The organism is Dietzia sp. UCD-THP (genome assembly GCF_000349585.1).
GTDB classification, from domain to species: Bacteria; Actinomycetota; Actinomycetes; order Mycobacteriales; family Mycobacteriaceae; genus Dietzia; species Dietzia natronolimnaea_A.
In genome coordinates, this window is the sequence record NZ_AOSR01000057.1 from 1 (window position 1) to 46,736 (window position 46,736).

At 69.8% G+C, this 46,736-nt stretch carries 40 protein-coding genes and 1 tRNA gene; 30 read left to right on the plus strand and 11 right to left on the minus strand.

What is annotated here, in order from left to right; translation table 11 throughout:
* Positions 1-15 precede the first annotated feature (15 nt).
* Both H483_RS25940 and H483_RS25945 read right to left on the minus strand, forming a co-directional pair.
* The gene (locus H483_RS25940; RefSeq protein ID WP_017836207.1) at positions 16-1,860 is read right to left on the minus strand and encodes an MDR family MFS transporter; all 1,845 of its coding nucleotides are present in this window, start codon (positions 1,858-1,860) and stop codon (positions 16-18) included.
* Positions 1,857-2,327 carry a MarR family winged helix-turn-helix transcriptional regulator gene (locus tag H483_RS25945; RefSeq protein ID WP_017836208.1) on the minus strand — a complete coding sequence of 157 codons (471 nt, stop codon included), beginning with the start codon at positions 2,325-2,327 and terminating at the stop codon, positions 1,857-1,859. The genes H483_RS25940 and H483_RS25945 overlap by 4 nt, the downstream gene beginning before the upstream one ends.
* A gap of 245 nt (positions 2,328-2,572) precedes the next feature.
* Here H483_RS25945 and H483_RS25950 point away from each other — a divergent pair, with 245 nt between their 5' ends.
* Complete coding sequence (locus H483_RS25950) at positions 2,573-2,947, plus strand: hypothetical protein (RefSeq protein ID WP_017836209.1); 375 nt, start codon at positions 2,573-2,575, stop codon at positions 2,945-2,947.
* A 35-nt stretch (positions 2,948-2,982) separates the two neighbouring features.
* On the opposite strand, the gene H483_RS25955 is transcribed toward H483_RS25950, so the two are convergent.
* A tRNA-Leu gene (locus H483_RS25955) sits at positions 2,983-3,059 on the minus strand.
* A gap of 79 nt (positions 3,060-3,138) precedes the next feature.
* Between H483_RS25955 and polA the strand changes: the two genes are divergently transcribed.
* The 4 genes from polA to H483_RS25975 all read left to right on the plus strand — a co-directional run bounded on the left by polA (position 3,139) and on the right by H483_RS25975 (position 8,691).
* Positions 3,139-5,922 carry a DNA polymerase I gene (gene polA, locus H483_RS25960; protein WP_017836210.1) on the plus strand — a complete coding sequence of 928 codons (2,784 nt, stop codon included), beginning with the start codon at positions 3,139-3,141 and terminating at the stop codon, positions 5,920-5,922.
* 113 nt (positions 5,923-6,035) lie between these two features.
* The gene (locus H483_RS25965; protein ID WP_017836211.1) at positions 6,036-6,938 is read left to right on the plus strand and encodes an ABC transporter substrate-binding protein; all 903 of its coding nucleotides are present in this window, start codon (positions 6,036-6,038) and stop codon (positions 6,936-6,938) included.
* A gap of 11 nt (positions 6,939-6,949) precedes the next feature.
* Positions 6,950-7,933, plus strand: coding sequence for an amino acid ABC transporter permease (locus H483_RS25970; protein ID WP_017836212.1), 984 nt, complete (start codon positions 6,950-6,952; stop codon positions 7,931-7,933).
* Positions 7,930-8,691, plus strand: a complete 762-nt coding sequence (locus H483_RS25975; protein ID WP_017836213.1) for an amino acid ABC transporter ATP-binding protein — start codon at positions 7,930-7,932, stop codon at positions 8,689-8,691. The genes H483_RS25970 and H483_RS25975 overlap by 4 nt, the downstream gene beginning before the upstream one ends.
* Positions 8,692-8,719: 28 nt before the next feature.
* Here the strand turns inward: H483_RS25975 and H483_RS25980 are convergent, their stop codons facing one another.
* Positions 8,720-9,574, minus strand: a complete 855-nt coding sequence (locus H483_RS25980; RefSeq protein ID WP_017836214.1) for a class I SAM-dependent methyltransferase — start codon at positions 9,572-9,574, stop codon at positions 8,720-8,722.
* Between the two features lie 43 nt (positions 9,575-9,617).
* On the opposite strand from H483_RS25980, the gene rpsA reads away from it, so the two are divergent.
* Both rpsA and coaE read left to right on the plus strand, forming a co-directional pair.
* On the plus strand, positions 9,618-11,096 hold the full coding sequence (rpsA, locus tag H483_RS25985) for a 30S ribosomal protein S1 (protein ID WP_017836215.1): 1,479 nt from the start codon (positions 9,618-9,620) through the stop codon (positions 11,094-11,096).
* A gap of 174 nt (positions 11,097-11,270) precedes the next feature.
* A complete protein-coding gene (coaE, locus tag H483_RS25990) occupies positions 11,271-12,353 on the plus strand; it encodes a dephospho-CoA kinase (RefSeq protein WP_017836216.1) in 1,083 nt (360 codons plus the stop codon).
* A gap of 32 nt (positions 12,354-12,385) precedes the next feature.
* Here coaE and H483_RS25995 read toward each other — a convergent pair whose 3' ends face one another.
* A complete protein-coding gene (locus H483_RS25995) occupies positions 12,386-13,936 on the minus strand; it encodes a DUF4185 domain-containing protein (protein ID WP_017836217.1) in 1,551 nt (516 codons plus the stop codon).
* Between the two features lies 1 nt (position 13,937).
* Positions 13,938-15,359, minus strand: coding sequence for a DUF4185 domain-containing protein (locus H483_RS26000; protein WP_017836218.1), 1,422 nt, complete (start codon positions 15,357-15,359; stop codon positions 13,938-13,940).
* A 120-nt stretch (positions 15,360-15,479) separates the two neighbouring features.
* Between H483_RS26000 and uvrB the strand changes: the two genes are divergently transcribed.
* Together uvrB and H483_RS26010 are read left to right on the plus strand one after the other, a co-directional pair.
* Entirely contained in the window at positions 15,480-17,615 is a 2,136-nt protein-coding gene (uvrB, locus tag H483_RS26005) for an excinuclease ABC subunit UvrB (protein ID WP_017836219.1), read from the plus strand.
* Positions 17,616-17,707: 92 nt separating this feature from the next.
* Positions 17,708-18,157, plus strand: a complete 450-nt coding sequence (locus tag H483_RS26010) for a universal stress protein (RefSeq protein ID WP_017836220.1) — start codon at positions 17,708-17,710, stop codon at positions 18,155-18,157.
* Positions 18,158-18,190: 33 nt separating this feature from the next.
* Here the strand turns inward: H483_RS26010 and H483_RS26015 are convergent, their stop codons facing one another.
* The 4 genes from H483_RS26015 to H483_RS26030 all read right to left on the minus strand — a co-directional run bounded on the left by H483_RS26015 (position 18,191) and on the right by H483_RS26030 (position 23,116).
* Entirely contained in the window at positions 18,191-18,622 is a 432-nt protein-coding gene (locus H483_RS26015; protein ID WP_017836221.1) for a DUF732 domain-containing protein, read from the minus strand.
* Positions 18,619-20,985, minus strand: coding sequence for an ATP-binding domain-containing protein (locus H483_RS26020; protein WP_017836222.1), 2,367 nt, complete (start codon positions 20,983-20,985; stop codon positions 18,619-18,621). Before H483_RS26020 ends, H483_RS26015 begins: the two co-directional genes overlap by 4 nt.
* Positions 20,986-21,152: 167 nt before the next feature.
* Positions 21,153-22,235 (minus strand): DoxX family protein, encoded by a 1,083-nt coding sequence (locus H483_RS26025; RefSeq protein ID WP_017836223.1) that lies wholly within the window; start codon positions 22,233-22,235, stop codon positions 21,153-21,155.
* Between the two features lie 179 nt (positions 22,236-22,414).
* The gene (locus tag H483_RS26030; protein WP_017836224.1) at positions 22,415-23,116 is read right to left on the minus strand and encodes an MBL fold metallo-hydrolase; all 702 of its coding nucleotides are present in this window, start codon (positions 23,114-23,116) and stop codon (positions 22,415-22,417) included.
* 146 nt (positions 23,117-23,262) lie between these two features.
* Between H483_RS26030 and uvrA the strand changes: the two genes are divergently transcribed.
* Positions 23,263-26,292 carry an excinuclease ABC subunit UvrA gene (uvrA, locus tag H483_RS26035; protein WP_017836225.1) on the plus strand — a complete coding sequence of 1,010 codons (3,030 nt, stop codon included), beginning with the start codon at positions 23,263-23,265 and terminating at the stop codon, positions 26,290-26,292.
* A 25-nt stretch (positions 26,293-26,317) separates the two neighbouring features.
* Here uvrA and H483_RS26040 read toward each other — a convergent pair whose 3' ends face one another.
* Complete coding sequence (locus H483_RS26040; RefSeq protein ID WP_017836226.1) at positions 26,318-26,728, minus strand: DUF1844 domain-containing protein; 411 nt, start codon at positions 26,726-26,728, stop codon at positions 26,318-26,320.
* Between the two features lie 355 nt (positions 26,729-27,083).
* Between H483_RS26040 and infC the strand changes: the two genes are divergently transcribed.
* From infC to tyrS, 20 genes are all read left to right on the plus strand, one after another.
* Positions 27,084-27,668: a translation initiation factor IF-3 gene (gene infC / locus H483_RS26045; protein WP_081615119.1), complete on the plus strand. Its 585-nt coding sequence runs from the start codon at positions 27,084-27,086 to the stop codon at positions 27,666-27,668.
* Between the two features lie 94 nt (positions 27,669-27,762).
* Positions 27,763-27,957 carry a 50S ribosomal protein L35 gene (rpmI, locus tag H483_RS26050; RefSeq protein ID WP_007630819.1) on the plus strand — a complete coding sequence of 65 codons (195 nt, stop codon included), beginning with the start codon at positions 27,763-27,765 and terminating at the stop codon, positions 27,955-27,957.
* A gap of 68 nt (positions 27,958-28,025) precedes the next feature.
* On the plus strand, positions 28,026-28,406 hold the full coding sequence (gene rplT / locus H483_RS26055; protein WP_017836228.1) for a 50S ribosomal protein L20: 381 nt from the start codon (positions 28,026-28,028) through the stop codon (positions 28,404-28,406).
* Positions 28,407-28,416: 10 nt separating this feature from the next.
* Positions 28,417-29,304: an RNA methyltransferase gene (locus tag H483_RS26060; RefSeq protein WP_017836229.1), complete on the plus strand. Its 888-nt coding sequence runs from the start codon at positions 28,417-28,419 to the stop codon at positions 29,302-29,304.
* Positions 29,301-30,962, plus strand: a complete 1,662-nt coding sequence (locus H483_RS26065) for an ABC-F family ATP-binding cassette domain-containing protein (protein ID WP_017836230.1) — start codon at positions 29,301-29,303, stop codon at positions 30,960-30,962. The genes H483_RS26060 and H483_RS26065 overlap by 4 nt, the downstream gene beginning before the upstream one ends.
* 108 nt (positions 30,963-31,070) lie before the next feature.
* Positions 31,071-32,126, plus strand: coding sequence for a phenylalanine--tRNA ligase subunit alpha (gene pheS, locus H483_RS26070; RefSeq protein WP_017836231.1), 1,056 nt, complete (start codon positions 31,071-31,073; stop codon positions 32,124-32,126).
* Between the two features lie 42 nt (positions 32,127-32,168).
* On the plus strand, positions 32,169-34,676 hold the full coding sequence (gene pheT, locus H483_RS26075; RefSeq protein ID WP_017836232.1) for a phenylalanine--tRNA ligase subunit beta: 2,508 nt from the start codon (positions 32,169-32,171) through the stop codon (positions 34,674-34,676).
* Complete coding sequence (gene thiD, locus H483_RS26080; protein ID WP_017836233.1) at positions 34,669-35,511, plus strand: bifunctional hydroxymethylpyrimidine kinase/phosphomethylpyrimidine kinase; 843 nt, start codon at positions 34,669-34,671, stop codon at positions 35,509-35,511. Before pheT ends, thiD begins: the two co-directional genes overlap by 8 nt.
* A 91-nt stretch (positions 35,512-35,602) precedes the next feature.
* Positions 35,603-36,388, plus strand: a complete 786-nt coding sequence (locus tag H483_RS26085) for a DUF2786 domain-containing protein (RefSeq protein ID WP_017836234.1) — start codon at positions 35,603-35,605, stop codon at positions 36,386-36,388.
* Between the two features lie 68 nt (positions 36,389-36,456).
* Positions 36,457-37,494 carry an N-acetyl-gamma-glutamyl-phosphate reductase gene (gene argC, locus H483_RS26090; protein WP_031264681.1) on the plus strand — a complete coding sequence of 346 codons (1,038 nt, stop codon included), beginning with the start codon at positions 36,457-36,459 and terminating at the stop codon, positions 37,492-37,494.
* Complete coding sequence (locus H483_RS26095) at positions 37,491-37,967, plus strand: hypothetical protein (protein ID WP_017836236.1); 477 nt, start codon at positions 37,491-37,493, stop codon at positions 37,965-37,967. Before argC ends, H483_RS26095 begins: the two co-directional genes overlap by 4 nt.
* A 1-nt stretch (position 37,968) precedes the next feature.
* Complete coding sequence (gene argB, locus H483_RS26100) at positions 37,969-38,904, plus strand: acetylglutamate kinase (RefSeq protein WP_017836237.1); 936 nt, start codon at positions 37,969-37,971, stop codon at positions 38,902-38,904.
* Positions 38,901-40,115 (plus strand): acetylornithine transaminase, encoded by a 1,215-nt coding sequence (locus tag H483_RS26105; RefSeq protein ID WP_017836238.1) that lies wholly within the window; start codon positions 38,901-38,903, stop codon positions 40,113-40,115. Before argB ends, H483_RS26105 begins: the two co-directional genes overlap by 4 nt.
* On the plus strand, positions 40,112-41,053 hold the full coding sequence (gene argF, locus H483_RS26110; protein ID WP_017836239.1) for an ornithine carbamoyltransferase: 942 nt from the start codon (positions 40,112-40,114) through the stop codon (positions 41,051-41,053). Before H483_RS26105 ends, argF begins: the two co-directional genes overlap by 4 nt.
* On the plus strand, positions 41,050-41,547 hold the full coding sequence (locus H483_RS26115; RefSeq protein ID WP_017836240.1) for an arginine repressor: 498 nt from the start codon (positions 41,050-41,052) through the stop codon (positions 41,545-41,547). The genes argF and H483_RS26115 overlap by 4 nt, the downstream gene beginning before the upstream one ends.
* A gap of 56 nt (positions 41,548-41,603) precedes the next feature.
* Entirely contained in the window at positions 41,604-42,803 is a 1,200-nt protein-coding gene (locus tag H483_RS26120) for an argininosuccinate synthase (RefSeq protein ID WP_017836241.1), read from the plus strand.
* Positions 42,800-44,239, plus strand: a complete 1,440-nt coding sequence (gene argH, locus H483_RS26125; RefSeq protein ID WP_017836242.1) for an argininosuccinate lyase — start codon at positions 42,800-42,802, stop codon at positions 44,237-44,239. Before H483_RS26120 ends, argH begins: the two co-directional genes overlap by 4 nt.
* 5 nt (positions 44,240-44,244) lie before the next feature.
* Positions 44,245-44,466 carry a Trm112 family protein gene (locus H483_RS26130; RefSeq protein WP_031264682.1) on the plus strand — a complete coding sequence of 74 codons (222 nt, stop codon included), beginning with the start codon at positions 44,245-44,247 and terminating at the stop codon, positions 44,464-44,466.
* Complete coding sequence (locus tag H483_RS26135; RefSeq protein ID WP_017836244.1) at positions 44,463-45,149, plus strand: DNA-3-methyladenine glycosylase; 687 nt, start codon at positions 44,463-44,465, stop codon at positions 45,147-45,149. The genes H483_RS26130 and H483_RS26135 overlap by 4 nt, the downstream gene beginning before the upstream one ends.
* A 22-nt stretch (positions 45,150-45,171) precedes the next feature.
* Positions 45,172-46,452, plus strand: coding sequence for a tyrosine--tRNA ligase (gene tyrS / locus H483_RS26140; protein WP_017836245.1), 1,281 nt, complete (start codon positions 45,172-45,174; stop codon positions 46,450-46,452).
* Positions 46,453-46,736: the final 284 nt, after the last annotated feature.

Here is a 46,736-nt window from a genome sequence, read left to right on the forward strand (position 1 = left end):
GGGGTAGGCCCCGCCTCAGCGGCCCTCGTCCGGTGTCGGCCGCGTCGTCGTCCCCGACGCCTCGCGAGCGGTGGCGGCGGGCCCCGTCACCTCACCACCTGCTGGGGTGTCGCCCGCCGCTGCGTCCGCCGCGGCGACATCGCTTCCGGTCGGGGCCGCCGCCGCGGCGGCCTCGCGGGCTGCCTCGGCCTGTGCGGAGCCGGCCCGGAGGACGATCGGTGGCAGGAAGACCAGGATCACCGAGGCGACGACGGCGAGGATGCCGGCGACCAGATAGATCTCCGACATGCTCAGCGCGAAGCCCTGTTCGAAGGGGTGGGCCACCAGCTCGGGTAGGCGATTGATGACGGAGGAGTCCTTGGTGACCGTCTCGAGCGCGCCCGCGCCGGTCGCCGGGTCGGCGAGGGCCTGGACGATTCCCAGCGCCTCCGGGTCGGCGCTCAGGGCCGGGTCCGACAGCCCCTCCTGCACCCCGCGTGCGAGGGTGCCGTCCGCGCCCGCCTTCTCCAGTTCGCTGGTGATGGAGCCCCCGACCCGGCTGAACAGGATCGACAGGAACACGGCCACGCCGGCGGTCCCGCCGAGCTGACGGAAGAACGTCGCGGACGCGGTGGCCACACCGATCTCGCGGGGGCTCACCGCGTTCTGCACGATCAGGGTGAGCGGCTGCATACAGTTGCCCAGGCCGATGCCGAGGACCAGCATGTAGGCCATCACCAGGGTGAGTGAGGTGTCGGCGTCGATGGTGAACAGCAGGAACAGGCCGACGGCCGCGACGGCGGTCCCGAAGATCGGGAACTCGCGCACCCGCCCGGTCTTCGAGATGAGCTGACCGGAGACGATCGAGGCGCCCATCAGCCCGGCCACCAGCGGCAGCATCATGAGTCCGGACTCCATCGGGTCGGCCCCGTGCACGATCTGCATGTACAGCGGGAGCGTCATCAACCCGCCGAACATCGCCATTCCCACGATCACCCCGCCGGCGGTGACGATCGCGAAGGTGCGGTCCCGGAACAGCCGCAGTGGGATGAGCGCCTCGTCGCCCGCGCGCGCCTCGACGATGAGGAACAGGCCGATCCCGGCCAGGCCCACGACGTAGCAGGCGAGGGCCGCCGGCGAGCCCCAACCCCAGGTGTTGCCCTGCTCGGCCACCAGGAGAAGCGGCACCAGACCGATGACGATCGTGGCGGCTCCCGCCCAGTCCACCCGATGGTCCACGCGGGCGTTCTTGACGTTGAGGGTGATCATCACCAGGGTCAGCGCGATGGCGCCGATGGGGACGTTGATGAGGAAGATCCATCGCCAGCCACTGATCCCGAAGAGGGTCTCGGCGCCGGCGAAGAAGCCGCCGACCACCGGACCGATGACGGAGGACGAGGCGAACACGGCGAGTAGGTAGCCCTGATACTTCGCGCGCTCACGGGGCGGGATGATGTCGCCGATGATCGCCAGTGAGAGCGACATCAGTGCGCCCGCGCCCAGTCCCTGGATTCCGCGGAACAGTGCGAGGGTGTACATCGAGTCGGCGAGAGTGCAGAGCAGGGAGCCGAACACGAAGATCACGATGCCGATGACGAAGAAGGGCTTGCGCCCGTAGATGTCCGAGAGCTTGCCGTACAGCGGCGTCGAGATCGTGGACGTCATGAGGTAGGCGGTGGTCACCCACGCCTGGGCGTCCAACCCCTGGAGATCATCGGCGATGGTCCTGATGGCGGTCGAGACGATCGTCTGATCGAGGCTGGCGAGGAACATCGCCGACATCAATCCGGCGAGGATCACGAGGATCTGGCGATGGGAGAACTCGCCGTCCTCGCCCGGGCCAGCGGCAGCGCTGGCGGATCGAGTCTCTGGGGTGGTCATCGGTTTTCCTTGGCGGATGTGAGGGCGTCGATCTCCGCGCGCAGCGAGTCGGCGAGTCGGGTCAGTCCCTCGTCGAGCGAGGCCGCCTGCTCGGGGGTCCAGTCGGCCAGCACGTCGGCCATCCACTGCCCGCGACCATCGAAGACCCGGGTGACCAGATCGCGGCCCTCGGACGTGAGGGTCACGACGCTCGCGCGTCCGTCATCCGGGTCGGGTGCCTTGGCGACCAAGCCGAGGGTCTCGAGGTGACGGACCTGACGGCTCACCACGGAGATGTCGGTGTGGACTCGCTCGGCGAGGGCGGTAATCCGGGCGGGCTCGTCGTGGATCGCGAACAGCAGGGGATGGGTCGACGGCTCGAGCGACTCGTGGAGTCGCGGAGCCGACGCGTTGAGTGCGCGGAGCATCTTGACCACGCGGGAAAGGTCGACGGCCAGTTTGCCGCCCTGCTCGGCGTCTATCGCCACACCGACCTCCTCGAGTCTCTTTAAATTGCTTGCAGCAAGCAAGTATAAGGACACTTGTGGGACACGGCAACTACGGGGGCTTCGGCCGGGTCGGGGCCTGCCTCGGCCGCATATTCCGGATGTGTTGTCGCCGCGCCAGTCGCGGGCGAGAGGGAGTGACCGAATGATGTCGGACCAGGGTTGTATACCCAAGAGCGCGACCATCGTGGTCCCGAGTCAGCAAAAGTCAGTTCAAGGAGATCCCGGTGAGCCCCACCAGATTCGACCCCTACGAGCCCGACCTGCTGCCGGCCGTTGTCCGCCGGTATCTCGAGTCTCAACGGAACAGCACACGTGAACTGCCCGCCGACACCGTGTTTACAACGGACGCGAGGGTGGTCGACGAGGACACGGAGTACCTCGGCTCGGCGACGATTCGAGAGTGGTGGACCAAGTCCGCCAATCAGTACACCTACACGCTGGACTGCATCGGTCAGGCGAGGACGGCCGACGACACGTGGCTCGTGGCAGGCCACCTGGAGGGCAACTTCCCCGGTGGACAGGCCGACCTCTGGTGCCGGTTCCGCCTCGATGGGAACAAGGTCTGCGACCTTCTCATCGAGCCGCCTCCCGCCCGATAGGCGGCCGCTGCCATTCAGCGGGCAGGCGGACGCCGTGGTGCCCCCGGTCGGACTCGAACCGACACTGGACGGGTTTTGAATCCGTTGCCTCTGCCAATTGGGCTACGGGGGCGAACGCGGCGAGCCGCTGGTGGAGGAGTCTAACCGACGACCGGTGAGCGGCTGTCCGACGCCCGCCCTAGAGTGGCCGTGTGAGCACCACGAACCAGACCGCCGAAGCCAGTTCCGCCGCCACCACCGCGTCCACCGACGCCGCCGAGGCACACGGGCCCACCCGTCTATTGCTCCTCGACGGGCACTCGCTGGCCTTCCGCGCGTTCTATGCCCTTCCCGCGGAGAACTTCTCCACGGCCTCCGGGCAGCACACCAATGCGGTCTACGGTTTCCTGTCGATGGTCGCCAACCTGGTCACCACCGAGGAGCCCACCCACCTGGCGGTGGCGTTCGATGTCTCCCGGGCGACGCTCCACCGGACGGCTGAGTACCCGGAGTACAAGTCGACCCGGTCGGCCGCGCCCGAGGAGTTCAAGGGGCAGGTCGAGCTGATCCAGGAGGCCCTGGTGGCGCTCGGGGTCCGCACGCTGTCCCTGGAGGGACACGAGGCCGACGACATCATCGCGACCCTGGCCACCCAGGCGACCGGTGCCGAGACACTCATCTGCACTGGCGACCGCGACGCGCTGCAGCTGGTCTCCGAGGAGGTGACCGTCCTCTACCCGGTCAAGGGGGTCTCGGAGCTCGCCCGATTCACCCCGGAGGCGGTGGAGGCCAAGTACGGGGTGACCCCCGCGCAGTACCCCGACGTCGCCGCGCTGCGCGGTGACACCTCCGACAACCTCCCCGGCGTGCCCAAGGTCGGCGACAAGACGGCGGCCAAGTGGATCGTCCAGTACGGCAGCCTGTCGGAACTCATCGCGCACGCGGACGAGGTCAAGGGCAAGGTGGGGGAGAGCCTCCGCGAACACCTCCCGCAGGTGCAGCTCAACCGTCGCATCACCGAACTGACCCGGGACCTCGACCTCGGCGTCCGGCTCGACGAACTCACGCGGCACCTGCCCGAGCGGGCCGAGGTCAACGCCCTGTTCGACCGGCTGGAGTTCGGCCCCCAGGCCCGTGACCGCTTCCTCTCGGCGTTCCTCCCGGAGGGCGCACCCGAGCCGGTGTCGGAGATCAAACTCGAGCAGGCCGCGGTCCTCCGCGCGGGCGAGGTCTCTGACTGGCTCGCCGCCCACGCTCCGGCCGGCAGCCGGCACGGCCTCGTCGTCGTCGGGCCGTCCCGACCGGGCGCGGGGGACGCGCAGTCGGTCACCGTGGCCGCGGCGGACGGGGCATCCGGTCACATCGATCTCGGACGCATAGACGCGGGTGACGAGCAGGCTCTACAGGCGTGGCTGGAAGACGACGCGGTGTTCAAGGCGGTCCACGACGCCAAGGCCGCCACCCACGCGCTCATGGGCCGGAACCTCCGCCTGGCCGGTGTCACGCTGGATGTCGCTCTCGCGGCCTACCTCGTCCGTCCGGGCCAGCGCAGTTATGGGCTGGCGGAATTGTTTCAGCGCCACCTGCAGCGCGAGTTGCCTGAGCCGGAGGCGGCGGACAAGCAGCTGTCGCTCCTGGACGAGGTCGACGAGTCCGAGGCCGAGCAGCAGGCGGCCAACTCGGCGGCGACCCGCGCCCGGGCCGTGATCGACCTCGCCGAGAGACTGGACGTGGAGCTCGAGCAGGTGCACGGGGCGCAGTTGCTCGCGGATATGGAACTGCCGCTCGTGCCGGTGCTCGCGAGGATGGAGTCGATCGGCATCGCCGTCGACGCATCGGCCCTGGACGACCTGCGCGACGGGTTCGCCGACCGAGGTCGTGAGGCGGCGGAGGCGGCCTACGCCGCGATCGGCGGTGAGCAGATCAACCTCGGCTCGCCCAAGCAGCTCCAAGTGGTGCTGTTCGACACCCTCGGGATGCCAAAGACCAAGAAGACCAAAACCGGGTACACCACGGACGCCAAGGCCCTTGAGGAGCTATTGGCCAAGGAGACGGGGGACACCCCGGGACGAGCCTTCCTGGAAGCGCTGCTCCTGCACCGCGAGGCCACCAAGATGCGTACCACCGTCGAGGGTCTGATCAAGACCATCGGCGACGACGGGCGCATCCACACCACGTTCAACCAGACGGTCGCCGCGACCGGACGGCTGTCCTCCACCGACCCGAATTTGCAGAACATCCCGGTCCGCACCGAGGACGGACGACGCATCCGCAAATCGTTCGTCGTGGGTGAGGGTTTCGACTGCCTCCTCACCGCCGACTACAGCCAGATCGAGATGCGCGTGATGGCGCACCTCTCGGGCGACGAGGGCCTGATCGAGGCGTTTCGGACCGGCGAGGACCTGCACTCCTTCGTCGGTTCCCGGGCGTTCGGGGTGCCGATCGACCAGGTCACCCCCGAGCTCCGGCGCCGGGTCAAGGCCATGAGCTACGGGCTCGCCTACGGGCTCAGCGCCTTCGGGCTGGCCGCGCAGCTCGGCATCAGCCAGACCGAGGCCCGCGAACAGATGGACGCCTACTTCTCCCGCTTCGGCGGCGTCCGCGACTACCTGCACGCGGTGGTGGACCAGGCCCGTCGGGACGGCTACACCGAGACGCTCTTCGGTCGTCGCCGCTACCTGCCCGAACTCAACTCGGACAACCGGCTCAAGCGCGAGAACGCCGAGCGTGCGGCTCTCAACGCCCCCATCCAGGGCACCGCTGCGGACATCATCAAGGCGGCGATGCTCAAGGTGGACGCCGACCTCCACGAGCGGGGGCTCCAGAGCCGTCTGTTGCTCCAGGTCCACGACGAACTGGTCCTCGAGGTGGCGAAGGGCGAACTCGAGGAGGTCCGTGGCCTCGTCGTCGACCGGATGTACTCCGCTATCGAACTCAACGTACCGCTGGACGTCTCCACCGGCACGGGGCCCGACTGGGATTCCGCTGCCCACTGAGTAACCAGTGGGTAACCAGTGACGCCGAAAGCGGGCGGTTCGTTTTGTGGTGCCCGGAGTATGCCCTAGGTTCATTGCAGATTCGGCTACCCGACGCCTGAAAGGGCACGCACATGACCCTCACCTCACGGCGCGGCCTCCGTGCCGCACTGGCACTGACCGCCACCGCGGCCCTCGCGCTCACCGGCTGCACCACCAACACCGAGGGTCCCGAGGACTCGGGAGAGCCCAGGCAGGAGGTCTCGCTCGAGACGGACGACGAGATCGCCGCCCTCGTGCCGGCCGAGATCCGCGAGAAGGGCGTGCTGGTGATCGGCACCAACCCGCCGTACGCGCCCAACGAGTTCAAGAACGAGCGGGGCGAGATCGTCGGCTTCGACATCGACGTGATGACCGCCGCCGCCCAGCTCATGGGACTGCGCGCGGAGTTCCGCGAGTCCGACTTCGAGAAGATCATCCCCGCCATCGAGGGCGGCACCATGGACATGGGTGCTTCCTCGTTCACTGTCAACGACGAGCGACTGCAGACCGTCGACTTCGTCACCTACTTCGAGGCCGGCATCCAGTGGGCGTCGGCGGCCGGTAACGACGTGGACCCCGACGATGCGTGCGGCCTGAGCGTGGCGGTCCAGCGCACCACGGTCTCCGACCAGGAGGACGTGCCCGCCCGCAGCGAGGCGTGCGTCGCCGCCGGCAATCCCCCGATCGAGAAGGTCCAGTTCGACTCGCAGGACGAGGCCTCCACCGCCGTGGCGCTCGGCAAGGTCGACGCGATGTCCGCCGACTCGCCAATCTCGGCGTACGCGGTCAAGCAGTCCGAGGGCAAGATGCAGCTGGCCGGTGACGTCTTTGACTCCGCCCCCTACGGCTGGCCTGTGCGCAAGGGGTCCGAACTGGCCGCCGCTCTGGAAGCCGCAGCGGACAAGCTCATCGAGACCGGAGACTTCGAGAGGATCGCCCAGAACTGGGGCCTCGAGGACGGGTTGATCGACGACGCCGAGATCCGGAAGGGCTGAGTGACCGGTCGGTGAGCACCGCGCACAACGGCGCCTCCGCGCCCCGGGCTGACGCGCCCGACCCAATCGAGGCGGTGCCGCTCCGGCACCCGTGGCGCTGGGTGTCGGCGACGATCGTCCTGGTACTGGTGTTCCTGTTCATCTGGGGCGCGGCGACGAACCCCGCCTACGGCTGGGACACCTACGGTCGCTACCTCTTCGACACCAGGTTCGGCATGGCGGTGTTCTACACCATCGCGCTGACGGTGTTGTCGATGATCCTCGCCGTCATCCTGGGGGTCATCCTCTCGGTGATGCGGATGAGCAGCAACCCGGTGCTCAAGGCCGTGGCCTGGGTGTACCTGTGGATCTTCCGCGGGACCCCCATCTACGTGCAGCTGCTGTTCTGGGGCCTGATATTCACGCTGTACCGGCAGGTCCAGTTCGGCATCCCCTTCACCGACTTCCAGATCGTCCGCTTCGACGACACGATGGTGTTGTACTCCGCCTTCTGGCTGGCAGTGGTGGGCCTGGCCATGAACGAGGCCGCCTACATGGCCGAGATCGTGCGGGCGGGGATCTCGTCCGTTCCGGAGGGACAGGCCGAGGCCTCCACCGCGCTCGGCATGTCGTGGGGGCAGACCATGCGCCGGACCATCCTGCCGCAGGCCATGCGCGTGATCATCCCGCCGACCGGCAACGAATTGATCTCGCTGCTCAAGACCACCTCGCTCGTCGTGGCCATCCCGTTCTCCGGCGAGCTCTATGGTCAGGCCCGCGACATCTCCGGGGTCAACTTCCAGCCGATCCCGCTGCTGCTGGTCGCGGCCACCTGGTACCTGGTGATCACCAGCGTGCTCATGGTGGGCCAACACTTCCTCGAGAAGAAGTTCTCCCGCGGTTCCACCCGCCAGCTCACGGGCAAACAGCTGCGGGCGCTGGCCGAGGCGGATGGACTCACACCCTCCGGGCTCGCGGCGGCCAGGGGTACCGACCAGTCGGGAGGAATGCCATGACTCCGATGGTCAGGGCCGAGCAGGTCTGCAAGAGTTTCGGTTCACTGAGGGTGCTCAAGGGCATCGACATCGAGGTGGCGGCCGGGGAGGTGCTGTGCCTGGTAGGCCCGTCCGGATCCGGCAAGTCCACCTTCCTCCGGTGCATCAACCACCTCGAGCGTGTCGATGCCGGTCGGCTCTACGTCGACGACGACCTGGTGGGGTACCGCGAGAAGGGCGGCAAGCTCTACGAGATCTCGCCGAGGCACGCGGCCAGGCAGCGCCAAGACATCGGGATGGTGTTCCAACACTTCAACCTGTTCCTGCACCGCACGGCCCTCGAGAACATCATCGAGGCCCCGATACTGGTCAAGGGTGAGTCCCGCGCGGAAGCCACGGAGCGGGCACGGGCCCTGCTCGACAAGGTCGGTCTCTCGGCGAAAGCGGACGCCTATCCGGCGCAGTTGTCCGGTGGGCAGCAGCAGCGGGTGGCGATCGCCCGGGCTCTGGCGATGGAGCCCAAGCTCATGCTGTTCGACGAGCCCACCTCGGCCCTGGACCCCGAGCTGGTGGGCGAGGTACTGGGCGTCATGCGGGATCTCGCGGACGCCGGGATGACCATGATCGTGGTCACCCACGAGATGGGCTTCGCCCGGGAGGTGGCCGATACGGTCGCCTTCTTGGACGACGGGGTGGTGGTCGAGGCCGGGCGTCCGTCCGACGTGCTCGGGGCGCCCCGGCACCAGCGGACGCAGGACTTCCTGTCCAAGATCCTGTAGTCGGCGCCACGAGGTCGCAGCCGGGCGGTCAGGGGAGAGTGGCCACGAAGATCGCGGTCCCGGGGAACACACTGCCGCGCAACGGGCTCCACTGCCCCCACTCCTGCTCGAGCCACTCCGGCCACTCGGGCTCGATCAGGTCCCGGACCACGAATCCGGCGCCGACGAGTTCGCGGATCCGGTCGCCCACCGTGCGGTGGTGTTCGACGTAGGTCAGGCCGCCCTCCTCGTCGTACTCGGTGTACGGCGTGCGGTCGAAGTACGGGAACGCGGCCACGAGTCCCTCGGGGCCCGGATCGTCCCGGAAGATCCACCGCATGGGGTGGTTGACGGAGAAGACGAACCGTCCGCCGGGACGGAGCACGCGAGCCGCCTCCGCCATCACCCCGGCGGTGTCCGCCACGAAGGGGATGGCCCCGAAAGCGGAGAACGCGACATCGAAGCTGTCGGCGGCGAAGGGCAGGCGGCGGGCGTCGGCCTGGAGCAGCGGCACCCGGGCCGCCGGGCCGGTCGACCGGCTCGCGGCCCGGGCACCCACCCGGAGCATCCCGGCGGAGAGGTCGACGGCGACGGCGCGGGCCCCGCGGCCGGCGATCCAGCGTGAGCACGGCGCCGATCCGCAGCCGATCTCGAGGACGTCGCGGCCGGCGACGTCGCCGAGGAGCGTCCAGTCGCCTTCGTGCAGGCCCTCGGGGCACCACACGAACTCGCCGTCGGGGGAGTGGGCGCCGAGGAAATCCCCGTGTTCATGGTGGTAGTCGACCGCCTCGGCGTCCCACCACGCGCGGGAGGCGCGGACGGACTCACCGTGGTCGGGGGGGTTTGTGGACGTCACGCTGGCAGAGTACAGTTGACGGTCGCGTGCGTACACGCTCGCGAACATCTGCCCACCTACGATTCCTATCCACTCCGGAGCACCCCACCATATGACCACCAACACCACCTCCCCGCAGGTAGCCGTCAACGACATCGGCTCCGCGGAGGACTTCCTCGCCGCCATCGACGCCACGATCAAGTACTTCAACGATGGCGACATCGTCGAGGGCACGATCGTCAAGGTCGACCGTGACGAGGTCCTGCTCGACATCGGCTACAAGACCGAGGGTGTCATCCCCTCGCGCGAACTCTCCATCAAGCACGATGTCGACCCCGGTGAGGTCGTCGAGGTGGGCGACGAGGTCGAGGCCCTGGTCCTGACCAAGGAGGACAAGGACGGCCGCCTGATCCTGTCCAAGAAGCGCGCACAGTACGAGCGCGCCTGGGGCACGATCGAGGAGCTCAAGGAGAAGGACGAGGCCGTCAAGGGCACCGTCATCGAGGTCGTCAAGGGCGGCCTCATCCTCGACATCGGCCTCCGTGGCTTCCTCCCCGCCTCGCTGGTGGAGATGCGCCGCGTCCGCGACCTCCTTCCCTACGTGGGCCAGGAGCTCGAGGCCAAGATCATCGAGCTGGACAAGAACCGCAACAACGTCGTGCTCTCGCGTCGCGCGTGGCTCGAGCAGACCCAGTCCGCGGTCCGTTCCGAGTTCCTGCACCAGCTGCAGAAGGGCCAGGTCCGCAAGGGCGTCGTGTCCTCGATCGTCAACTTCGGTGCGTTCGTGGACCTCGGTGGCGTCGACGGGCTCGTCCACGTCTCCGAGCTGTCCTGGAAGCACATCGACCACCCGTCCGAGGTCGTCGAGGTGGGCCAGGAGGTTACCGTCGAGGTCCTCGACGTCGACCTGGACCGCGAGCGCGTCTCCCTGTCGCTCAAGGCCACCCAGGAGGATCCGTGGCGGCACTTCGCCCGGACCCACGCGATCGGTCAGATCGTGCCGGGCAAGGTCACCAAGCTCGTGCCGTTCGGCGCGTTCGTGCGCGTCGACGAGGGCATCGAGGGCCTCGTCCACATCTCCGAGCTGGCCGAGCGCCACGTGGAGGTTCCCGACCAGGTCGTGTCCGTCAACGACGACGCCATGGTCAAGGTCATCGACATCGACCTCGACCGTCGTCGTATCTCGCTCTCGCTCAAGCAGGCGGACGAGGACTACACGGAGGAGTTCGACCCGTCGAAGTACGGCATGGCCGACAGCTACGACGAGGCCGGCAACTACATCTTCCCCGAGGGCTTCGATCCCGAGACCAACGAGTGGCTCGAGGGTTTCGAGAAGCAGCGTGAGGAGTGGGAGAACCGCTACGCGGAGGCCGAGCGTCGTCACAAGATGCACACGGCTCAGATCGAGAAGGGTCGCGCCGCTGCTGCGGAGGCCGCGGAGGCCGCCCCGACCAACTACTCGTCGGAGTCCGCGCCGTCGGCCAGTCGTCCCGCTGCCGCGGAGTCCAACCAGGCCGAGTCGACCGGCGGATCGCTGGCGTCCGACGAGCAGCTGGCCGCTCTGCGCGCCAAGCTCGCCGGCGGTGAGTGACCTCGCTGCCTGACGGCGCCACGGGCGTCTGACGGACGGCATCACGGCCCCGGACGGTCGTCCCACCTCGGTGGGACACCGACCGGGGCCGTGGTCTATTTCCGCCGCTCGCCGGAGTGTCGTGGCGTGGGCCGCATCCGCATTCGAGGCCCGCGGTCACCTAGACTTCGTCCCATGCTGATGGTGGGTCTGACCGGTGGAATAGGGGCCGGCAAGTCGACGGTGACGGCGGTTCTCGCGGAGGCCGGCGCGGTGATCGTCGACGCGGATCGGATCGCGAGGGAGATCGTCGAACCCGGGACCCCGGGGCTGGCGATGCTCGTCGCCGAGTTCGGTGACGACATCGTGGGGCCCGACGGTGCTCTCGATCGGGCCGCCCTCGCCGCCCGGGCGTTCGTCGACCCGGAGCGCACCGCCGCGCTCAACGCGATCACCCATCCGCTGATCGGGGAGCGCACGGCCGAACTCTTCGGTTCTGCACCTCCGGACGCCATCGTCGTTCACGACATGCCACTACTGGTGGAGGGCGGGATGACCCCCGCCTACCATCTGGTGATCGTGGTGGACACCCCGGCGGAGATCCGGCTCCGACGGCTGGTGGAGCAGCGCGGGATGCCGGAGGACGACGCCCGGGCGCGGATGTCCCATCAGGCGACCGACGAGGCCCGCCGGGCCGAAGCCGACGTGCTGATCGACAACTCGGGCGACCGCGAACCGGTGCGCGACATCGTCCGGATGCTCGTCGAGCTACGCCTGCAGCCGTTCGAGCACAATCTGCGGACCGGCACGCCCGTGGTGGGCGACCGGACCGTGGTTCCGTACCGCCCGGAGTGGGCGGCCGAGGCGACCAGGGCGACGGCGAGGCTACGCCACGTACTGGGGGAGGTCGCCACCCGCATCGACCACGTCGGCCCCACCGCTGTCGAGGGCCTGGACGCACCGGACATCGTGGACCTGCAGGTGACGGTGCGGGACGAGGCGGCGGTGGAGCGTGCGCTGGCACTGTTGACCGACGCGGGATACGTGCGCGACCGCACCGCCGAGCGCCCGCTCCTGCACTGGTGTGACCCCGCTCGCCCCCTCGAGGTGTCGATCCTCGCGGAGGACGACCCGGAGCACGAGTTCGCCCTGCTGATGGCCGAGGCCATCGGGTCGGATCCGAGTGCGCGGGTGGAGTACGCGGAGATCCTCCGCCGGGCCGACCGCGAGGAGACACGTGAGTGGGAGCGGACCCGCTGCGAGGCGCCGGGGCGCTGAGCGGCCCCCCCGCCGAGTGGATCGCGCCGCAGTCACTCAGTGGGGACGGCGCCGTCGACCAGCTCGGACACCGGCACGTGCCTGACGACCTCGGAGGTGGCGGGCCCGGCGGGAGCCGCGGCGCTGCGGAGTCTGCTGGGCAGGACGTCTGACAGCCTGGTGCGCACGAGGAACACGTTGTAGGCGTTCCACGTCGTGACCAGGTAGTACAGATCCTCACCCTGGGCCCAGGGGTGCATGAACGCGCCGTAGACGCCGGGGAGCATGGAGTAGTCCACGAGGACGGTGGGTCCGGTCCAGGGGCCCTCCGGGCGATCTGCGGTGCGGAGGACGACGGAGTTGAATCCCTGGGAGTACATGGCGGCGAACTTTCCCAGGTAGCTGTTCCACATCACGGAGAGTTCGCTGGCCGGGCGGGGCAACACCGGCGCGGCGTCCGAGGGGTCGTCCACCCACTCCGTGCCGTCCCAGTACCGGTAGGCGGTGGGGTCGAGGATGCCCGCGGCCGGAGGTGCTCCACCGGCTGCGTCGAGATCCGCCGCCGACGGCGACCCGGCGAGCGGGACGCGGGCGAGGATCGCGGAACCCTGGCGCCCGGACGGTGTGAGGTACTCGTAGAGGTGGGTATCCGTCCTGAGATACGAGCTCATCTGCGCCTCCCGCCAGGCGGCGTCCACCGGGGGTGCGCCGGCTCCGACAGGCACGGCGGAGGTGATCGGCCGCGCCAGCGGGGGTACGACGGTCCAGTGTTCTCCGTTGTCCGTCGAGTAGGCCAGTCCCGAGTAGTTGGTCGTCCACGACCCCGGTTGACCCCAGTGGGCGACCGACATGAATCGCAGGTACTGGACTCCCTCTACCGCGATCCCCGCGGTCGGGATGATGGTGACCTCTCCGGGAAGTCCTGAACGGGGGACGATGGAGGTGGCCAGGCCGTCAGGACCGGTGACCGCGGAGTCGATGCTCAGCCCGTCGCCGAGGTCGGTGTCACCGGACCGGAACAGGACGTTCGAGCGCCACTGGCTCCCGGGGAGGGTGCAGTCACCCATGGTGTCGCCGAACGCCATGAGGATCTCCGGATCGTCAGAGCGTCCGTTGTCCCACATGATCCCGAGATCGGTTCCGGTCACCCCGTAGCGGCTGACGGTCTCGGTGGGGCTGGTGGGGCCGGTGACCAGCTGGAGGAACTGCGTCGGGCCGCGGAGGACGGGGACGGTGCCCTCCTCCCCGGTGATCCACGGCGGCATCCCGTACACGGATCCGGTGACCGTGTCGAGGGAACCGGACAGTCTGTTGCCCAGGGACCCGGTCTCGAGCTGCTGGACCAGCGACCCCGAGCGGTCGGCCGACCCCATGGCCCGCGAGGCGGATCCGAGCGGCCCGGTCGACCCCGAGCCGGTGGGACCCAGCGAACCGCCGGCCATTCCGGCACCGGTCTGGTTCTCCAGCAGGGATCCGAAGTTGCCGAACATGACGCTGCACGGTCCGGCCGTGGCGGTGCCCGGCCAGGTGACGGCGATCGCGGCGACGGAGGTCGAGACCGCGGCCAGTGCCGTCGCGGCCAGCCGCAGGAGTGCCCGGCTCATCTCACGATCTCGGGATCGGGCGCCGCTCGACGAGCACGGTCTCACCGGTCTCGGCGGGGTCCGGTGTGTTGGCGGTCCAGCTGTTGTCCGCGACGCGCATCCGGGAATCGGCCGCCGGCAGGGTCCGCGCGGGGATCTGGTTCAGGTCGGTCCGCATGAGGAAGACGTTGTAGGCGTCCCAGGTGGACATGGTGAAGTACAGGTCGGACCCCACCGTCTCGACCGCCGGGCTCCACGGGTGGACGAACGCACCGTAGAGGGTGGGCACGTGCCGGTACGACAGCAGGATGTCCTCTCCGGACCACGGGCCCTCGGGCCTCGCGGCCTGCCGCATCACGATGTCGTTGTTCCCGTTGGTGTACAGGGCGATGAAGCGACCCAGTCGAGCACTCCACGAGACGGACAACTCACTCACACGGGGGTTCATCACCGCCGCGGCGGCGCGGTGGTCACGGCCCCAGCCGGCACCGGTCCAGAACTCGTAGGCCGACATCTCCCTGATCGACCGCTCCGGCACGCGGGCGAGGGTCACCGCGCCGTTGCGGCCCGACGGGGTCAGGTATTCGTAGACGAAGCCGTCGTGCTTGAGGAACGCGCTCATCTGGCCGGCGGTGTGGGTGGTGAACGGGGCGCCGAGATTCGACGGTATGAGGCGCGCGCTGCCGGTCCCGGTGCGGGCGGTGCCCGCCACCGGGGTCCAGTTCTCCCCGTTGTCCGCTGATTCGGCGAGCGCGGAGTAGTTGGTCACCCACTCGCCGGGGGCGCCCCAGCTGGCGACCGACATGTACCGCAGGTACTGCGTGCCGCCGACCTCCACCCCCGCGGTCGGGATGACGGTCACCTCGCCCGGCAGGTTCGAGCGGGGGAGGATGGACTTGGCCAGACCGCTGCGCTCCATCGGGGCGTTGTCGATCCGCATCCCGTTGGACAGGGTCCGGTCGGACGAGCGGAACAGGATGTTGCTGCGCCACTGGGTCCCGGGGAGGCTGCAGTCGCCCATGGTGTCCCCGAGCGCCATCAGCACCTGCGGGTTCGAGGCGTCCCCGTTCTCCCACATGATTCCCAGGTCGGTACCGGAGATGCCGAACCGTTCGACCGTCCGGTTGGGGCTCGTGGGTCCCGTGAGCAGTTCCACCGTCGTCGTACGTCCCTGGAGGATGGGGATGTAACCGCTGGCCCCGTTCGCCCAGGGGGTGGCCGGCGCGTCGGTCGGCATGGCGGCGGATCCGGAGAGGGAACCGGAGCCGAGTCCGGGCCCGCCGGTCGGCGGCCACGGGTCACACGGCGCCGCGGACGCGACCGGGGGCAGTGCCGTCAGCGCCGTCAGCACGCCGATCGCGAGAGCGACGACGGTACCCGCCGCGAGGGGTGTCCGTGTCCGACGCGACAGGCGGGGACGACGACGAGGTGTGTTGGGGGACACGGATTCTCCAGACGAGGGGGACGAGATGAGAGGAGTCTGTGTACAGAGTAGTGGCAACCCGGGATGTGGGGGCTCTTTCGTCGAGAGGCGGGTGTCGGTGTCGACTCGTAAGCTTGCGGTATGGCTTTCGCGACCGAGATCCCCGATGACGGGATCCCCGCAGACCCGACCGTCCTGTCCTACTCGGAGTTCCGCCCCATCGGGGATGTCGAGCGGTCCACCGGCAGGTTCGAAGTGGTCAGCGAGTTCACCCCGTCCGGTGACCAGCCGACGGCGATCGCCGAGCTCACCGAGCGCCTGGGGCGGGGGGAGCGGGACGTCGTGCTGCTCGGGGCCACCGGTACCGGTAAGTCCGCCACGACGGCCTGGCTCATCGAGCAGGTCCAGCGGCCGACCCTCGTCATGGCTCCCAACAAGACCCTCGCCGCGCAGTTGGCCAACGAACTGAGGGAGATGCTTCCCAACAACGCCGTCGAGTACTTCGTCTCCTACTACGACTACTACCAACCCGAGGCGTACATCGCCCAGACGGACACCTTCATCGAGAAGGACTCGTCGATCAACGACGACGTGGAGCGGCTCAGGCACTCCGCGACATCGTCACTGCTCTCGCGGCGCGACGTCGTGGTGGTCAGTTCGGTCTCGTGCATCTACGGTCTCGGCACGCCACAGTCCTACCTGGACAGATCGGTCTCGCTGGCGGTGGGCCAGGAGGTCGAGCGCGACCGACTCCTGCGTCTTCTGGTGGATGTGCAGTACGAGCGCAACGACGTCTCCATGACGCGGGGCACCTTCCGTGCCAAGGGGGACACCGTCGACATCATCCCCACCTACGAGGAGCTCGCCGTGCGCATCGAGTTCTTCGGTGACGAGATCGACGCGCTCTACTACATCCACCCGTTGACGGGCGATGTCGTGCGAAAGGTCGACGAGGTGCGGATCTTCCCGGCGACGCACTACGTCGCCGGGCCCGACCGTATGGCCAAGGCCATCGCGTCGATAGAGGAGGAGCTGGAGGCCCGGTTGGCGGAGCTGGAGAACCAGGGCAAGCTCCTGGAGGCGCAACGCCTGAGGATGCGTACCTCGTACGACATCGAGATGATGCAGCAGGTCGGGTTCTGTTCCGGGATCGAGAACTACTCGCGCCACATCGACGGTCGGGCTGCGGGGAGCTCTCCGGCGACGCTGATCGACTACTTCCCCGAGGACTTCCTCACCGTCATCGACGAGTCCCATGTGACCGTCCCGCAGATCGGCGCGATGTTCGAGGGCGACGCCTCCCGCAAGCGCAACCTCGTGGACTTCGGTTTCAGGCTCCCCTCCGCGCTCGACAACCGTCCGCTCACGTGGGAGGAGTTCTCCGACCGGGTCGGCCAGACGGTGTACCTCTCGGCCACCCCCGGGACGTACGAGATGGGGCGTGCTGGGGGCGAGTTCGTCGAGCAGGTCATCCGGCCCACCGGCCTGGTGGACCCGAAGATCGTCGTCAAGCCCACGAAGGGGCAGATCGATGACCTCCTCGGGGAGATCCGTGCGCGTGCGGAGCGCGACGAGCGGGTCCTGGTGACCACCCTGACCAAGAAGATGTCCGAGGACCTCACCGACTATCTACTGGAACTCGGCGTGCGCGTGCGCTATCTGCACTCGGAGATCGACACCCTGCAGCGGGTGGAGCTGCTCCGGGACCTGCGCCGTGGCGAGTTCGACGTCCTGGTGGGCATCAACCTGCTCCGCGAGGGGTTGGACCTGCCCGAGGTCTCCCTGGTGGCGATTCTCGACGCCGACAAGCAGGGCTTCCTCCGTTCGAGCACCTCCCTGATCCAGACCATCGGCCGTGCGGCCCGCAACGTCTCCGGCGAGGTCCACATGTACGCGGACTCCGTCACCGAGGCGATGCGTCAGGCCATCGAGGAGACCGACCGTCGGAGAGAGAAGCAGGTCGCGTACAACACCGAGCACGGTATCGACCCCCAGCCTCTGCGGAGGAAGATCGCCGACATCCTCGACAGGGTCGGGGAGGAGGGCGACGGAGAGTCGTCTTCCGACCCGCGTGACCGGCCCGAGCTCGTGGGGGCCCGGGCGGCGGGCGATTCGGCGCGACCGCGTGCGGAACTCGAGAAGCTCATCGGGGAGATGACCGAGCAGATGATGTCGGCTGCGACGGACCTCCGGTTCGAGTTGGCGGGTCGGCTCCGGGACGAGATCGCCGAGTTGCGCAAGGAACTCAAGGGGATGCGGGAGGCCGGAGTCGACTGACCCGTCACTGTGACGTCGCGCGCCTACCGGGTCCGGCGCGGGCCTCCGCGCACTACGCTGGGGAGAACGTGTTGCCGAGGAGAGGAAGTCAATTGAGCGCCTACAACAAGGTGGTCGTGGGAACGGACGGCTCGGAGTCGTCCTACCGGGCGGTCGATCGTGCCGCGGCACTGGCCGCCGACGAGTCCGCGACTCTCGTGATCGCCTGCGCCTACGTGCCCGCCGACCCGCGGGCGGTCAGCCAGGCCGCCGATCAGCTGGGCGACGACGCCTATCAGATCCGCGGTGACAACCCCGCCGAGGACATCGTCCGGACGGCGAAGGACAGGGCGGCCGCCGCCGGGGCGTCCGCCGTCGAGGCGCGCACCGTCAAGGGGGCGCCCGTCGAGTCACTCATCAAGTTGGCCAACGAGGTGGAGGCGGACCTGCTGGTGGTGGGCAACAAGGGCCTGAACTCGCTGACCGGTCGACTCCTGGGCTCGGTGCCCGCCGACGCGGCCCGTCGGGCGGTGTGCGACGTCCTCATCGTGCACACGACCTGAGTAACGGATCATCCGAGCCGGGCCGGCCGCTGGTCAGCCGCAGAGGTGGGCCCGGCTGGCGTCGATGAGGGCCCGGCCGACCCCGGCGGTGTCGCGGTCGGCGTCCTGGGCGGCGATCGCGCTGGTGAGTGGCCGGAGGTGATCGAGGATCGTCTCGGTATCGGCCCCGTCGGAGATGCTCCGGCAGATGCCCAGCCCCACCTCGACCGTGGTGGCCGCGGTCATCTCCGTGGGGAGTCCGGAGGCGGTGAGCTGATCGAGGAAGTCCTGCTCGCTGCCGGTCCTGGCGGGGCCTCCGGCGGTCCCGGCGGGCTGCGCGTCTGCGGCGTCGGCACCCTGCCCCATGGTGTCCGCGCGCACGGTCCGGTCGGTGGCGTCCTGCCCGGCGGCGCATCCGGTGCTCACCGCCAGGAACGCGCACACGACCGTGGCGACCGAGAACCGTGTAACGGCGTCGATGCTCATGCGGTGAGCTCCTCGGGGCCGTCCGTGACCGTCTCCCGGATCACCGAGAGCAACGGGCCGAACCGCCCCGGCTGCACGAGGACCAGTTCCTGGGTGGCGCGGGTGGCCCCCACGTAGAGGTCCTGGAGCCCCTGCGGGGACCGTCCGAGCACGCGTTCGGGATCCACCACGACCACCACATCGAACTCGAGCCCCTTGGCCAGTGCCAGCGGGAGGACCGAGGTGTCGGGTCGTGTCTCGGCCACGGCCTGCCTGAGCTCGGCGATCTCGCGGGCGTGCTGCTCCTCGGGTCCGTCGGGCAGGAGCACGGCGACGGCGCGGTCCTGCGGGACGAGCGAGACCTCCTCGGCCACCACCCGGCCCAGGGACCGCGCCTCGGTCTCGAGCCACGCGACCGGACGGTGACCCGCTCGTACCGGTCGCGGCGCGGTCGCTCGCGGGTCGATCTGCGCCAGTAGTCGCGCCGCCACCGCGGACACGGTCTCCGGGGTGCGGTAGTTGACGGTGAGCTCGCAGAGGAGCCACCGGTCGTCCACATAGGGCGACAGCGCGTCGTGCCATGAGTCGATGCCCGCCGGGCTCGAGGTCTGGGCGACGTCCCCGACGAGCGTCATCCAGCGGTTGGGGGAGCGGCGCATCAACGCGCGCCACGCCATGACGGACAGTTCCTGGGCCTCGTCGACGATCACGTGCCCGAACGCCCAGGTCCGATCCGCGCCGGCGCGATCCGCGACGGTGAGGTCCGAGTCGGCACTGTGCCTTCTGGCGAGGGCCTCGGCATCGACCACGTCGTAGGCCATGAGGACCTCCGGGTCGAGGTCGTCCTCGATGTCCTGGACCGCCGACCCGGTGAGGATCTCGAGGGCCTCCTCCGCCTGCCGGACCTGTTCGGCCCAGGCCCGGTCCGCGTCGCTGCCCTCCGCCGCCGGGTCCTCGCCCAGTAGCTCGGCGAGTTCGTCGAGCAGCGGTACGTCGGCCTCCGAGAAGGCATCGCCGTCCTCGCGGAAGAGGGCGTCCTGGTCCTCGGCCACATAGTCCCCGGCGGCTTCGGAGATCCGCTCGCGGCTGGAGAGCAGGTCGGCCAACAGCCTCTCCGGACGCAGTGTGGGCCACCACTCGTCGATCGCGGAGAGGACCTCCGGCGCACGTTCCACCTCGGTGCGCAGCGCGGCCCGGTCATCCGCGTCCAGCAGCGGGCGGGCCGGATCCCCGAGGTCCCCGACCCCGCCGCCCGCGGGGGACCAGGCGGCGTCCTCCGCCTGCCCGACCGGGTCGGTGAGCGCGGCCACGTACTGCTCGGTGAGTGCGTCGACGATCTTCTCCTGGAAAGTGGATCGCGCCTGGTTGTGGGGGCGTCGCGTCATCCTGGCCCGGCCGCGGGCAGCGCGCACCACCGCTGGCGTGAGGACCAGGTCATGGCCCTCGCACCGCACCACCACGTCCGAAGCCGGGGCGAACTGCCGGGCGCGGACCGCGGCCTTGAGGATGTCGACCATGTCGGCGGACCCCTTGACCTCCTCGCCGCGGAGCGTCTCGTGACCGGTGGCCCGGACCCCGGGGTAGAGGTCGGCGAGCGTGCGCAGGACGACGCCCGACTCCCCGAGCGACGGCAGTACCCGCGCGATGTAGTCGAGGAACCGCGCGTTCGGACCCACGATGAGGACGCCACTGCGATCGAGCCTGCGGCGGTGCGTGTAGAGGAGGTAGGCCGCGCGGTGCAGGGCCACGGCGGTCTTGCCCGTGCCCGGCCCGCCCTGGACCACCAGCACCCCGGCGTGAGGGTTGCGGATGATCTCGTCCTGCTCTCGCTGGATGGTCGCGACGATGTCGGTCATGTGCGCGGACCGCGCGCTGTCCAGGGCCTCGAGCAGCGCGGATTCCCCCACGACGTCGTCGTGGTCCTCCGGAATCTCCCCGTCGGCCGGGGCCGTGAGGAATTCGTCGTGCACCCCGATGACCCTCCGCCCGATCGTGCGGAGGTGCCGACGTCGGTGTGCGCCCTCGGGACGGGCGGTGGTGGCCAGGTAGAACGGGCGGCTGTGGTCCGCCCGCCAGTCCAGCAGGAGCGGGGTGAGGTCCTCGTCGTCGTCCCTCAGTCCCACGCGACCGATCCGGCGGACCTCCCCGTCGGCCATGTCCAGCCGTCCGAAGTACAGGCCCAGATTGGCGGCGCTGTACGCCGCCAACTCCGACGAGTAGAGCCGCGCGAACGACTCTCTCTCGGATCGAGCCTGGGGTGTGCCCCCCGTACCCCGGAGGACGGCGTCGAGGCGGGCCCGGGTGTCGGACCGCAGTTCCTCGAGACGGTCGAGGAGACGACCGAGGTGGCGCTGCTCCTCGTCGACGGCGTCGGACTCCGTCATGCGCGCTCCTCTCGGGGGTGTGGACCGGGCGGCGGTCGCGATGGACTGCACGGTGCGGGACAACCAGGCTACCGGGTGTCGGGCGGGTGCTCCGACGCAGACGACCCCGCCGGTCAGGGCGGGGTCGTCGACAACAACCGGTGGGCAGCACCGGGTGGGGTGGTCCGTCAGGGTCGGATGGCGGCGGCGGCCTTGCTCCGGGCGCGGTCACTCGACTTCTTGGCGGTGGTGATCTTCTTCCGCGCGTCCTTCCGGGCCTTCTTCGTGGCCGAGTCGACGGACTTGCGGAGGTCCTTGGCGTCGACCTTGTCCGCGCGCGCCGCGGCCTTCTCAGCGCGCTCGGTGGCGACGTCGCGGACGTGGGCCGCACGGTCACGGGCGACCTCACGGGTCTCCGCGGCCTGGTCCGCGGCGACATGGGCGGCCACCGCGGCATGGTCCCGGACCTGCGCCGCGATCGGGGCGGCCTGCTTGCGCGCCGACTTGGCCCGGCCCCGGACCGCCTCGGCGACCTCGGGGGCCTTGGCGCGGACGACCTCCGCGACGCCGGCCGCCTGGTCGCGGACCTGGTCGGCGACCTCGGGGGCCTTCTCGCGGACCTGGTCGGCGACCTCGGGGGCCTTCTCGCGGACCGCTTCCGCGACCTCGGGAGCCTTGTCCTTGACCGTACCGGCGACGCCGCGGGCCTGGTCGGCCACGTTGTGGGCGACCCCCGCGAGGGCGACCCCGGCGGCGGCGGACTCGGCTTTCGCCCCGGGCAGCTTGGCCGTGACCTTGTCCCCGGCCTTGCGGGCGCGCCAGGTCAGGCCCGGCTGGCCGGCGGTGTCGACCGAGGCGAGCAGCAGCGCGCCGAGCAGGGCGACGTCGGTGGCCAGGCCGGTGGTCTTGCGGCTCCTGGCGGCGGAGTCGGACTCCGCCCAGAAGTCGTTGCGGGTGACGGTCGTGGGCAGGTGCGACGCCGTGAGGGCGAGGGCCGACAGGCGGGGGGCCTTGCCGAGCGCGAAAAGCACACCGGCACCGACCTTGACTCCCGCGAGAGCCTTGACCAGGGTCTCGGTGTCCTTGGTGACCGGCGGCACGGAGGTCGTCACGTGCTCGTTGACGGCCTGCTCGCCCTTCTCCACCAGAGGTGCGGCCTTGTCCACGAGCGGGGCCGCCTTGGCCACATGGGCCTGCGGATTGCGTAGCGTCTCCACGCCGTCGATGACGAACACCGTGGCGAGCATGGGTCGTGCGAGTCGTCGGATCATCGTTCCTCCTGGGAATTGGGATGCGTGGTCGAACCTAGTGAAAACCCCGGCGACGCGCCTCCGGTCCGGGAACCTCGCAGGTCGCGAGCTGTGCGGACCCGTGTGATGCGCTGGGGCGATCGCTCACGACGGGCCGAGATAACGATTCCGACAAGCCCCTCGCCCCGGGCCGTCGTGGGTCACCAGCCGCGTTCCCTCCACGTTCCGAGGTTCGGGCGCTCGGCGCCGAGCGTGGTGTCGTCCCCGTGTCCGGGATGAACCACCACGTCGTCATCGAGGACCGCGAACACGCGGGTCTCGAGGTCGTTCATGAGGGTGGCGAACTGTTCCGGCGTGGCGGTCTTCCCCGGGCCCCCGGGGAAGAGGGAGTCCCCGGCGAACAGGTGGGTCCCCTCAGCGGTCCGGAGCAGGAGCGCGATGCCGTCCGGGGTGTGGCCACGCAGACCGATCACCCCGAGGCGCAGATCCCCCACGACGATCTCGTCACCGTGGGAGACGTGGCGGTCCGTCGGTACGTGGATCTCGCCGGCGTCACCGGGTGAGGCGATGGTCCTCAGGCCGAGGGCCTCGACGGTCTCCGGCAGACCGATCCAGTGGTCTGCGTGCAGGTGGGTGGTGACCACCTCGCGGACCCCGGGGGCCTGCGCCTCGAGATGGGCGATGAGCTGGGGGGCGTCGTTGGCAGCGTCGACGAGGAGTGCCTCGCCGGTGGAGACCGACTCGATCACGTAGACGTTGTTGTCCATCTCCCCTACGGAGATCTTGGACAGCCGCGCCGGGCCGACGGTCCAGCGCTCGCCGGTCAGGCGACCGCCCAGGCGACCGGAGTAGCCCTCGGTGAGGGTGATGTGCTCGGGAACAGAAGCGGCGGAATTCGACATAATTGCAGGCTACTGGTGTCGACGGCGGTCTGCGATGGCAGGCGTGTCGGAGTTCGTTGGTACCTTCGTCTGCGGGACGGCGGCCATGCGGCACGCACGGCCACCGCCACGGGTCCGTGGCGACAGCCCCCTCGGAAGGAGTACCCATGGTGGACCGTCTGGTCGTCCGCGGCGCACGGGAACACAACCTGAAGGGCGTGGACATCGACGTCCCGCGCGACTCCCTGATCGTCTTCACCGGACTGTCCGGCTCCGGCAAGTCCTCGTTGGCGTTCGACACCATCTTCGCCGAAGGCCAACGTCGGTACGTGGAGTCGCTCTCCTCCTACGCGCGCATGTTCCTCGGTCAGATGGACAAGCCGGACGTCGACTTCATCGAGGGGCTCTCCCCGGCGGTGTCGATCGATCAGAAGTCGACCAACCGAAACCCGCGGTCGACCGTGGGCACGATCACCGAGGTCTACGACTACCTCCGTCTGCTCTACGCACGGGCGGGTGTGCCGCACTGCCCCACGTGCGGAGAGGTGGTCTCGCGTCAGACCCCTCAGCAGATCGTCGACCAGATCCTCGCCGGTGAGGAGGGCGTGCGGTTCCAGGTCCTCGCGCCGGTCGTGCGCACCCGGAAGGGGGAGTTCGTCGACCTGTTCGCGCAGCTCGCGGCCGACGGGTACAACCGCGTGCGGGTCGATGGTGAACTCCACACCCTCGCGGAGCCGCCCACGCTCAAGAAGCAGGAGAAGCACGACATCGAGGTGGTCGTCGACCGCCTCGCCGCGAAGCCGTCGTCGCGCCAGCGCCTCACCGATTCCGTCGAGACCGCGTTGGGCCTGGCGGACGGCGTCATCGTGATCGACTACGTGGATCTGGACGAGACCGACCCGGCCCGGCGGCGTCGGTTCTCCGAACACATGGCCTGCCCCAACGGCCATCCGATCGGACTGGACGACCTGGAGCCCCGCGCGTTCTCGTTCAACTCGCCCTACGGCGCCTGCCCGGTCTGTGACGGACTCGGTTCCCACCTGGAGGTGGATCCCGACCTGGTGATACCCGATCCGGAGCGCTCGTTGGCCGACGGCGCGATCGCACCGTGGTCGGGGGGTCAGAGCGCCGACTACTTCCAGCAGCTGCTGTCGGGACTTGCCGACGACCTGGGCTTCGACCTGCGTACGCCATGGCAGGACCTGCCGGCCAAGGTGCGCAAGGCGGTGCTCGGCGGCGCGTCGACGAAGGTGCGGGTGCGGTACAAGAACCGCTATGGCCGGGTCCGCACGTACGACGCCAAGTTCGAGGGCGTCATGTCGTTCCTCAAGCGTCGACTGGAGCAGACGGAGTCGGAGTCGCAGAAGGAGCGCTACCAGGGGTACATGCGCGAGGTACCGTGTCCCGCCTGCGAGGGGACCCGACTCAAGCCGGAGATCCTCGCGGTGACGATGACCGGCCCCGGCGGGAGCGACCGGTCGATCGCGGACATCTCGCGGATGTCGGTCGCCGACTGTGCGGAGTTTCTCGACGGGCTGGAACTGGACTCCCGCCAGGCGATGATCGCCGGCCGGGTCCTCAAGGAGATCCAGGCCCGGATGGGGTTCCTCCTCGACGTGGGACTCGACTACCTGTCCCTGGACCGGGTGGCGGGCAGCCTGTCCGGTGGCGAGGCGCAGCGCATCCGGCTGGCCACCCAGATCGGCTCGGGCCTTGCCGGGGTGCTGTACGTCCTCGACGAACCCTCCATCGGTCTGCACCAGCGGGACAACCGTCGTCTCATCGACACGCTCGTCCGATTGAGGGACCTGGGGAACACGCTTCTCGTGGTGGAGCACGACGAGGACACCATCCGCGCGGCCGACTGGATCGTCGACATCGGGCCGTTGGCCGGCGAGCACGGGGGACGCGTCGTGCACTCCGGGGACTACGCCGGGCTGCTGGCCAGCACGGAGTCGCTGACGGGTGACTACCTGGCGGGTCGGCGGTCCATCGCGGTGCCCGAGACGCGGCGCGGACTGAACCCGGAGAAGGTCCTCCACGTACGCGGGGCCCGCGAGAACAACCTCAAGAACGTCGACGTAGTGTTCCCCGGCGGCGTGCTGTGCGCCGTCACCGGGGTGTCCGGGTCGGGAAAATCCACCCTCGTCAACGACATTCTCGCCACGTCCCTCGCCAATCAGCTCAACCGGGCACGTCAGGTTCCCGGTCGGCACTCCCGCATCGACGGGGTGGAGTCGTTCGACAAGTTGGTGCAGGTGGACCAGTCGCCGATCGGGCGCACGCCGCGGTCAAACCCGGCCACGTACACCGGGGTATTCGACAAGATCCGGACGCTGTTCGCGGCGACCACCGAGGCCAAGGTCCGCGGCTACAAGCAGGGGCGCTTCTCGTTCAACGTCAAGGGCGGGCGATGCGAGGCCTGCCAAGGGGACGGCACCCTCAAGATCGAGATGAACTTCCTGCCGGACGTCTATGTCCCGTGCGAGGTGTGTCAGGGCGCCCGCTACAACCGCGAGACCCTCGAAGTCCACTACAAGGGCAAGACCATCGCCGAGGTGCTCGACATGCCGATCGAGGAGGCGTGCGAGTTCTTCGAGCCGATCACCTCGATCCACCGGTACCTCAAGACGCTCTCGCAGGTCGGACTGGGGTACGTGAGGTTGGGCCAGTCGGCGCCGACCCTGTCCGGTGGTGAGGCGCAGCGGGTCAAGCTCGCGGCCGAGCTGCAGAAGCGGTCGAGTGGACGGACTGTCTACATCCTCGACGAGCCCACCACGGGTCTGCACTTCGAGGACATCACCAAGCTCCTCCTGGTGATCCAGGGTCTCGTCGACAAGGGCAACACCGTCATCGTGATCGAGCACAACCTGGATGTCATCAAGAGTGCCGACTGGGTGATCGACATGGGGCCCGAGGGTGGGGCCGGTGGTGGTGTCGTCGTGGCGGAGGGCACTCCCGAGCAGGTGGCGACGGTGCCCGAGAGTCACACCGGCCGTTTCCTCGCGCAGGTTCTCCCCGCCGTGCAGGAGGAGCCCGCGGAGGGTCGTCGGCCCGGGGGAAAGCAGGCCGGCAGGGCTTCTGCCGGCACGACTGCCACCACGAAGGCGGCCACCACGAAGACGGTCGCGACCAAGGCTCCGGCCAAGAAGGCCGCCGCGGCCAAGGCGGCACGCAAGGCACGGGCGCTGCGCTGATCCGGACGCCCGGATCAGGCGGGGGTCAGTACACCGGTCCGGTGAACTTCTCGCCGGGGCCCTCGCCGGGCTCGTCGGGGAACGCGCTGGCCTCCCGGAACGCCCGCTGCAACCCCTGGAGGCCGTCCCGGACCACGCCGGCCTGCGGACCGAGGTACTCGGCGGACCCGGTCACGAGACCCGCGAGGGAGGTGATCAGCTTCCGGGACTCGTCGAGGTCGAGGTGCGGACTCGCGGTCGGGTCATCGTCGGACAACCCGAGCTTCTCCGCCGCGGCGCTCATCAGAACGACGATCGAGCGGAAGATGATCTCCTGGGCGGGAACGTCCGCGAGTTCGACGATCTCGACCTCGCGGGCATCGAGGTGGTCTTCGAGAGAGGTCTCGGCGGCCGCGCCGTCGGAGGGGCCTGTTGACGCGGGGCGGTCGGTGTTCATGCCGAATACTGTCCCACGGGCTTCTCCACGCCGGGCGGCCGGACCGGTTTGGGGGTCCCCCGCAACACTGGTACAGTTCTCAGGTGACTGTGGGAGCCCGCTATGTGGTGGGTTCCGACGTCCAAGAGGAGCCCGATCTCCCACCATCCGACGCCCCAGGTAGTTTGATGGTCACCACCCCCGGCGAGGGGTCCGCGAGTTGATCGCGGGTGAGTCGTCGTCGGCGGGTGAGGAGTGAGAGGCCCCCGGTATCCGTGCCGTGGGGCCTTCTCGGTGTCACCGGTCTGTCCGGCGTCGCCAGGGGTCCCTCGAGGGCGGATGCGCGACCGCGCCAGGGGTCGCGGACACCAGCACCATCTACCGAGGAGGGCCCATCAGCGCCGAAGCACGTATCAACGAACGAATCCGTGTCCCCGAAGTCCGACTCGTCGGCCCCGGGGGCGAGCAGGTGGGGATCGTTCGCGTCGAGGATGCACTTCGTCTGGCCCTCGAGGCCGATCTGGACCTCGTCGAGGTCGCGCCCACCGCGCGCCCGCCGGTCTGCAAGATCATGGACTACGGAAAGTTCAAGTACGAGGCGGCGCAGAAAGAGCGCGAGTCGCGGAAGAACCAGCAGCAGACCGTGGTCAAGGAGCAGAAGCTCCGGCCCAAGATCGACACCCATGACTACGAGACCAAGAAGGGGAACGTCGTCCGTTTCCTCGAGAAGGGCTCCAAGGTCAAGGTGACGATCATGTTCCGGGGTCGGGAGCAGTCCCGCCCCGAACTCGGGTACCGGTTACTGCAGCGCCTGGCCGACGACATCACCGAGTACGGATACGTCGAGACCAGTGCCAAGCAGGACGGCCGCAACATGACCATGGTCGTGGCCCCCCACAAGGGAGCCAAGACCCGCGTCAAGGCGCAGGAGTCGAAGGTCACCGACCCCGCCTCGGAGTAGGACTCCGGCACCACACCGACCACCGGACGCACGTCGTCCGCTCACCCGAGACCCCACCGGTCTCTCGGGACGAACCATGTGAGGAAGACCGATCATGCCGAAGATGAAGACCCACAAGGGCACCGCCAAGCGCTTCCGGAAGACCGGAACGGGCAAGTTGGTGCGCCAGCAGGCCAACCGCCGCCACATCATGGAGAAGAAGCCCACCAAGCGCACCCGTCGTCTCGACGGTCGCACGGACGTCGCGCCGGCCGACGTCCCCCGCATCAAGCGGCTCCTCGGGCTCTGAGCCCTCTCCCATACGTAGTACTTCCGGTCACCGTCGAGGTGGCCACCCAGATCAGTGAGGATTGACCAGTGGCACGCGTGAAGAGGGCAGTCAACGCCCAGAAGAAGCGTAGGACCGTACTCGAGTCCACCAAGGGCTACCGCGGGCAGCGTTCGAGGCTGTACCGCAAGGCCAAGGAGCAGATGCTCCACTCGATGACCTACAGCTACCGCGACCGTCGTGCACGCAAGGGCGACTTCCGGAAGCTGTGGATCACCCGCATCAACGCGGCGGCCCGCGCCAACGACATGACGTACAACCGCTTCGTCCAGGGCCTCAAGCTCGCGGGCGTCGAGGTGGACCGCAAGGTGCTCGCCGACCTCGCCGTCACCGATCCGGCCGCCTTCACGGCGCTGGTCGAGGTCGCCCGTGGCGCACTGCCGGCCGACGTCAACGCGCCGGCTGCCTGACACCTGCGACTTGACGCACAGCACCCGGCCCGGGCAGGGCACCGGACGACCCGCGGAACCGTTCACCGAACGGACCCCGCGGGTCGTTTCCGCATCCAAGCTCCACCGGGCCGCTGCCCGCCGTAAGGCTGGTCGCTTCCTCGCGGAGGGGGCGAACGCGGTCGAGGCTGCCCTCGCGGCCGGCGCCGCGATCGAGGTGTTCTGCGGCGAGGACTCGCTCGAGCGGTTCTCCGACCTCGTCACCACGGCGTCGGCGTCCGGGGTCGCCGTCTCCGTGGTCACCGATCGCGCGGTCAGGGCACTGTCCGACACCGTGTCGCCGACGGGGATCGTCGCGCTGTGTCGTTCCGTCGTGCGGGAGCCCTCCGCGTCTGAGGCGTCCGATGGATCACCCGAGTCCGGTGAGCCCCGCGACACCGGCGAGCGTGCTCCGCGGCTCGTGGCGGTGGGTCAGGCGCTGGCCGAGCCGGGCAATGTCGGCACCCTCGTCCGCGTCGCCGACGCGCTCGGTGCCGACGCGGTGTGGCTCACCGCGGGTGCGGTGGACCCGGAGAACACCAAGGCCGTCCGCGCCTCGGCGGGCAGTCTCTTCCACCTCCCCGTGGTGCGGGGGGTCGCTGAGTTGGACCTGATCGGTCGGGCCCACCGCCTGGGCCTCCAGGTCGCCGTGGCCACCGGTGACGGCGAGGTGGACATCGAACACGCCGGACAGGAGCTCTCCCGGCCGACGGCGTGGGTCTTCGGCAACGAGGCGCACGGCGTCCCGGACGAGCTGGCCGCTGGCGCCGATCTGCGGGTGCGGATCCCGATCCGGGGGAGAGCCGAGAGCCTGAACATCGTTACCGCGGCCTCGATCTGCCTCCACACCAGCGCGCGCCTGCAGGCCGCCTCCTCATGACCGCCACCCTCACGGCCCGCGGCCTGGGTGCTGCGCGGGGAGCCCGCTCACTGTTCGCCGGACTCGACCTCGTCGTCGCCGAGGGGGACGTCTGGGGCCTCACCGGCCCCAACGGTGCCGGCAAATCGACCCTGCTCCACGCACTGGCCGGCGAACCCGACGCCGAGATGACGGGGACGGTGACCGTCAGCCCACCGGACGCGACGGTCGGTCTCCTGCGTCAGGAGGTGGATCGTCACGACGACGAGGCGGTGCGTGGCTTCCTCCACCGCGTCACCGGGGTCGCCCACGCGCAGGCGCAGATGGACGACCTCGCCGCGCGGATGGCGGACTCGGACTCGGCGGCCGATGCCTACGGTGACGCCCTCGAGAGGTGGCTGGCACTCGGCGGTGGAGACCTGGACGAGCGGATCCCGGTGGTCGCCGCCCGGCTCGGCCTGGACGGGGCAGTGCTGGACCTGCCCATGGCGGCGCTCTCGGGTGGTCAGGCCGCGCGCGTCACCCTCTGCGCGGTGGTGCTGAGCCAGTACGACATTCTGCTGCTGGACGAGCCGACCAACGACCTCGATCTGGCGGGGCTCTCGGTGTTGGAGGACTTCATACAGACCGAACGGCGTCCGATGGTGGTGGTCAGTCACGACCGTGAGTTCCTCGCCAGGTGCGTGACCGGGATCGTCGAGCTCGACTCCGCCCAGAGGCAGATCACGGTGTTCGACGGCGGGTACGAGTCCTACCTCGCCGAACGCGCGCTGGCGCGGCAACGGGCGCGCGAGGCGTATGAGGAGTACGCGGGCCGGGTCGGTCAGCTCAAGGACCGCATGCAGACCCAGAAGACGTGGCTCGACAAGGGCGTCCGCACCACGATGCGCAAGTCGGGCGGCAGGGACGCGGAGAAGGACAAACACATCCGTAACCGGGCCGGACAGCGGTCGGAGAAACAGGCCGCGAAGATCTCCCAGACCCAGCGCGCGATGGAGCGGCTCGACGTGGTCGCCGAACCACGTAAGGAGTGGGAGCTGAAGATGGAGATCGCGGCCGCACCGCGGTCGGGATCTGTCGTGGCCGTCCTGAGCGAGGCCGTCCTCCGCCGTGGCGACTTCGCGCTCGGGCCGGTGACCCTGCAGATCGATGCGGGGGACCGGGTGCTGATCTCCGGTGCCAACGGATCCGGCAAGTCGACGCTGCTGGGTCTGCTCGCCGGAGATCGACTCCCGAACGCCGGGCGGGTGAGAAGGGGAGCAGGGGTCGCGGCGGGACGCGTCGACCAGGCCCGCTCGGAGTTCGGCGGGCCGGGGTCCCTGCTGGATACGTTCTGCGCTGCCGCGGACCCCGACGGGGTGGACCCCACGGAGGGCAGGACGCTGTTGGCCAAGTTCGGACTGGGCGGCGAGCACGTCGCCCGGTCGTGCGCCTCCCTGTCGCCGGGGGAGCGGACCCGGGCGGCGCTGGCACTGTTGCAGCAGCGCGGCGTCAACCTGCTCGTGCTGGACGAGCCCACCAACCATCTGGACCTGCCCGCGATCGAGCAGCTCGAGAGTGCGGTGGAGGCCTTCGACGGCACGGTCCTGCTCGTGACCCACGACCGGCGGATGCGGCGGGCTTTCCGGGCGACCCGCGAGCTGCTCGTCGACTCCGGCGCGGTGGACGAGGTCCGCTGACGGGCGGGAGCACGTGGGCCGGGGCGTGAGATACCGATCGACTATCCTGGTGCGGGATGCCGCCGGCGATCGCCGGAGATCGCCGCGACGGGGAGGACGAGAGCACAGGTGAGCGAAGACACGAGCGCTGTCGAGGTGCGGATCGACGAGGAGTCGCTGGCGCACTACGCGGCGGAGGCCGAGAGGGCGTTCGCCGTCTCGACAGACCTCGAGGCACTCGCGGCGGCCAAGACCGCCCACCTGGGTGACCGCAGCCCGGTCGCGCTGGGGCGCCGGACCCTCGGGTCGCTGCCCAAGGAGCAGAAGGCCTCCGCCGGGAAGGCGGTCAACGTGGCCCGGGGCCGGGTCCAGCAGGCGTACGACGCCCGGCTCGCAGAGCTCCAGGCGGAGCGTGACGCCGCCGTCCTCGTGGCCGAGACGCTCGATCTGACCGTTCCGTCCGGCCGGGCGCCCGTGGGAGCCCAGCACCCCATCACGATCATCACCGAGCAGGTCATGGACGTGTTCGTGGCCATGGGGTGGGAGATCACGGAGGGCCCGGAGGTCGAGGCCGAGCACTACAACTTCGACGCGCTGAACTTCCTCCCGGATCACCCTGCGCGCACACTGCAGGACACCTTCCACATCGCGCCCGAGGGCAGCCGGCAGGTGTTGCGGACGCATACCTCGCCGGTGCAGATCCGGACGATGCTCGACCGGGAGCCACCGATCTACGTCGCCTGTCCGGGACGGACCTTCCGCACCGACGAGCTCGACGCGACCCACACCCCGGTCTTCCATCAGGTCGAGGGGCTCGCGATCGACAAGGGCCTGACCATGGCGCATCTGCGTGGCTCGCTCGACGCCTTCGCCCGCGCCCTGTTCGGCCCGGAGACCCGGACCCGGATGCGGCCCAACTACTTCCCCTTCACCGAGCCCTCGGCCGAGGTCGACGTGTGGTTCCCGCGGAAGAAGGGCGGCGCCGGCTGGGTCGAGTGGGGAGGGTGCGGGATGGTCCATCCCAACGTGCTCACCGCCTGCGGTATCGACCCGGAGGTCTACTCGGGGTTCGCCTTCGGCATGGGCCTGGAGCGCACGCTGCAGTTCCGCAACGGACTGTCCGACATGCGGGACATGGTCGAGGGGGACGTGCGGTTCTCGCTGCCCTTCGGCATCCGCGCCTGACCCACCACCCCCTTCCACACGAGAAGACGAAGGACCCCCACAGTGCGAATTGCGCAGTCCTGGCTGACCGAGATCCTGCAGCGGGCCAACGATGGTTGGTCGGTGACCCCGGCCGAGCTCGACGCGGGGTTCGTGCGTGTCGGTCTCGAAGTCGAGGGCGAGCCGGAGCAGTTGCCCGAGATCTCGGGGCCGCTCACCATCGGTCGGGTCAGCAGCATCGAGGAGCTCGAGGGATTCAAGAAACCCATCCGCTTCTGCCTGGTGGACGTGGGCGCCGACGAGCCCCAACAGATCGTCTGCGGTGCCCGGAACTTCGCCGAGGGCGACCTAGTGGTGGTCGCGCTGCCGGGGACCGTCCTTCCCGGTGGCTTCGAGATCGGCAGGCGGAAGACCTACGGCAAGCCCAGTGAGGGCATGATCTGCTCGGCGTCCGAGCTGGGGATCGGATCCGACCACAGCGGCATCATCGTGCTCGCCGACGGGACGGCGGAGCCAGGTGACCCCGCCGGCCCGGTGCTGGACGCCGGGGCCGTCCTGGACGCGGGCGCGGCGGGGACCGACACCGTCATCGAGCTCAACGTGACGCCGGACCGGGGCTACTGCCTGTCGGCGCGCGGTCTGGCCCGGGAGCTCGCGTGCGGATTCGATCTGGACTTCGCGGACCCGGCCACCGAGCTGGGACTGCCCGCCGGGAGTGAGACCTGGCCCCTGGAGGTCGCGGCGGAGTCGGGCGCGCGGCGCTTCGCCCTGCGCCGGGTGACCGGGATCGACCCGTCCGCCCGGACGCCGTGGTGGATGGCCCGTCGACTGCTGCTCTCGGGGGTGCGTCCGATCTCGCCGGCGGTCGACGTGACCAACTACGTGATGCTCGAACTCGGGCATCCCATGCACGCGTTCGACGCCGCGACACTGCGCGGTGGTCTCACCGTCCGACGGGCACGAGCGGGGGAGACGCTCACCACCCTCGACGACGTCGAGCGCTCTCTCGACCCCGAGGACGTGGTGATCTGCGACGACCGCGGCCCGATCTCACTGGCCGGGGTCATGGGCGGCGCTGACACCGAGGTCTCCGGGGACACCACGGACGTGCTGCTGGAAGCCGCCGTGTGGGACACCCTCGCGGTGTTCCGGACGATCCGCCGCCACAAGCTCCCCAGCGAGGCGGGCAAGCGGTACGAGCGTGGTGTCGACGCGGCCGCGACGATCGCCGCCCTCGACCGGGCCGCGACGCTGCTCGCCGACATCGCCGGCGGCTCCGTGGAGGCCTCGCTCACCGACGTCGGATCCGCCCCGGTCATGCCGACCATCGCGTTCGACGCGGGCAGGCCCTCGCGCGTCGCCGGAGTGGAGTATCCGTCGGGCACCGCGCGGCACCGACTGGAGCAGATCGGGTGCGGCGTCTCCGGGGACGACGAGGTGCTGCTCGAGGTGACCCCTCCGCCGTGGCGCCCCGACCTCACGCTCCCGGCGGACCTGGTGGAGGAGGTACTGCGCCTGGAGGGCCTGGAGAACATCCCGTCGGTCCTGCCCACCGCGCCCGCCGGCCGCGGACTCACCGCGGCCCAGCGTGGTCGACGCGCCGTCGGTCACGCGCTGGCCGCGGCCGGACACGTCGAGGTGTTGACGTCCCCGTTCTGTGACCCGTCGGTGTTCGACGCGATGGGGCTGGCCGACGACGACGAGCGGCGCAACACCATGTCCGTGGTCAACCCCCTGGAGAGCGACAAGGCGCACCTCGCGACGACGCTGCTCCCGTCGTTGGTGGAGATCGCCCGTCGCAACCTCACCCGGGGAACCCGAGACCTGGCGCTGTTCTCGATCGCTCAGGTCTCGTTCCGGACCCCGACCACAGCGGCGGTCGAGATGCTGCCGGTGGATCGCGAGCCCACCCCGCAGGAACGGGAGCGCCTCAGTGCGTCGCTGCCCGACCAGCCGCTGCACGTGGCCACGCTCTACACCGGTAAGCGTGTCCCGGCCGGTCACGCCGGGCCGGGCCGTGACGCGGACGCCCTCGACGCGGTCGAGGCCGTGAGGATCGTCGCCCGTGCCCTCGGCGCCGACGTCGACGTGCGGGCGGCCGAGCGGGCGCCGTGGCACCCCGGCCGCTGCGTCGAGGCGCTGGTCGACGGCGCCGTGGTCGGTCACGCCGGGGAGCTGCATCCCGCCGCATGCGAGCGGCTCGGTCTCCCCGCCCGGTCCTGCGCGGTCGAGCTGGACCTCACCGCCGTCGGGGCCCACGAGGTGCTGCCAGCGCCCTCGATCTCGGCCTACCCGGCCGTCAACCAGGACGTCGCGCTCGTGGTGGAGGCGGGCGTGCCCGCGTCCTCGGTCGAGGCGGCCCTGCGCGCGGGCGGCGGGGATCTCCTGGAGAGCGTGCGACTGTTCGACGTGTACACCGGCTCCCAGCTCGGCGAGAACCGCAAGTCGCTGGCGTACGCCCTGAGCTTCCGGGCGGACGACCGGACGCTCACCGAGGACGAGGCGACCCGGTGGCGCACGGCGGCGGTCGAGGCCGCGCAGGCGGCGGTCGGGGCGACGCTCCGTGGCTGAGGTGTCGCAGGCGGCTGAGCGGGCCGGGGTCCCGAGGGTTCTGTGCATCGCCGGCACCGACCCGTCCGGGGGCGCCGGCCTGCTCGCGGACGTCAAGTCCGTCGCCGCGATGGGCGGGTACGCGATGGGAGCCGTCACCGCGGTCACGATCCAGAACACCCTCGGGGTCGAGGGTGTGCACTCCGTTCCCGTCGAGACGGTCGTGGCCCAACTCGACGCGGTCGCCGACGACGTCCGGATCGACGCGGTCAAGATCGGCATGCTCGGAGAGGCGTCCCTCGTCGAGGCGGTGGGGGACTGGTTGCGTCGCCGGCGGCCGCCGAACGTCGTCCTCGACCCGGTCATGGTCGCCACCACCGGGGGCAGGCTCGCCAGTGACGACGCCTCGCGGATGCTGCGGGACCTCGTTCCCCTCGTGGACCTGGTCACCCCCAACGTCCCGGAACTCGGAGTCCTGTGCGGCGAGCCCGCCGCGAGCGGTATCGAGATGATCGTGGAACAGGCCGCACTCGTGCACGAGCAGACCGGGTGCTCGGTACTCGCCACGACCGGCGATCTCGAGGACGGCAGCGCGGAGGACGTCCTCGTCCGGTCGGCGGGTGGGGCGCGCTCGACCGTGTGCCTGCCCTTCGTCCGCGTAGACACCCCGAACACCCACGGGACCGGATGCTCGCTGTCCTCCGCCCTGGCCACCGCCCGGGTGGGTACCGCTGACTGGGAGGCGGCGTACCGGCGGGTCCGGCCCTGGATGGACGGCGCGCTGCGGGGTGGGCTCGATCTGGAGGTGGGCCGGGGGGCCGGGCCACTCGACCACACCTGGTTCCTCCACCACTGAGCCCCCTGCGATATCACTCTCAGCTCCGGGCCACTGTCGTACACCTGTGCGAACATCCGACTCAGCAGACAGCCGAGATCAGGAGCAGAAAATGAGCACCACGCAGCAGTCCTCCGGAGAGTCCACCACCGCATCCTCCACCGCATCCTCCGCCCGGACCCCTGCCGCGGCGTCGGCGGCCCGGGCGCTCGATCGGGTCCGGAAGCTCTTCGCCAAGGCCGAGAGTGTGGCCGGAACGCCGGAGGCCGAGGTCCTTCTCGAGCGGGCGTACGGCCTGCTCGCCAAGTACGGGGTCGACGAGGCACTGGCGAGATCCGGGCCCGATGCGCAACCGGCGGAGGTGGTGGTCCTGGACCATCCGGTCGCGGGCAGGTACCAGCCGGATCAGGTGAGCCTGGTGGCCTCGCTGGCGGCCGCGATGCACTGCCGGGCCGTCACCTCCACCCGCCTCGACGGCACGAGGGTGGTCCACGTCGTGGGGGTGCGCCGGCACGTCGAGCGGGTCGGGATGCTGGCGGGCGCTCTCACCGGCATCATGCTCGCGGCGGCGGCACGCCAGCGACCGGCTCCCGGTGTTCCGGCGGTCACCCACCGCAAGTCGTTCATGACGGGGTTCGCACACGAGGTGGGGCGCCGATTGGCCGCCGCCGAGCGGGGAGCGGTCGCGGTGAGCACCGACGCCGCCGGGGCCGGGCTCGTCCTGCGGTCCGACGCCCAGCGAGCGGACAGTGAGCTGCGGCGTCGCTTCCCGTCTGCGGTCCGTGGCGCGCGGCGTCGCGTGGGTTCCTCGGGGATTCAGGAAGGGCGTCGGGTGGGCGGCTCGGTGGATCTGGGGCAGAGCCGCTTCGGTGGCGGGCGGCGTCAGATCGGGGCGTGATCGGGCCGGGGGTGGCGCGGATGGCAGCGGGTGTGCAAAAGATTGCATGTTGATGCATACTCGTGCGCATGGCAATCACAGTGGCAGTCGCGGGTGCATCGGGATACGCGGGAGGGGAGTTCCTCCGCCTCCTCCTCGGGCATCCCGCGGTGGTGTCGGGTGAGATGGAGATCGGCGCGCTCGCCGCGGGGTCCAACGCGGGCCAGCCGCTCTCCGAGCACCATCCCCACCTCCTCCCGCTGGCGGACCGTGTCCTGGTCGAGACCAGTGCGGACACCCTGGCCGGTCACGACGTCGTGGTCCTGGGGCTGCCCCACGGGCACTCCTCGGAGATCGCCGAGCAGTTGGGGCCGGACGTCCTCGTCGTCGACCTGGGCGCGGACTTCCGGCTCTCCGACGCCGCGGACTGGGAGGCCTACTACGGCTCCGCCCATGCCGGCACCTGGCCGTACGGTCTGCCCGAGCTCCCCGGAGCGCGGGAGGCGCTGAGGTCGACCCGCCGTATCGCGGTCCCCGGGTGCTTCCCCACGGGGGCGAGCATCGCGCTGTTCCCGGCGGTCGCGGACGGCCTGGTCGACGCGTCGGGGATCACGATCGTCGCGGTCACCGGCGCCTCGGGTGCGGGGAAGTCCGCCAAGGTACCGATGCTCGCCTCGGAGGTCATGGGCTCGGCGAAGGCGTACGGAGTCACCACCCATCGTCACGCTCCCGAGATCACCCAGAACCTGCGGGCGGTCACCGAGTCGCGGGTGTCGGTGAGCTTCACCCCTGTCCTGGCCCCGATGGCCAGGGGAATCCTCACCACCGCGGTCGCCCCGACCACCGCGACCGCGGAGGAGCTGAGGCGGGTGTATGCCGAGGCGTTCGACGACGAGCCCTTCGTCCACGTGCTCCCCGTGGGGGTGCAGCCTATGACCGCCTCGGTCCTCGGGTCCAATGCCGTCCAACTGGGTATCGAGGTCGACGAGCGGGCCGGACGTGCTGTGTTCACGGCTGCGATCGACAACCTCGCCAAGGGCACCGCCGGTGGCGCCATCCAGTCGATGAACCTGGCTCTCGGACTCCCGGAGGCGGCCGGACTCAGCACGGTCGGCCTCGCACCGTGAGTGTGGGCGCCTTGTCCGGTGCGGTATCCGGTGGCCGCGCCCACGGACTCGAGTCGTGGTCTGATCCGGTCGGGAACGGCGGGCTGTTCTGGGTGGCTCCTCCGGGCACTACGTCGGTCCTGGAGGTCCACGGCGAGGGTGCGGATGCCGCGGAGTTGCGGTGGAGCATCCTGAGCGCCGAGGTTCCGGCGATCCGCGCGGTGGTCCTGCTCGACGGACCCGGATCCGGGGACCCCGGGGAGGAATTCACGTTCACGCACTCCGTCGCGGAGGACGTGGCCCGGTTCGTCGGCGCCCGATCCGGTACCGAGGTCGGTCCGATCGAGGTCCTGGTCTTCCGACCGGACACCGACCGGTCGCCGTGGCCGGAGCCCGCACGCACCACGGACGGGGTGGAGTTCGCGTTCCGCCACCGCGGGGGCGCCGAGGTGCGACTGACCGTGACCGTTCCCGACCAGCCGGAAGAGGCCTGACATGACCACCAAGATGAACGACGGGTCCACCGAACTGACGCCGTTCGTCCGTGCGCACGTCCTCGCCGAGGCGCTGCCCTGGCTGCAGAAGTTCCATAACACGATCGTCGTGGTGAAGTACGGCGGAAACGCGATGATCGACGACCAGCTCAAGGCGGCGTTCGCGGCCGACATGGTGTTCCTCCGGACCTGTGGTCTCAAGCCGGTCGTCGTCCACGGTGGCGGCCCCCAGATCACGTCGATGCTCGGCCGACTGGGGATGGAGGGCGAGTTCCGCGGAGGCTTCCGGGTGACCACCCCTGAGGTCATGGACATCGTCCGAATGGTGCTGTTCGGGCAGGTCGGCCGGGAGCTCGTGGGCCTCATCAACGCGCACGGTCCGTACGCGGTCGGGATCTCCGGGGAGGACGCGGGGCTGTTCACCGCGGTCCGGCGGACGGCGATGGTCGACGGCGAGCCGACCGACATCGGGCTGGTCGGCGATGTGGAGTCGGTCGACCCCGCCGCAGTCCTGGACCTCATCGAGGCCGGCCGGATCCCGGTCGTGTCCACCATCGCGCCGGATGCCGACGGCACCGTCCACAACATCAACGCCGATTCCGCCGCCGGTGCACTGGCCACTGCGCTCGGCGCCGAGAAGCTCGTCGTCCTCACCGACGTCGAGGGCCTCTACACCGACTGGCCGGACCGGTCCTCACTGGTCACGCACCTGGGAACCGGTCCGCTCGAGCAGATGCTCCCGTCACTCGAGAGCGGGATGGTCCCGAAGATGGAGGCCTGCCTGCGGGCGGTACAGGGCGGGGTCCGGGCGGCCCACGTCATCGACGGGCGCGTCGAACATTCCGTGTTGCTCGAGATTCTCACCGAGGGCGGCATCGGCACCATGGTCACCGCGGGTGACCACGAGATCCGCACACCGGTAGGAGGCGCGTCATGACCGGATCCGACACCACGTCCCTCACCGAACGGTGGGAGAGCTCGCTCATGCGCAATTACGGGACCCCGCCCCTGGAGCTCGTCTCGGGCCGGGGCGTCACCGTGATCTCGGCCGACGGCCGCGAATACGTGGACCTGCTCGGCGGGATCGCGGTCAACGCGCTCGGCCACGCACATCCGGCGGTGGTGGACGCGGTCAGCCGCCAGGTCGCCGAGCTGGGCCACGTGTCCAATCTCTACATCCACCCGAAGGTCGTGGCGCTGGCCGAACGGCTCGAGTCGCTGCTGGCGGTGGACGAACCCGTCCGCGCCTTCTTCTGCAACTCCGGCGCGGAGGCCAATGAGGCGGCGTTCAAGATCGCCCGCCGCACGGGCCGCTCGCGGATCCTCGCGGCCGAGAACGGGTTCCACGGCAGGACCATGGGCGCGCTCGCGATGACGGGACAACCCGCCAAACGGGAGCCGTTCGAGCCGATGCCCGCCGGGGTCGAGTTCTTCCCCTACGGCGACATCGAGGCCCTCACCGCGCTCATCAGCCAAGCTCCCGGGGACACCGCCGCCGTCATCCTGGAGCCGCTCCAGGGCGAGGGCGGTGTCGTCGAGCCCCCCGAGGGCTTCCTGTCGGACGTGCGGGCGTTGTGCAGCGAGCACGGGATCCTCATGATCGTCGACGAGGTCCAGACCGGCATCGGCCGCACCGGTGCGATGTTCGCCAGCCGGCGGGCAGGGGTGGTCCCGGACGTGATCACCCTGGCCAAGGGACTGGGAGGCGGATTGCCGATCGGGGCCTGCCTCGCGGTCGGCGCGGCCGGCCAACTACTCACCGCGGGCCAGCACGGGACCACGTTCGGCGGCAACCCCGTGGCGTGCGCGGCCGCACTGGCGGTCCTCGACACGATCGAGGCCGACGACCTGGTCGCGCACGTCGACCGGCTCGGGAAGATCCTCGCCGCGGAGATCGAGTGCCTCGACCACCCACTCGTCGACCACGTCCGCGGCAGCGGCCTGCTGCTGGGCGTCGTCCTCACCGCCCCGCTCGCCAAGTCGGTGGAGGGGGCGGCGCGGGAGGCCGGGTACCTCGTCGGCGCCACCACCGCGGACGTGGTCCGCCTGGCACCACCGCTCATCCTGACCGAGGAGCAGGTCGCGCGGTTCGTCGCGGGACTCCCCGCGATCCTCGACGCCGCGACCCCGAAGCAGTCCACCTCATGACCGCAGCCACCCCGTCGGTGCGGCACTTCCTGCGCGACGACGACCTCAGCCCCGCGGAACAGGCCGAGGTCCTCGATCTGGGTCTGCGGCTCAAGGCCGATCCGTTCTCGGCCCGCCCGCTCGAGGGTCCGCGCTCGGTCGCCGTCATCTTTGACAAGACGTCCACGCGGACGCGGTTCTCGTTCGACGCCGGCATCGCCCAACTCGGCGGGAACGCCATCGTGGTGGAGTCCGGATCCACCCAGATGGGCAAGGGTGAGACCCTCTCGGACACCGCCCGGGTGATGTCGCGCTACGTTGAGGCGATCGTCTGGAGGACCTACTCGCAGGACGGCCTCGACGAGCTCGCCGCGCACTCGGACGTTCCGGTGGTCAACGCCCTGACCGACGAGTTCCACCCGTGTCAGATCCTCGCGGACCTCCTCACGATCCGGGAGAACTTCGGACGCACGGCGGGCCTGCGCGCGGTGTACCTCGGAGACGGCGCCAACAACATGGGGCACTCGTACCTGCTCGGGTTCGCCACCGCGGGCATGCACATCACCATCGCCGCACCGGAGGGCTACCAACCGACAGGCCAGGTGGTCGCGGACGCGGAGCGCGTCGCGGCGGGAACCGGCGGTTCCGTGGCGATCACCACCGACGTCGACTCGGCGGTGGTCGGGGCCGACGTCCTCATCACGGACACCTGGGTGTCGATGGGGATGGAGGACTCGGCGACGGACCGGCTCCGCGACCTGGCCGACTACCAGCTGGGGCAGGACTCGGTCGACAAGGCGTCCGACGATGTCATCGTCCTGCACTGCCTCCCCGCCTACCGGGGCAAGGAGATCTCGGCGGAGGTCATCGACGGCCCCCGCAGCCGCGTGTTCGACGAGGCCGAGAATCGTCTCCACGCCCAGAAGGCACTGTTGGTCTGGCTCCTGGAGCGGTCGTGACCACGGTGGGCACGGTCAGCAGGACGGCCAGACACGCGCGGATCGCCGAGATCCTCGAGCGTCGTGCCGTCCGCAGCCAGACCGAGCTGGCCGAGGTCCTGGCCGAGGAGGGCATCGCCGTCGCGGTGGCGACCCTGAGCCGCGATCTCGACGAGCTCGGCGCCGTCAAGCTCCGGGCAGCGGACGGCGGGGCTGGCCGCTACGTCATCCCGGAGGACGGCAGCCGGGCCCCGGGGATCCCCGGGGGCACCGACCGGCTCGGCAGGCTCATCGGCGATCTCCTGGTCTCTGCGGATCACAGCGGGAATATCGCGGTCCTGCGGACCCCGCCCGGCGCCGCGAACTTCCTGGCGAGCGCTCTCGACCGCGCGAACCTCAAGGACGTGGTGGGGACGATAGCCGGGGATGACACCATATTCGTGATGGCCCGTGAGCCCGTCGGGGGCGCCGAGCTCGCGGACCGGCTGGCCTCGCTGGCCCGGCGCCCGGTCTGACCGCCACCACCCGCCCCCGATACTCTTCCGACCCGAACATCAAAGGAGCACACACCATGTCCGATCGCGTAGTCCTCGCCTATTCCGGCGGCCTCGACACCTCGGTCGCCATCAGCTGGATCGGCAAGGAGACCGGCGCCGAGGTCGTCGCCGTCGCCATCGACCTGGGCCAGGGCGGTGAGGACATGGACGTCATCCGGCAGCGTGCCCTGGACTGCGGCGCCGTCGAGTCGATCGTCGTGGACGCCCGCGACGAGTTCGCCGACGAGTACTGCGCCCCCACGATCAAGGCCAACGGGATGTACATGCGGCAGTACCCGCTGGTCTCGGCGATCTCCCGCCCGCTGATCGTCAAGCACCTCGTCACCGCCGCCAAGATGCACGGTGGAACATCCGTCGCCCACGGGTGCACCGGCAAGGGCAACGACCAGGTCCGCTTCGAGGTGGGCTTCGGCGCGCTCGCCCCCGACCTCGAGGTCATCGCCCCGGTCCGTGACTACGCCTGGACGCGGGAGAAGGCCATCGAGTTCGCGGAGCAGAACGAGATCCCCATCAACGTGACCAAGAAGTCCCCGTTCTCGATCGACCAGAACGTCTGGGGCCGGGCGGTGGAGACCGGCTTCCTCGAGGACCTGTGGAACGCCCCCACCAAGGACGTCTACGACTACACCGAGGACCCCACCCTCAACTTCGCCGCTCCCGACGAGGTCACCGTCACCTTCTCGGAGGGCATCCCGGTGGCGATCGACGGGCGGAAGGTCTCCGTGCTCGAGGCCATCATCGAGCTCAACCGCCGCGGCGGAGCCCAGGGTGTCGGTCGGTTGGACATGGTCGAGGACCGGCTCGTCGGCATCAAGAGCCGCGAGGTCTACGAGGCGCCGGGGGCGATGATCCTCATCACCGCGCACAAGGCGCTCGAGGACGTCACCCTCGAGCGGGAGCTGGCTCGGTACAAGTCGGGGGTCTCCGACGAGTGGTCCAACGCGGTCTACGACGGCCTCTGGTTCTCCCCGCTCAAGTACGCTCTCGACGCCTTCATCGACAACACCCAGCAGCACGTCTCCGGGGACATCCGGATGGTCCTGCACGGTGGTTCCATCGTCGTCAACGGCCGTCGTTCCGACTCTTCGTTGTACGACTTCAACCTCGCGACCTACGACGAGGGTGACTCGTTCGACCAGAGCTACGCCAAGGGCTTCGTCAACCTCCACGGCCTGAGCTCCAAGATCGCCGCCAAGAGGGATCTCGGGCTGTGAGCGACGCCGACCGGCAGGACGAACGGCACGGCACCAACGCCGGGGCCCTGTGGGGTGGGCGCTTCGCGGGCGGGCCCGCGGAGGCGATGGCCGCCCTGAGCAAGTCCACGCACTTCGACTGGGAGTTGGCGCCGTACGACATCAGGGCCTCCAAGGCCCACGCCAGGGTGCTGCACCGCGCGGGGTTGCTCTCCGGTCCGGAGCTCGACGCGATGCTGGACGGTCTGGACCGCCTGGCCGCGGATGTCGATTCCGGCGCGTTCGTCCCGGCCGAGTCGGACGAGGACGTGCACGGCGCCCTCGAACGCGGCCTGATCGACCGCGTGGGCGTCGAGGTGGGTGGGCGCCTCCGGGCCGGCCGGTCCCGCAACGACCAGGTCGCCACGTTGTTCAGGATGTGGTTGCGCGACGCGGTGCGGGAGGTGGCCGGGGGTGTCCTCGACGTGGTCGACGCCCTGGTGGCCCAGGCGGACGAGCACCCTGAGACTGTCATGCCGGGCAAGACGCACTTCCAGGCCGCGCAGCCGATCCTGCTCGCACACCAGCTCCTGGCACACGCCCAGCCGCTGCTGCGCGACGTCGACCGGATCCGTGACCTGGATCGACGCCTTGCCGTGTCGCCGTACGGTTCGGGCGCCCTGGCCGGGTCGTCCCTCGGGCTCGACCCGGACGCGATCGCGGCGGAACTCGGCTTCGATCGCGCGGCGGACAACTCGATCGACGCCACGAGCTCGCGGGACTTCGCTTCCGAGGCGGCGTACGTCCTCGCGCAGGTCGCAGTTGACCTCTCCCGCCTGGCGGAGGAGGTGATCGCCTGGTCGACCCCGGAGTTCGGATATGTCACGCTCGCCGACGAGTGGTCGACCGGGAGCTCGATCATGCCCCAGAAGAAGAACCCGGACGTCGCGGAACTGATGCGCGGCAAGACGGGCCGGTTGATCGGCAACCTGACCGGCCTGCTCGCCACCCTCAAGGCCCAACCGCTGGCCTACAACCGGGATCTGCAGGAGGACAAGGAGCCGCTGTTCGATTCGGTGGCCCAGCTCTACCTGCTCCTCCCGGCGATGGCCGGGATGGTCTCGACCCTGGAGTTCCACCCGCATCGCCTCGCCGCGCTCGCTCCGGCCGGGTACACGCTGGCCACCGACATCGCGGAGTGGATGGTGCGTCAGGGTGTGCCGTTCCGGGTCGCCCACGAGGCGGCCGGGGAGTGCGTCCGGGTGGCCGAGTCCCGCGGTGTGGGACTCGACGCGCTCACCGACGAGGAGTTGGCCTCGATCGACCCGGCACTCACCGCGGAGGTCCGCGACGTCCTCACGGTGACGGGATCCATCGCGTCGCGCAGTGCGCGGGGCGGGACCGCCGGCACCGCGGTGGCCGCACAGCGGAGGCGGCTGGGAGAAGTCCGTGACGACCTCGCCGACTGGGTAGGGTGAGCTCCATGTCCGTCATCGATGACCGCCTGCTGGAGATCCTCGCCTGCCCCGAGGACAAGGGGCCGCTCCTCCTGGCGGGTGACGACACGCTCTACAACCCCCGCCTGCGCCGCGCGTACCGGATCGACGACGGCATCCCGGTGCTGCTGGTGGACGAGTCACGTCCGGTGGACGACGCGGAGCACGAGGATTTGCTTGCCCGGGCGGGCGGGGCTCCGCAGGAGTGACCCTGCCGCAGGACGGAGGGGACACGTTCCGGGCACTGCTCCGCGACGCGGACCCCGACGAGGCCGCGCGGTCCCTGCTGGGAGGTGTCCTGACCCACGGGCCCGTCGCGGTACGGGTGATGGAGGTGGAGGCCTACGGGGGCCCGGCCGGCTCGGCCCATCCGGATCCCGCCGCACACACGTGGCCGGGTCCGACGCCGCGGAACGAGGTGATGTTCGGGGATGCCGGGCACCTGTACGTCTATCTGAGCCACGGGATCCATCGGTGCGCCAACATCACCTGCCGTCCCCGAGGGGAAGGGGGCGGCGTCCTCATCCGCGCAGGACGCGTGGTGGGTGGACACGAGGCGGCCCAGCAGCGCCGGCCCGGGATACTCCCCGAGCGCGCGGCGCGCGGCCCGGGGAACCTCGGCAGGGTGATGGGGATCGAGCTGTCCTACCGGGGCATGGACGTGCTGGATTCGTCGTCGTCGGTCACGTTCCGTCCTGATCCCGTCCCCGCGTCGCAGATCCGGTCCGGTCCCCGGGTGGGTGTGTCCCGTGCGGCCGACCGCCCGTGGCGGTTCTGGATCGCAGGCGCCAGGGAGGTGTCCTCCTACCGGCGCAGTCCACGGGCGCCGCACGCCCCGAACCCCGCCCCAGACCCCGCCTCGCACCCCGCCCCGCCCCCTGCCCCGTGGTAGCCCGACGCGCCGATAAGGGACAATGTCGCTCGTGACTTCCAACATCCTCGATGACCTGCAGTGGCGGGGGCTCATCGCGCAGTCGACAGACCTCGACGCGCTCCGTGAACACCTCGACGCGGGCACCGTGTCGCTGTATTGCGGCTTCGACCCGACCGGGCCCAGCCTGCACGCGGGTCACCTCATCCCGCTCCTCACCCTCCGGCGATTCCAGTTGGCGGGGCACCGGCCGATCGTCCTGGCCGGGGGAGCGACCGGCATGATCGGGGACCCCCGGGAGGTGGGGGAGCGCACCATGAACACCGCGGACACCGTGGCCGACTGGGCAGAGCGCATCACGGGTCAGCTCGAGTTGTTCGTCGACCTCACCGAGGGGCCCGTGGGCGCCCGGGTGGTCAACAACATGCAGTGGACCGGGCACCTGACCGCCATCCAGTTCCTGCGCGACGTCGGCAAGCACTTCTCCCTGAACACCATGCTCGGGCGGGACACCGTCAAACGTCGTCTGGACGGCGACGGGATCTCGTACACGGAGTTCTCCTACATGCTCCTGCAGGCCAACGACTTCGTGCAGTTGCGTCGCACCATGCGGTGCACCCTGCAGATCGGCGGCTCCGACCAGTGGGGGAACATCGTCGGCGGCGTCGACCTCAACCGCCGGATGGACGGCGAGACTGTCCACGCGATGACCGTCCCCCTGGTCACCTCGTCCGACGGGAAGAAGTTCGGCAAGTCGACGGGTGGCGGGAGCCTCTGGCTCGACCCCGCCCTGACCAGCCCGTACACCTGGTACCAGTACTTCCTCAACACCTCCGATGCCGACGTGGTCCGCTACCTGCGCTGGTTCACGTTCCTGGGTCGTGAGGAGATCGAGGAGTTGGAGGCACTCACCCGGGACACGCCGCACCTGCGCGCGGGACAGAAGCGCCTCGCCGAGGAGATGACCACGATGGTGCACGGGGTGGCGGCCACGGAGTCGGTGCAGGCGGCATCCCAGGCCCTGTTCGGGCGGGGCGAACTGGCTGAGCTCGACGAGCGGACGCTCGGCGCCGCACTCGAGGACGCCGGCGCTGTCGAGGTGGCGTCCGACGCCCCGAGGACGATCATCGATCTCCTGGTCGCCTCCGGACTCTGTGACAGCAAGGGTGCGGCACGACGTGCCGTCGGCGAGGGTGGCGCGTATGTCAACAACGCCCGCGTCGACGATCCGGAGTGGAGCCCCGCGCAGGATGATCTGCTGCACGGGTCGTGGCTGGTGCTCCGCCGCGGCAAGAAGAACCTCGCCGGGGTCCGCGTCCACTGATCGTGACGACGATGTAGGCGGCGCCGGTGTTCACCGGCGCCGCCGTGCATTTCGGCCCCAATTGCACGCGTGACCTGGCGATTTGCGTTTGGGTTCACGTCTGCGTAACTTATTGGAGGTCGCCGAGAGCGAGTGCGGGCCGCGAGGTTCGGGCTGGTGGAGGTGGCGTGCTCCGGATGGTGGTGAGCGTGCCTGGTTTGACCGGGTGGGCCGAATGCGCTAGGCTGGAGAAGTTGCCCCGAAACGGGCGGCGGAGGATGAATTGCCCTCGTGATCTGGGTGGT

What these genes read in the sequence shown, in the direction of transcription:
- H483_RS25940 (WP_017836207.1), bottom strand. Translation starts at nt 1,860, where the DNA reads ATGACCACCCCAGAGACTCGATCCGCCAGCGCTGCCGCTGGCCCGGGC.
- H483_RS25965 (WP_017836211.1), top strand. Translation starts at nt 6,036, where the DNA reads ATGACCCTCACCTCACGGCGCGGCCTCCGTGCCGCACTGGCACTGACC.
- H483_RS25975 (WP_017836213.1), top strand. Translation starts at nt 7,930, where the DNA reads ATGACTCCGATGGTCAGGGCCGAGCAGGTCTGCAAGAGTTTCGGTTCA.
- H483_RS25980 (WP_017836214.1), bottom strand. Translation starts at nt 9,574, where the DNA reads ATGTTCGCGAGCGTGTACGCACGCGACCGTCAACTGTACTCTGCCAGC.
- rpsA (WP_017836215.1), top strand. Translation starts at nt 9,618, where the DNA reads ATGACCACCAACACCACCTCCCCGCAGGTAGCCGTCAACGACATCGGC.
- coaE (WP_017836216.1), top strand. Translation starts at nt 11,271, where the DNA reads ATGCTGATGGTGGGTCTGACCGGTGGAATAGGGGCCGGCAAGTCGACG.
- H483_RS25995 (WP_017836217.1), bottom strand. Translation starts at nt 13,936, where the DNA reads ATGAGCCGGGCACTCCTGCGGCTGGCCGCGACGGCACTGGCCGCGGTC.
- uvrB (WP_017836219.1), top strand. Translation starts at nt 15,480, where the DNA reads ATGGCTTTCGCGACCGAGATCCCCGATGACGGGATCCCCGCAGACCCG.
- H483_RS26015 (WP_017836221.1), bottom strand. Translation starts at nt 18,622, where the DNA reads ATGAGCATCGACGCCGTTACACGGTTCTCGGTCGCCACGGTCGTGTGC.
- H483_RS26020 (WP_017836222.1), bottom strand. Translation starts at nt 20,985, where the DNA reads ATGACGGAGTCCGACGCCGTCGACGAGGAGCAGCGCCACCTCGGTCGT.
- H483_RS26025 (WP_017836223.1), bottom strand. Translation starts at nt 22,235, where the DNA reads ATGATCCGACGACTCGCACGACCCATGCTCGCCACGGTGTTCGTCATC.
- H483_RS26030 (WP_017836224.1), bottom strand. Translation starts at nt 23,116, where the DNA reads ATGTCGAATTCCGCCGCTTCTGTTCCCGAGCACATCACCCTCACCGAG.
- uvrA (WP_017836225.1), top strand. Translation starts at nt 23,263, where the DNA reads ATGGTGGACCGTCTGGTCGTCCGCGGCGCACGGGAACACAACCTGAAG.
- H483_RS26040 (WP_017836226.1), bottom strand. Translation starts at nt 26,728, where the DNA reads ATGAACACCGACCGCCCCGCGTCAACAGGCCCCTCCGACGGCGCGGCC.
- rpmI (WP_007630819.1), top strand. Translation starts at nt 27,763, where the DNA reads ATGCCGAAGATGAAGACCCACAAGGGCACCGCCAAGCGCTTCCGGAAG.
- H483_RS26065 (WP_017836230.1), top strand. Translation starts at nt 29,301, where the DNA reads ATGACCGCCACCCTCACGGCCCGCGGCCTGGGTGCTGCGCGGGGAGCC.
- H483_RS26085 (WP_017836234.1), top strand. Translation starts at nt 35,603, where the DNA reads ATGAGCACCACGCAGCAGTCCTCCGGAGAGTCCACCACCGCATCCTCC.
- argC (WP_031264681.1), top strand. Translation starts at nt 36,457, where the DNA reads ATGGCAATCACAGTGGCAGTCGCGGGTGCATCGGGATACGCGGGAGGG.
- argB (WP_017836237.1), top strand. Translation starts at nt 37,969, where the DNA reads ATGACCACCAAGATGAACGACGGGTCCACCGAACTGACGCCGTTCGTC.
- H483_RS26105 (WP_017836238.1), top strand. Translation starts at nt 38,901, where the DNA reads ATGACCGGATCCGACACCACGTCCCTCACCGAACGGTGGGAGAGCTCG.
- argF (WP_017836239.1), top strand. Translation starts at nt 40,112, where the DNA reads ATGACCGCAGCCACCCCGTCGGTGCGGCACTTCCTGCGCGACGACGAC.
- H483_RS26120 (WP_017836241.1), top strand. Translation starts at nt 41,604, where the DNA reads ATGTCCGATCGCGTAGTCCTCGCCTATTCCGGCGGCCTCGACACCTCG.
- H483_RS26130 (WP_031264682.1), top strand. Translation starts at nt 44,245, where the DNA reads ATGTCCGTCATCGATGACCGCCTGCTGGAGATCCTCGCCTGCCCCGAG.
- tyrS (WP_017836245.1), top strand. Translation starts at nt 45,172, where the DNA reads ATGTCGCTCGTGACTTCCAACATCCTCGATGACCTGCAGTGGCGGGGG.